Annotated in this window: 43 protein-coding genes and 2 pseudogenes; 24 read left to right on the top strand and 21 right to left on the bottom strand. The window is 47.5% G+C overall.

The annotated features are described in order from the left end of the window. Together rpsR and rpsF are read right to left on the bottom strand one after the other, a co-directional pair. A partial coding sequence (rpsR, locus tag QVO99_RS01915; RefSeq protein WP_288176869.1) for a 30S ribosomal protein S18 occupies positions 1-187 on the bottom strand: 187 nt, incomplete at its 3' end. A 2-nt stretch (positions 188-189) separates the two neighbouring features. Next, complete coding sequence (rpsF, locus tag QVO99_RS01910) at positions 190-534, bottom strand: 30S ribosomal protein S6 (protein ID WP_278841078.1); 345 nt, start codon at positions 532-534, stop codon at positions 190-192. Between the two features lie 425 nt (positions 535-959). On the opposite strand from rpsF, the gene QVO99_RS01905 reads away from it, so the two are divergent. The 6 genes and pseudogenes from QVO99_RS01905 to QVO99_RS01880 all read left to right on the top strand — a co-directional run bounded on the left by QVO99_RS01905 (position 960) and on the right by QVO99_RS01880 (position 11,886). Beyond that, positions 960-1,556, top strand: coding sequence for an RNA polymerase sigma-70 factor (locus QVO99_RS01905; RefSeq protein ID WP_022315902.1), 597 nt, complete (start codon positions 960-962; stop codon positions 1,554-1,556). 271 nt (positions 1,557-1,827) lie between these two features. Beyond that, positions 1,828-2,841 carry a FecR family protein gene (locus QVO99_RS01900; RefSeq protein WP_022315901.1) on the top strand — a complete coding sequence of 338 codons (1,014 nt, stop codon included), beginning with the start codon at positions 1,828-1,830 and terminating at the stop codon, positions 2,839-2,841. A 268-nt stretch (positions 2,842-3,109) separates the two neighbouring features. Further along, a complete protein-coding gene (locus QVO99_RS01895) occupies positions 3,110-6,337 on the top strand; it encodes a TonB-dependent receptor (RefSeq protein ID WP_022315900.1) in 3,228 nt (1,075 codons plus the stop codon). Between the two features lie 103 nt (positions 6,338-6,440). Then, a pseudogene (locus QVO99_RS01890) lies at positions 6,441-8,108 on the top strand (RagB/SusD family nutrient uptake outer membrane protein). 119 nt (positions 8,109-8,227) lie between these two features. Further along, on the top strand, positions 8,228-9,532 hold the full coding sequence (locus QVO99_RS01885; protein WP_022315897.1) for a histidine phosphatase family protein: 1,305 nt from the start codon (positions 8,228-8,230) through the stop codon (positions 9,530-9,532). A 218-nt stretch (positions 9,533-9,750) separates the two neighbouring features. Further along, positions 9,751-11,886, top strand: a complete 2,136-nt coding sequence (locus QVO99_RS01880; protein WP_022315896.1) for a Tex family protein — start codon at positions 9,751-9,753, stop codon at positions 11,884-11,886. 212 nt (positions 11,887-12,098) lie between these two features. Here the strand turns inward: QVO99_RS01880 and rplT are convergent, their stop codons facing one another. The 4 genes from rplT to QVO99_RS01860 all read right to left on the bottom strand — a co-directional run bounded on the left by rplT (position 12,099) and on the right by QVO99_RS01860 (position 14,939). After that, a complete protein-coding gene (gene rplT, locus QVO99_RS01875; RefSeq protein WP_022315895.1) occupies positions 12,099-12,443 on the bottom strand; it encodes a 50S ribosomal protein L20 in 345 nt (114 codons plus the stop codon). A 36-nt stretch (positions 12,444-12,479) separates the two neighbouring features. Further along, positions 12,480-12,677 carry a 50S ribosomal protein L35 gene (rpmI, locus tag QVO99_RS01870; protein ID WP_022315894.1) on the bottom strand — a complete coding sequence of 66 codons (198 nt, stop codon included), beginning with the start codon at positions 12,675-12,677 and terminating at the stop codon, positions 12,480-12,482. An 85-nt stretch (positions 12,678-12,762) separates the two neighbouring features. After that, entirely contained in the window at positions 12,763-13,452 is a 690-nt protein-coding gene (gene infC / locus QVO99_RS01865) for a translation initiation factor IF-3 (protein ID WP_022315893.1), read from the bottom strand. A gap of 275 nt (positions 13,453-13,727) precedes the next feature. After that, a complete protein-coding gene (locus QVO99_RS01860; protein WP_022315892.1) occupies positions 13,728-14,939 on the bottom strand; it encodes an OmpA family protein in 1,212 nt (403 codons plus the stop codon). A gap of 403 nt (positions 14,940-15,342) precedes the next feature. Here QVO99_RS01860 and cobU point away from each other — a divergent pair, with 403 nt between their 5' ends. The 9 genes from cobU to trmD all read left to right on the top strand — a co-directional run bounded on the left by cobU (position 15,343) and on the right by trmD (position 21,771). Continuing rightward, positions 15,343-15,870, top strand: coding sequence for a bifunctional adenosylcobinamide kinase/adenosylcobinamide-phosphate guanylyltransferase (gene cobU, locus QVO99_RS01855; protein WP_022315891.1), 528 nt, complete (start codon positions 15,343-15,345; stop codon positions 15,868-15,870). A gap of 18 nt (positions 15,871-15,888) precedes the next feature. Then, on the top strand, positions 15,889-16,935 hold the full coding sequence (cobT, locus tag QVO99_RS01850) for a nicotinate-nucleotide--dimethylbenzimidazole phosphoribosyltransferase (protein WP_022315890.1): 1,047 nt from the start codon (positions 15,889-15,891) through the stop codon (positions 16,933-16,935). Next, on the top strand, positions 16,910-17,755 hold the full coding sequence (locus tag QVO99_RS01845) for an adenosylcobinamide-GDP ribazoletransferase (RefSeq protein ID WP_022315889.1): 846 nt from the start codon (positions 16,910-16,912) through the stop codon (positions 17,753-17,755). The genes cobT and QVO99_RS01845 overlap by 26 nt, the downstream gene beginning before the upstream one ends. A 105-nt stretch (positions 17,756-17,860) precedes the next feature. After that, a complete protein-coding gene (gene cobC, locus QVO99_RS01840) occupies positions 17,861-18,388 on the top strand; it encodes an alpha-ribazole phosphatase (RefSeq protein WP_022315888.1) in 528 nt (175 codons plus the stop codon). 82 nt (positions 18,389-18,470) lie between these two features. Beyond that, positions 18,471-18,833, top strand: a complete 363-nt coding sequence (locus tag QVO99_RS01835; RefSeq protein WP_022315887.1) for a CidA/LrgA family protein — start codon at positions 18,471-18,473, stop codon at positions 18,831-18,833. A 4-nt stretch (positions 18,834-18,837) separates the two neighbouring features. Beyond that, positions 18,838-19,542 carry an LrgB family protein gene (locus QVO99_RS01830; protein WP_022315886.1) on the top strand — a complete coding sequence of 235 codons (705 nt, stop codon included), beginning with the start codon at positions 18,838-18,840 and terminating at the stop codon, positions 19,540-19,542. Between the two features lie 26 nt (positions 19,543-19,568). Continuing rightward, a complete protein-coding gene (locus QVO99_RS01825) occupies positions 19,569-20,477 on the top strand; it encodes an AEC family transporter (RefSeq protein WP_022315885.1) in 909 nt (302 codons plus the stop codon). Positions 20,478-20,629: 152 nt separating this feature from the next. Then, the gene (locus tag QVO99_RS01820; protein WP_330072000.1) at positions 20,630-21,088 is read left to right on the top strand and encodes an HIT family protein; all 459 of its coding nucleotides are present in this window, start codon (positions 20,630-20,632) and stop codon (positions 21,086-21,088) included. An 8-nt stretch (positions 21,089-21,096) separates the two neighbouring features. Continuing rightward, positions 21,097-21,771, top strand: a complete 675-nt coding sequence (gene trmD / locus QVO99_RS01815) for a tRNA (guanosine(37)-N1)-methyltransferase TrmD (protein ID WP_022315883.1) — start codon at positions 21,097-21,099, stop codon at positions 21,769-21,771. A gap of 245 nt (positions 21,772-22,016) precedes the next feature. On the opposite strand, the gene QVO99_RS01810 is transcribed toward trmD, so the two are convergent. Beyond that, the gene (locus tag QVO99_RS01810; RefSeq protein WP_288176868.1) at positions 22,017-22,754 is read right to left on the bottom strand and encodes an HNH endonuclease signature motif containing protein; all 738 of its coding nucleotides are present in this window, start codon (positions 22,752-22,754) and stop codon (positions 22,017-22,019) included. Between the two features lie 292 nt (positions 22,755-23,046). On the opposite strand from QVO99_RS01810, the pseudogene QVO99_RS01805 reads away from it, so the two are divergent. Further along, positions 23,047-23,244 (top strand): annotated as a pseudogene (locus tag QVO99_RS01805) (IS982 family transposase); the annotation flags it as partial. A 144-nt stretch (positions 23,245-23,388) separates the two neighbouring features. On the opposite strand, the gene QVO99_RS01800 reads toward QVO99_RS01805, so the two are convergent. The 3 genes from QVO99_RS01800 to pheS form a co-directional block, all read right to left on the bottom strand. Continuing rightward, complete coding sequence (locus QVO99_RS01800) at positions 23,389-24,027, bottom strand: HAD family hydrolase (protein WP_288176867.1); 639 nt, start codon at positions 24,025-24,027, stop codon at positions 23,389-23,391. 16 nt (positions 24,028-24,043) lie between these two features. Continuing rightward, complete coding sequence (locus QVO99_RS01795; protein WP_022315879.1) at positions 24,044-24,775, bottom strand: SDR family NAD(P)-dependent oxidoreductase; 732 nt, start codon at positions 24,773-24,775, stop codon at positions 24,044-24,046. A gap of 185 nt (positions 24,776-24,960) precedes the next feature. Next, positions 24,961-25,998: a phenylalanine--tRNA ligase subunit alpha gene (gene pheS, locus QVO99_RS01790; protein ID WP_022315878.1), complete on the bottom strand. Its 1,038-nt coding sequence runs from the start codon at positions 25,996-25,998 to the stop codon at positions 24,961-24,963. Positions 25,999-26,392: 394 nt separating this feature from the next. Between pheS and QVO99_RS01785 the strand changes: the two genes are divergently transcribed. From QVO99_RS01785 to QVO99_RS01775, 3 genes are all read left to right on the top strand, one after another. Continuing rightward, positions 26,393-27,232: a DUF4348 domain-containing protein gene (locus QVO99_RS01785; RefSeq protein WP_022315877.1), complete on the top strand. Its 840-nt coding sequence runs from the start codon at positions 26,393-26,395 to the stop codon at positions 27,230-27,232. A gap of 231 nt (positions 27,233-27,463) precedes the next feature. After that, positions 27,464-28,477, top strand: coding sequence for a UDP-N-acetylmuramate dehydrogenase (gene murB / locus QVO99_RS01780; RefSeq protein WP_022315875.1), 1,014 nt, complete (start codon positions 27,464-27,466; stop codon positions 28,475-28,477). Positions 28,478-28,482: 5 nt separating this feature from the next. Then, on the top strand, positions 28,483-29,244 hold the full coding sequence (locus QVO99_RS01775; protein ID WP_022315874.1) for an MBL fold metallo-hydrolase: 762 nt from the start codon (positions 28,483-28,485) through the stop codon (positions 29,242-29,244). Positions 29,245-29,530: 286 nt separating this feature from the next. Here the strand turns inward: QVO99_RS01775 and QVO99_RS01770 are convergent, their stop codons facing one another. The 3 genes from QVO99_RS01770 to QVO99_RS01760 all read right to left on the bottom strand — a co-directional run bounded on the left by QVO99_RS01770 (position 29,531) and on the right by QVO99_RS01760 (position 33,398). Beyond that, the gene (locus QVO99_RS01770) at positions 29,531-30,331 is read right to left on the bottom strand and encodes a TrmH family RNA methyltransferase (protein ID WP_022315873.1); all 801 of its coding nucleotides are present in this window, start codon (positions 30,329-30,331) and stop codon (positions 29,531-29,533) included. A 44-nt stretch (positions 30,332-30,375) separates the two neighbouring features. Next, a complete protein-coding gene (ligA, locus tag QVO99_RS01765; RefSeq protein WP_022315872.1) occupies positions 30,376-32,376 on the bottom strand; it encodes an NAD-dependent DNA ligase LigA in 2,001 nt (666 codons plus the stop codon). Between the two features lie 176 nt (positions 32,377-32,552). Further along, on the bottom strand, positions 32,553-33,398 hold the full coding sequence (locus tag QVO99_RS01760) for a patatin-like phospholipase family protein (RefSeq protein WP_022315871.1): 846 nt from the start codon (positions 33,396-33,398) through the stop codon (positions 32,553-32,555). 408 nt (positions 33,399-33,806) lie between these two features. On the opposite strand from QVO99_RS01760, the gene QVO99_RS01755 reads away from it, so the two are divergent. Together QVO99_RS01755 and QVO99_RS01750 are read left to right on the top strand one after the other, a co-directional pair. Continuing rightward, a complete protein-coding gene (locus QVO99_RS01755; protein ID WP_022315870.1) occupies positions 33,807-35,207 on the top strand; it encodes an aminopeptidase P family protein in 1,401 nt (466 codons plus the stop codon). A gap of 67 nt (positions 35,208-35,274) precedes the next feature. Continuing rightward, positions 35,275-36,477, top strand: a complete 1,203-nt coding sequence (locus QVO99_RS01750; RefSeq protein WP_022315869.1) for an aminopeptidase C — start codon at positions 35,275-35,277, stop codon at positions 36,475-36,477. A gap of 144 nt (positions 36,478-36,621) precedes the next feature. On the opposite strand, the gene QVO99_RS01745 is transcribed toward QVO99_RS01750, so the two are convergent. The 7 genes from QVO99_RS01745 to QVO99_RS01715 all read right to left on the bottom strand — a co-directional run bounded on the left by QVO99_RS01745 (position 36,622) and on the right by QVO99_RS01715 (position 44,763). After that, the gene (locus QVO99_RS01745; RefSeq protein WP_022315867.1) at positions 36,622-38,196 is read right to left on the bottom strand and encodes an Rne/Rng family ribonuclease; all 1,575 of its coding nucleotides are present in this window, start codon (positions 38,194-38,196) and stop codon (positions 36,622-36,624) included. Between the two features lie 272 nt (positions 38,197-38,468). Further along, positions 38,469-38,753 carry an HU family DNA-binding protein gene (locus QVO99_RS01740; RefSeq protein WP_022315866.1) on the bottom strand — a complete coding sequence of 95 codons (285 nt, stop codon included), beginning with the start codon at positions 38,751-38,753 and terminating at the stop codon, positions 38,469-38,471. A gap of 392 nt (positions 38,754-39,145) precedes the next feature. Beyond that, complete coding sequence (gene thrS, locus QVO99_RS01735) at positions 39,146-41,098, bottom strand: threonine--tRNA ligase (RefSeq protein ID WP_022315865.1); 1,953 nt, start codon at positions 41,096-41,098, stop codon at positions 39,146-39,148. A 119-nt stretch (positions 41,099-41,217) separates the two neighbouring features. After that, a complete protein-coding gene (locus QVO99_RS01730; RefSeq protein WP_022315864.1) occupies positions 41,218-43,221 on the bottom strand; it encodes a tetratricopeptide repeat protein in 2,004 nt (667 codons plus the stop codon). Between the two features lie 74 nt (positions 43,222-43,295). Continuing rightward, a complete protein-coding gene (gene def / locus QVO99_RS01725; protein ID WP_022315863.1) occupies positions 43,296-43,856 on the bottom strand; it encodes a peptide deformylase in 561 nt (186 codons plus the stop codon). After that, a complete protein-coding gene (gene ruvX, locus QVO99_RS01720; protein ID WP_022315862.1) occupies positions 43,853-44,263 on the bottom strand; it encodes a Holliday junction resolvase RuvX in 411 nt (136 codons plus the stop codon). Before ruvX ends, def begins: the two co-directional genes overlap by 4 nt. 8 nt (positions 44,264-44,271) lie before the next feature. Continuing rightward, positions 44,272-44,763, bottom strand: coding sequence for an SPOR domain-containing protein (locus tag QVO99_RS01715; RefSeq protein ID WP_022315861.1), 492 nt, complete (start codon positions 44,761-44,763; stop codon positions 44,272-44,274). A gap of 222 nt (positions 44,764-44,985) precedes the next feature. On the opposite strand from QVO99_RS01715, the gene QVO99_RS01710 reads away from it, so the two are divergent. The 3 genes from QVO99_RS01710 to QVO99_RS01700 all read left to right on the top strand — a co-directional run bounded on the left by QVO99_RS01710 (position 44,986) and on the right by QVO99_RS01700 (position 45,892). Further along, complete coding sequence (locus QVO99_RS01710; RefSeq protein ID WP_022315860.1) at positions 44,986-45,207, top strand: YtxH domain-containing protein; 222 nt, start codon at positions 44,986-44,988, stop codon at positions 45,205-45,207. Positions 45,208-45,289: 82 nt separating this feature from the next. Continuing rightward, on the top strand, positions 45,290-45,640 hold the full coding sequence (locus QVO99_RS01705) for a hypothetical protein (protein WP_022315859.1): 351 nt from the start codon (positions 45,290-45,292) through the stop codon (positions 45,638-45,640). 3 nt (positions 45,641-45,643) lie between these two features. Beyond that, positions 45,644-45,892: a hypothetical protein gene (locus QVO99_RS01700; protein WP_022315858.1), complete on the top strand. Its 249-nt coding sequence runs from the start codon at positions 45,644-45,646 to the stop codon at positions 45,890-45,892. Positions 45,893-46,253: 361 nt separating this feature from the next. On the opposite strand, the gene QVO99_RS01695 is transcribed toward QVO99_RS01700, so the two are convergent. After that, positions 46,254-46,450: hypothetical protein (locus QVO99_RS01695; RefSeq protein WP_288176866.1), on the bottom strand; the 197-nt coding region annotated here is incomplete at its 5' end.

Here is a 46,450-nt window from a genome sequence, read left to right as displayed (position 1 = left end):
ACTTCAGAGATGTTCCAGTGATACGACGTGGAAGGATTTTTCCCTGCTCGTTCAAGAATTTCTTGAGGAACTCAGGATCCTTATAGTCGATGTACTTGATACCGCTTTTCTTGAAACGGCAATACTTCTTTTTCTTAGTGTCCACTGAAGGTGGAGTCAAGTATCTGATTTCTGATTCTTGTGCCATTTTTAAGCCTCCTCTTTTTTACCAAGTTTGTTTCTTCTCTTGACAGCATACTCAGAAGCATACTTATCAAGCTTAACTGTCATGAAACGGATTACCTTCTCATCGCGGCGGTATCCAATCTCAAGCTTCTCAACAACTGATGGCTCAGCCTTGAACTCAAGCAGGCAATAGAAACCTGTTGACTTCTTCTGAATTGCATAAGCCATCTTCTTCAGTCCCCAGGTCTCCTCGTTCAGGATCTCAGCTCCCTTGTCGGTAAGCAGAGTCTTGAATTTAGCGACCGTTTCCTTCATCTGTTCATCAGACAAAACGGGAGTCAAAATGAAAACGGTTTCGTAATGATTCAACATTGTTTTAATTGTTTATTTATTAAATTTGCAAAATGCGGTGCAAAGGTACGACTTTTATTTTTATACTATACACAATCCAGCTATCGTTTAAACACTTGTTAACCATTGCCTAATACTATTTAAGGGAATTTATCATGTAATAACCATTAAGAATAGGGTTAATTCTAACTTTCCTTCATACATAAAGTAATTATTCAGGCATTATTTCTCCCACCGATCAGCCATCAAGGCAGTTTCCAATGCCAAAAAGATGCTTGCAAAGACATAATTTTCAAGAAAAACGTGTACCTTTGCCTATGAGATGGCAAGAGACAATATAAAAACATACTGCCACGCGACATCTTTATCAAAATCCAATTAAAACGAGTTAATATCACACGTTCACTTCGAATCAACTATAATACGAATCAATTATAAAAGATATGGCTGACGACACTTTTATAATATCACGGTTATACAAAGGCGACGAGGATGCTTTTCGCTACATTTTTGATAATGAGTATGGACTGATGTGCAGTTTTGCCAACAGGATGCTCCACGACAGGGCCATGGCTGAAAGCATTGCTGACGACGTGATCTTCAATCTTTGGAAGAGCCACGAGAGACTCAACATAACCAGCAGTCTGCGTTCCTACCTATTGGGAGCTGTAAGGAACAGGTGTATAAACGAACTGAAATCGCGCATAAAGCGCCTTTCTGCCACCAATGCTTCTCTCAACATAAGAGAAGAAATGGAAATGCTCGACGTTATTTTCACAGATGGCAGCCAACCCCTAGGAACACTGCTCGAACAGGAACTCGAAGAACAAATAAGTCAGTGCATATCGCTGCTTTCTAAAGAATGCCGCGAGGTGTTCGAGAAAAGCCGTTTCGAAGGACTTTCATATAAGGAAATCGCTAGTGAACTGAATATTTCAACCAACACAGTGAAATATCACATCAAGCAAGCATTGTCATTTCTCCATTCCAATCTTGACGGTTATCTGAAGTGGATTGTCATCGCCATGCTCATAAGATAGCATTTCAAAGTATGCAAATCCACATTATAGTCATTCACTCAATCACAGCCAGTATCCTTACAGGCAGTTTTCTGAACAAATAGCATGTGAATGAGCCTACACTTGAAGAACAATGGGAAAAGACTATATAAATAATGTACGCTAGGAGAGACACACACTTTCAATCACCATTGAATAAATATTTTTATGATGGAGTTATTTTTTTCAGTTTTTCACTACCCTCTCATCTGTCATGTTTGTCATAACAGTATAGAGACTCAAAAATCCTGATATGCAAAGAGAAGAAAAATACGAACAGATCGACAAGATGGCGGAGCGTTATCTTGCTGACAGAAGCGACAGGGAGGCGATAGTTTTCCTGCGCGATGCCGCATTGGAGTCTGACGACTATCGCCGTCGCATACGGCATATCATCGAGATTGACTTCTCATCTGCCGTTGCATCATCTGCCGACGGTTACGACAAGGAACAGGCCTACCACCGTTTCTGCGATCGCGCTTCTTCAAAAGGGAATACCGGCGGCACATCATTTTTCCGCCTTCATTGGCGTAGTGCCGTGGCAGCGGCTGCCATTGCCTTGGCCGTGGCTCTACCGTGGGCAGGATACGAATATGCCACAATCAGCATGACGCGTCAGCTTGCCCAGATCAGAGTATCGTCTTCAGACGGTTCCATCTCCGAAGTGCGTCTACCCGACGGAAGCCGTGTATGGCTGAACGCCCGTTCACACATCGAGTATTCTCAAGGATTCGGCATCAGCGACCGAAATGTGAAGCTTACAGGTGAAGCATGTTTCGACGTTAGCAAAAACAAGGAGCTGCCCTTTGTGGTAAGTACGAAATCGGCAAATCTGAAGGTCCTTGGCACAAGATTCACTTTTCGCGACTATCCAGAAGACCAATGCGTCACTGTGAAGCTAATGCGTGGACATGTAGACATTGCGAGCACCAAGACCGGCAAACACATGGAAATGGTAGGCAACGAGCGACTGACACTGAACAAGGGCACTGGCCAGATGACCAAGATGAAGATGGAAGATGGCAACCGTTCTGACTCATGGATACATGGTGAACTGTTCTTCGACGAGATACCACTCATACAAATAGCCCAAACACTGGAGCGCACCTACAAAGTGAAGATAAAAGTGGCACAACAGTTACGTCAGAGGGCCTTCTACGGAACATTCCGCCAGACAACAACCATTGAGGATATTCTGTCTACAATGGCCAAAACTCAACAGATGAGATACAAACGACTGAAAAGTGGGGAGTATTACATATATTGAATGGGTAAATTTACAAGAAACAGATTTACCAATCTTACATAAACCGAATCTATTATGAAACCTGAAATATAAAAACAAAAGACAAAGCCTATGGATAAACAAAAGAAAAGGAAATGACACGAAATACTGAAAAAAGGAACTTATAAGAACTGTAAATAAGCAGTCAGAATATAAAAACTGAATAACCGAATCCGCCTCGCCCCAATATGGAGCAGGCAGGACATAATCTCTATCATAAACAATAATAAAAAATAAATCTATTAATCCTATGTACAACTATCAAAAGGCTGTATGCATAGCCTCAGCACTATTATGCCTCAGCGCCACTGCCAGTGCTCAGCAGGTGACGCTCAGAGCAAACAATGTAACTGTGAAGCAGGCCATGAACCAATTGCGGGAAAAGACCGGCTACACTTTTGTTTTCTCATCTACCGATGTCAACACCCAGCGACAGGTAACGGTGTCGGCAACCAATGCCGACCTCTCTGCCGTAATCGAGCAGATTTTGAAGGGTCAGAAGGGCATCGACTACAAGATTGAAGGCAAGAACATCATTATAACCAAAGCTCGCCACAACGGTGTGAAACATGCCACACAACAAGCCGGCAACAATGCCACCAAACGTCTTACAGGAAGTATCCTGGACGAAAACGGTGACCCCATGATCGGTGTCACTGTAACTGTGGACGGCATGCCAGGCGGTACAATTACCGATATCGACGGTAATTTCGTTCTTGCCAACGTTCCCTCTTCAGCGAAAAGCCTCCACGTGAGCTACATCGGCTATGAGGACAAAACCGTTGCCGTTGCCGACGGCATGATGCGAATCAAGATGAATCCAGATACGAAACAGCTTGACGACGTGGTCGTAGTGGGTTACGGCACCGTGAAGAAGAATGACCTTACGGGGTCTGTTTCTGCCATCAAGCCAGATGAATTCAACAAAGGTTCAAGAGCGAGTGCACAAGACGCTCTCGTGGGCAAAGTTGCCGGTGTAAACGTTGTTTCAAGCTCTGGTGCTCCAGGCTCTGGCTCTACGATACGTATCCGCTCCGGTGCATCTCTGTCGGCTTCTAACGACCCGCTGATAGTTATCGACGGTGTGCCAGTGGACAACTCTTCCATCGAGGGCGGCAGCAACCTTATCGGCGGCATCAACCCTAACGACATCGAGACTTTCACTGTATTGAAGGATGCCTCTGCCACTGCCATCTATGGTTCACGTGCCAGCAACGGCGTTATCGTGATAACAACAAAGAAAGGAAGTTCGGGCGCACCGAAGTTCAACTATTCAGCAAACTTTGCTATAAGCACTACAGCGAAACGTCTGAAAGTGCTCAGCGCCGATGAGTTCCGTGCCTTCGCCCCAACAGTGACAGGTGTACCAGCTGACGCAGCTTTCGGAACAAACAACACCGACTGGCAGGACGAGATATACCGAACAGCATTCGGCACCGACCACAACATCTCCATGTCGGGAAGCATCAACAGGAAAGCTCCAGTTAGGGTGTCTTTAGGCTACACAAACCAGAACGGTATCATCCGCACGAACAATTACAAGCGCTATACCTTCGACGGCGGTCTCGCACCGAAGTTCTTCAAGGACCACCTTTCTGTAAACGTTAATCTGAAAGCTTCAATGGAGGACAACACCCGCGTGGACGAATCAGTTGTAGGCAATGCCTTGGCTTATGACCCAACACGCCCTGTGCATACCGGCAGCGAGACATCTGCCACTGACCCAGGCCGTGGCTACTTCATCTGGATGAACGGCAACTCTCCGATGGCCATACAGACCGACAACCCTGTGGCACAATTGGAACTACAGAATCTGCACAACAAGCTCTATCGTTCTATCGGCAACGTTGCCCTCAACTATAAGGTGCACGGTTTCGAAGACCTGCAGTTGAACCTCAACCTGGGCTACGATGTGCTTGAAAGCAAATACAGCAAATTTGTGCCTGATCTGGCGGGAATGATGTATACGGCTAACAAAAAGGACGGTACGGGTCTCGACTACAACTCCAAGCACAACAAGACGAACACCCTGCTCGACCTCTATGCCAATTATCAGCACTCATTCGGCAAACACGACATCGGAGCCATGGCCGGTTACGGATGGCAGCATTTCTGGAAGAAGTTCAGCGATACCACACTGTCGCCAGAGGGAGTGGAACTGTTCTCCGCAAAACACTCTAAGTCTGAATATTATCTCCTTTCATTATATGGAAGACTGAACTATAGCTACGACAACAAATACATGGTTACGGCAACTCTGCGTTCCGACGGATCGTCGAGATTTGCCAAGGGCAACCGCTATGGTTATTTCCCTTCTGTAGCTCTGGGATGGAAGATTTCCGAGGAGTCGTTCCTGAAAGAGAACAAGGTTCTGACAAACCTGAAACTGCGCCTTAGCTATGGCCAGACTGGTCAGCAGGACATTCTCAACGACTATCCATACATGACAACCTTCTCTGCCTCTTATCCAGAATCCAGCTATCTGTTCGGTGACAAGTGGTATAACACTTATCGTCCTAACGGCTACGACCGCGACATCAAATGGGAGACAACGGAGACATGGAATGCCGGACTTGACTATGGTTTCCTCAACAACCGCATATATGGTTCTATCGACGTATACAAACGCCACACCAAGGACCTTCTCAACACCATTCCTGTAATTTCCGGTGTGAACTATTCCGCCGTGCTCACCACGAACATCGGTGAGATGGACAACAAGGGTGTAGAGTTCTCAATCAATGCAGTGCCTGTTCAGACCAAGGACTTCTCGTGGAGCGTAGGACTGAATTACACTTGGAACGACTCAAAGATAACGAAACTCAACACCGTAGATACAGAAGGCTCTTACGTTGAAACCGGCGCCATCTCTAGCACTGGCAAGTTCGTTGAATGCTTCATGGTGGGCAAACGCCCTTACACCTTCTATCTGGCAAAGCAGGCATACGACGAGAATGGCAAGCCTATGGAAGGTCAGTTCGTACAGCCGGACGGTAGCGTTTCTTCTAAGGAGACACGCCATGCCAGCCGCTGCGCCCTGCCAAAGTCATATCTCGGTTTCAACACTCAATTCACATACAAGAACTGGGAGTTGGGCATCACTGGCCATGGTTCATTCGGAAACTACATATATAATTATGTGGCAGCCAACCAATACCAGCAGCAGGTATATAGCGATCAGGGCAACTTCTCAAATATCCTGAAGACCACGGCACAGAGCGGATTCCAGCAGCAGCAGCTCTATTCTGATTACTTCCTCGAGAAGGGTGACTTCTTCCGTATCGACAACATCACGCTGGGCTACACATTCCACAAACTATGGAACTCATCGAGCAGCCTGCGTCTCTCGGCAGCAGTTCAGAATGTATGTGTAATAACCGGTTATTCGGGTCTGGATCCAGAGATATACAACGGTATCGACCGTGACGTATATCCTCGTCCACGCACCTTCTCAATATCTGCTAATCTGAATTTTTAAATAAAGTAAATGAATTGACGGGAGAACTGGTCAATGAATGAAACAATTTCCCAGTCAATCAACAAAATGAACACAACTTATGAAAAAGAATATATTGAAAACAATGTTGCTGGGCATCCTGGGATGCCTCTTCACATCATGTTTCAGCGACCTCGACACCATGCCTCTCGACGACAATGAGCTGGTGAGCGAAAAGGTCTATCAGACAGCCGACGGCTATACAGGAGTACTTGCAAAATGCTACAGCTCACTTATCCTCACAGGTCAGAAAGGTGGCGACGGTGGCGACGGTGACCTTGAGGGTGCCAACGAAGGATACTCTGGATATGTGCGCCTCATGTTCTACCTGCAGGAGTTGCCAACAGACAACTTTATCATGCCATCATCGTCTAACGGACTGCGCAAATGTCTAAACTTGCAGTGGGACGCATCCAACGCTTCTGTCATCCGCTGGACATATCAGCGTCTCTACATGTCTATAGCATACTGCAACGAGTTGCTGCGCGAATGTACCGAGAGCAAGCTCAAGAGCCGCGGACTATGGAATGAACTTGGCGGCGAATGTGCCAGCTACCGTGCAGAGGCACGATTCATCCGCGCCTACTGCTATGCTACCTTGTGCGACCTCTTCGGCGGCGTGCCATACATCGACGAGAACACTGGCGTGAAGGACATACCGCAACAGTGGACCCGCAAGCAGATATTCGACTTTGCCGAGAGCGAACTTCTCGCCATAGACACAGACCTCAAGGCTCCAGGCGAGAACGTGTATGGACGTATCGACCGTGTGGCAGCATGGTTCCTGCTCTCCAGAATGTATATAAACGCAGAATCATGGACTGGCGAGAACCGCTACAACGATGCTCTCAAATATGCCAAGATGGTGATCAACGACGGTACTTATCCTTTGGCCCCTGACTATCGTACGATCTTCCTCGCCGACAACGACAAATGTAGCGAAATAATCTGGCCTCTCGTTCAGGACGGACTCAGAGCACAAAGCTCAGCCGGAACGAACTTCTAAACAAAGGCTTTCGTCAACGGACCGATGAACGAGCTGTATAAAACAGGCGTTGGATCTCGCGGATGGGGCAACGTAAGGGCGAAGACCACTCTCGTTGACGCTTTCGACGCCCAGGATGTGATATTCGACCCAAACGACACATGGGGCGACAAGAAGATGGACAAGCGAGCACAGTTCATGACGGCTCTGCCCAACCAGACAAAGAACACATGGGACGAGAAAGGCAACATGACGAGCACCTTCACCTGTGGCTACGGCTACATCAAATGGCGCAACGTAAACCGTGACAATTCTCTGCCAGAGCAGGGTGACGCATATTCATCCATCGACTTCCCTCTGTTCCGCTCTGCCGAAGCTTATCTCATAGCCGCCGAGGCTATTCTGAGAGGTGCTAACGGCACTATGGATGAAGCATTAGGCTATGTAAATGAAATACGCGAACGCGCCTATATGTCTGGCAAATACGCAAAGGACGGTGTTCGTTCCGACGTATCGGGAGATATACAGATGAGCGATCTCAATCTCGATTTCATCCTCGCTGAGCGCCAGCGCGAACTTGCCACAGAACTTGTGCGCCGTACCGACCTCGTACGCTTCGGCAAATTCACAAGCGGACGCAACTGGGATTGGAAGAACGGCGTGCGCGAAGGTGCCGACGTAGAGGATTACCTGAAGGTATTCCCTATCCCTCAGACAGAGTTCTCCAACATGCCTTTGCTGAAGCAGAACGACGGTTATGCCAATTAACGAGTTAACAAGCAGACGAGTTAACAAGTAGACAAGTAGACGAGTAGACAAGGAAATTGTTTTTCTTCTGACAATCAAAGGAAACCTCCTTGTCAACTCGTCAACTAAAAACAAACATCATGATTTCAATCAGACACACACTACTCACACTGACCATCGCCTTGGCAGCCAACGGTGCGATGGCACAGACATCATTCGAAGAGATCAGTGCCGATCTCAACAAGTCGGGAGGCGTATATCTCGCATACCCAGAAGTGACAACACGCCAGACTCCTGCTCCAAAAGGCTACACACCATTCTACGTAAGCCATTACGGACGCCACGGTTCTCGCTATCTCTTGGGCGACGGCGACTTCACCATGACCATCTCACTGCTTGAGAAGGCTGAAAATGAAGGATGCATAACACCGCTCGGAAAGGACGTGCTGCAGCGCCTTCGCAAGGTGTTCACAGAAACACGCGGACGGGGCGGAGACCTCACTCCACTGGGAGCCAGACAGCACAAAGGTATTGCAGAGAGAATGGCCCACAACTATCCTGAGGCGTTCAGAGGCAAACGCCGTGTATTCGCCCGTTCCACTGTTGTATACCGTTGTGCCATGAGTATGGCGGCATTCTGCGATGGACTAAAAGGTATATATCCGCAGCTCTCTGTCGACTACGAAATGACGGAGCGCAACATGTCATATCTGAATTACCATACCGATGAGTCAAACAAATTCACTCATGGTGAGACTGGTCCTTGGGTGGAGGAATATCGCAAGTTTGAGGCAGAACACGTGAAACCTGCTCGCCTCGTAAACTCACTGTTTTCAGATGCCGACTTTATCCGCTGCCAGGTAAATCCGGAGAAACTCGCATGGGCATTCTACTGGATTGCTTCTGACATGCAGGACATAGAGACCAAAGACGTGACGTTCTACGACATTTTCACGCCACAAGAACTCTTCGACATGTGGCAGTGCGTGAACTACCGCTTCTATATCGGCAATGCCAATCCTCAGATGAGCGACGGACTGGTAATGGCAAACGCATCAACGCTCGTTGAGAATATCCTTGAATGTGCAGACAAGGCTATCAGCAATGGCGATATGGCTGCTGACCTAAGATTCGGCCACGACGGAAACGTCATTCCGCTACTTGCACTCCTGCAGATCGATGGATTTGATGTGGAAGTAAGGAAACCAGAAGAGGTCTACAAACACTGGGCTGACTTCAAGGCCACCCCGATGGCAAGCAACATTCAGATTGTATTCTTCCGCAACAAGGCAGGCAATATCATCGTAAAATTCCTCCACAACGAGAAGGAATGCCATATCCCGGTAGCCACCGATTCATGGCCATATTACAAATGGTCTGACGTGAAGAACTACTATCAAAACAGGCTTAAGCAAATCAAACAACGTGTAGCCAACAGAAAATAAGACAACACACCACACACCTTACCAATAGTTTTTTATGTTCGCAAAGGCTCGGAGAATATATCATCTCCGGGCCTTCTTTGGTTAAGGAGAAACTACCTTCTTAATTCACAACTAACTACCTTCTTAATTCACAACTAATTTCCATACGTTGCACAATCTTTATTATATTTTTCCGTTAACATGTAAGCAAAAAGAATAGTTGATTAAGAAATACAACAATGAACATTGAAAAATTCTCAGAAATCATAGCCGCCCGGCTATCTATCAGTCGCCGAAGTACAGAAAACACTCTCCAGTTGCTCGAAGAGGGATGCACCATCCCCTTCATCAGCCGCTACCGCAAGGAACGCACAGGAGGTCTCGACGAAGTGAAGATTGCAGCCATCAGCGACGCCTTCGACAAGCTAAAAGAAATAAGCAAACGCAAAGAAACTGTGGTGAAGACCATCACAGACCAAGGAAAGATGACAGACGCGTTGCTACAGCGCATTGACCTCTGCTGGGATGCTGACGAACTGGAAGACATTTACATGCCATTCAAACCAAAACGTCGTACCAGAGCACAGATGGCTCGCGAACAAGGATTGGAACCGCTTTCTGTAATCCTCATGATGCAAAAAGAAAACAATCCGGAAGCTGCCGCACAACGTTTCGTTAAAGATGGCGTGAAAGATATAGCGGCTGCCATTCGCGGAGCACAAGACATCATTGCCGAGACAGTGAGCGAAGACGAACGCAGCAGACAGACCGTGAGACAGGCTTTCCGCTGTGGTGCCATAATATCGTCGAAAGTTGTCAAGGCAAAGGCAGAGAGTGAAGAGGCTGCGAAATTCTCAGACTATTTCGACTTCTCCGAACCGCTACGCAGATGCTCATCCCATCGTCTGCTTGCCATGCGCCGTGGCGAAAGCGAAGGTATACTCCGAATTTCAATATCTGCCGACGATGATGAATGTACCGAGAGGCTTAAAAGATTCTTCGTCCGTGGCTACGGGCGCTGCTCCTCACTTGTGGGCGAAGCTGTTGACGACTCATACAAAAGACTTCTCAAACCTGCCATAGAAACGGAATTTGCAAATCTGAGCAAGGAAAAAGCCGATGAGGAGGCTATCGGCGTGTTTGCAGAAAACCTGCGACAGCTGTTGCTCTCTGCCCCACTTGGTCAGAAACGAGTTATGGGAGTGGACCCAGGATTCCGAACGGGATGCAAGATAGTATGTCTCGACGCACAAGGCAATCTGCTACACCACGAGGCCATATTCCCCCACCCTCCTGTAAACAAGGTTCAGCAAGCCACACAACAGATGCTTAAGATGATAAAAGATTACCGTATCGAAGCTATAGCCATTGGCAACGGTACGGCAAGTCGCGAAACCTCCGCATTCGTCCGCTCACTGCATTTCGCTGATGAAATAAAGCAGTTTGTGGTAAGTGAGGACGGTGCTTCTGTGTATTCTGCTTCTGAAACAGCACGAGAGGAATTCCCTATGGAGGACGTCACAGTACGAGGCGCTGTGTCGATAGGCAGACGACTTATGGACCCTCTTGCTGAATTAGTGAAAATAGATCCGAAAAGTATCGGTGTGGGACAATATCAGCACGACGTTGACCAGACGAAGCTCCGAAAGAGCCTTGACTTGACGGTGGAGAGTTGCGTAAACTCGGTGGGCGTAGACCTTAATACGGCAAGTCGCCATCTGCTGACATACGTCAGCGGACTGGGACCGGCATTGGCTAAGAACATAGTGGAATATCGTCGCAAAAACGGGCCGTTCCAGAGCAGAGCACAATTGAAACGCGTACCACGCCTCGGTCCGGCAGCATTTGAACAATGTGCCGGATTCCTTCGCATACCAGGAGCCCGTAATCCTCTTGACAACAGTGCTGTACATCCTGAAAGCTATAAAATAGTAGAACAGATGGCTAAAGACTGCCACTGCTCTGTTGGCGACCTGATTCTCGACAAGAAGAAGCGTGATGGCATAGACATAAAACGCTATGTGACAGACACAGTAGGTATACCTACACTCACTGACATCATCAGCGAACTGGAAAAACCGGGACGCGACCCAAGAGAACAAATTGAAGAATTTGAATTTGACAGCAGCATACAATCTATTGCCGACCTCAAGGTGGGTATGGTAGTGCCCGGTATTATCACCAACATCACCAACTTCGGTGCCTTCGTAGATATCGGCGTGCATCAGGACGGTTTGGTACACATCTCCCAACTTGCCGACCGCTACGTCAGCGACCCTACACAAGTAGTGAAGCTACACCAGCATGTCATGGTAAGAGTAGCTGAGGTTGACGAGAAGCGACATCGCATATCACTATCAATGAAAGGAATATAATAGCCTTATGCAAATAATGGAAGTTTAACGTGAATCAGCATCAATGCTTTGTCAAGACAAGGCATTGGTGCTCTTCAGCAAGAACATAGACCAGCAAACAAATAAGATATACCACAACTTTGACCGGTAGAGACAGGAATAACGAGCAATAAAAAAGCCGCATCGCGAAAATTGCAATGCAGCTTTTTTTTGGATTTATGATTGCTTATGATTTACTTCACCTTAGCAACGATAGCCTTGAAAGCCTCTGGGTTGTTTACAGCGAGGTCAGCGAGAACCTTACGGTTGATCTCGATACCAGCCTTATGCAGAGCACCCATCAGAGTAGAATAAGTCATATTCTCGAGGCGGGCAGCAGCGTTGATACGCTGAATCCACAACGCACGGAAAGTACGCTTCTTGTTGCGGCGATCGCGGTAAGCATAGGTAAGACCCTTCTCCCAAGTGTTCTTGGCTACGGTCCATACGTTCTTACGCGCTCCATAGTAACCACGTGTAAGCTTTAAAATTCTTTTTCTTTTTGCTCTTGAAGCAACATGATTTACTGATCTTGGCATAGTTTCTTCTTACTTTAAAAATGTTAGACAATAGGATTAACGGAGACGCAGCAAATCACGTACCTGCTTAACGTTGCTAGGATCAACGATTGCAGTGTGAACCAAATTACGCTTCTGCTTCTTTGTTTTCTTAGTCAGGATGTGACTGTGGTAAGCGTGACGTCTCTTAATCTTACCTGTACCAGTGAAACGAAATCTCTTCTTTGCACCGGAGTTTGTCTTTACTTTTGGCATTTTTTTAAATGTTTAAATGGTTATTTATTATGCGGTGGCAACGTATATACCAAGACGTTACGCACCTGTTATTTTCTCTTATATATTACTTCTGGAGCTTCTTCAGAGCATCGGCACCATTTTTGGCGTTAGCGAAGAGTCCTCCGTTAGCAGGAGTCTCAGCAGTTTCTGTAGCCCCCTCTTCTTTTGTCTGACCCTTGGCCTCAGCTTCACGGCGCTCTCTATCAATCTTCTGCTGACTCTTCTTGGCTACGCCGGCTTTCTTTGGAGAGAGATAGAGGAACATCTTCTTGCCTTCCAATGCAGGCATCTGCTCCACCTTGCCATATTCCTCAAGATCGTTGGCGAAACGCAACAACAGAACTTCTCCCTGCTCCTTGAAAAGGATAGAACGGCCACGGAAGAACACGAAAGCACGAACCTTGTTGCCTTCCTCGAGAAATTCCTTGGCATGCTTGAGTTTGAAGTTGTAGTCATGATCATCGGTCTGTGGTCCGAAACGAATTTCCTTGACTTCTTGTCTAACTTGCTTTGCCTTCAGTTCCTTTGCACGTTTCTTCTGCTGATAAAGGAATTTGCTATAGTCGATGATACGACATACTGGCGGTTGGGCATTTGGAGAAATCTCTACCAAATCCACGCCCTTGTCTCTTGCTATATCAAGAGCCTGACGTGTAGGCATTACGGTTGAACCATCATCTCCAACAACTCGCACTTCCCTGACGCGAATCTGTTCGTTCACGCGGTACTGGTTTTTCATTTTGTCATTCTTCATTCGACTATTTTACGTTAAGCGGCTGCAAAGTTACGACTTTTTAATGTAAATTGCAAAATTATCATTTCTTTTTTTACATATAAATAGCGAAATATCACTCTGTTAAGTGTAATTCGCATGAAAATGTCGTTACACGATATAACAAAAGAGACTTTACCTAATGACAGTCAAAAAAAAACACAAAACCAAAATAAGGAATAGCATACTACAAAAGTCCCCGTCACAATGAAGTGACGGGGACATAGTATGTAATAAATCGCTATTCAGCCAACTTATTATTTTGCGTTGTCGTTGAAAGTAGCAACACGGTTGAACTCAACCTGCTCGAAGAGCTTGTCTGTTGCACCCATTCCCTTAGTTGTAAGGCGGCTTGCAGCAATCTTGTACTTCTTGACGAGGATGTTCTTAACAGCGTCTGCACGCTTCTCAGAAAGTCTCTGGTTCAGCTCCTTAGAACCCTCTGGAGATGCATAACCCTTGATCTCTACAGTAGCCTCTGGATGATTCTTCATGTACTGAGCGATGAGCTCGATGTTAGCGTACTGAGCAGGATCAACTACAGACTTGCCCTGACGGAAGATAACTGTAGGCTGGAGGTTAGTCGCTGTAGCTGGCTTCTCATACTTAGGCTTGCTGTTGCACTCGTCGAGAGCTTTCTGGAGGTCAGCAATCTGACGGTTCTTAGCAGCGAGCTCAGAATCCTTACCGTTCAAGTCGTTGCGCAGATCGTTGATCTTAGCGTTCAAACCGTCGATCTCAGCCTGGTCGCGAACCTGTGCGATAGTGAAGTTGTGTGTACCGTTAGAGTTCTTGAACTTGTAAACAACACCTGCGTTGAGCTGGAAGTCAGCGTAGTTAGCATCGTAGCGAACGCCCTTCTTAGCGCCCTCGAGGTTCCAAACTACTGCTGGCTCAACATATACCTGCCATGCCTTGTCCTTGCCGAGGTTGAAAGCGAAGTCAAGACCAGCCTTAGATGTCAGGAAGTCTACCTTGTCAGCAGAATCCCAAGAGTTTGCATAGTAACGATCGTGATCCTCGCCACCGAATACGTGACCCCAACCAAGACCATAAACGCCGCTTACCTCGAAGAGACGTGGCTCACCTTTGTAACCGCCGAACCAGTTGCTGAAGTTGATTGTAGCGATAAGAGAGGTGTTGATTGAGTTAACCAGAGTATTTGTGTAGTTACCGAAGAGGTTGTTCATTGTACGCCCTGTATGATGAAGATCGCTGAAATAAACATTGCTCTCAGCAGCGAGACCGAATACAGGAGTGAAATAGCGACCTACGCGGATACCTGCGTTAGGAGTGATATCCTTGAGCCATGTACCGCCACAGCCGAGCTGTGAAGGATGAATACCTGTTGCAAGACCACCGTTTACACCGATGTACCAATTGTCAAAAGTCTTACTCTCAGTAACTGTCTGAGCAGATGCGGAAACTGCCAAAGCAGCAGCAGCGCACAAAGTAAAGAATTTTTTCATGTTCTTAATCTTTAAAATTAATTATAAATACAGTTTTTAAAATCTTTCTACATTCTTGAAGTGCAAAGTAAAACATTTTTCTGATAACAGCCAAACTTTTCTTAACAAATTTATTGCACAAGCTAACTTTTTACGCAAAATAGTGCAAGAATATCCACCTTATACCTATATATATTAATATGCCATCCCGAGATTGCATATAGCCAACGAATTGTCAAGAGATGATTTGACAAAAACCCCTCGCAACAAGCTCAAATAGTTATTTTTATGAAATCCATATGCAGACCAACACACTTGTCAACCATTCTCCCCATTAGCCGGTTTACTTGTCAAACTCGCCCACTTATCAAATAATCCATTGCTACCGCTGAATAATTCAGATAGTTTTACTACTTTTGCACTGATGAAACGTATCATACTAATAACTGGCGGACAACGCTCGGGAAAGAGCGTCCTCGCCGAGCGCATGGCATTGGAGCTTTCCCGCAATCCTGTGTACATCGCCACGGCTCACATTTGGGATGAAGAATTCCAGCAGCGCGTGGACAAACACAAGGAGCGCCGAGGAGAACAGTGGACCAACATCGAAGAGGAAAAACATCTCAGCAAGCTGTATATATATAATAAGGTGGCTGTGATAGACTGCCTGACTCTATGGTGTACGAATTTCTTCTTTTCTGCAGCCAACGATGAAAGCCATCAGCCTGACATCAACGAGACGCTGAAAGAGATTGAGGAAGAGTTCGACAAGTTTACCGACCAGGATGCCACATTCATCTTCGTGACCAACGAGATTGGCAGCGGAGGGGTGAGCGGCAATGCCGTACAACGCAGATTCACTGATCTGCTCGGATGGTTCAACCAATACGTTGCGGCCAAGGCTGACGACGTATACCTAACTGTAAGCGGAATTCCGGTGAAGATAAAGTAAGCAAAATATTATTCTATCATGATAAAATTCAATATAGTTTCGCCAGACCATAGCATCAAGGACGAAATACAAGACAAGATTGACAATCTGAACAAGCCGAAAGGTTCGCTGGGAATGCTCGAAGAACTGGCACTGAGGATATGCCTCGTGCAGCATTCTCTCCTCCCAACTCTCTTCCACCCCTGCCACTTGCTTTTTGGAGGTGACCACGGCATAGAGCGAGAAGGAGTCAGCCTGTCGCCAAGAGATGTGACATGGCAGCAGATGATAAACTTCACGAAAGGCGGAGGAGGTGTAAACATGTTCTGTCGCCAGCACAACTTCAAGCTCAGAATAATAGATATGGGAGTGGACTACGACCTTAGTTCTTTCCCTGAAATAAGGAACGAGAAGATTGCATGGGGAACAAAAGATTTCCTCCACGAAGCGGCAATGTCGGAAGAGGAGATGGACAAGGCTCTCTCTACGGGAGCAAAGATCATCGACGAATGTGCCGACGAAGGTTGCAACATCGTATGCATAGGCGAGATGGGAATAGCCAACACATCTCCTTCGAGCATCTGGCTGCATCTCATGGGAGGCGTACCACTTGACGACTGTGTGGGAGCCGGATCTGGAGTGGCAGGCAGTCAGTTGAGCCACAAGCATAAGGTATTGAAAGAGGCTGTGGATAAATTCAACAGGGACTTCCCCTATGCCAGCGCTACCGATATGATACGTTATTTCGGAGGTTTCGAGATGGTAGGAGCAATAGGAGCTATGCTGAGAGCCGCCGAACGCAGGATGATAGTGATGGTGGACGGTTTCATAATGTCGGCATGTATGCTTGCGGCAAGCCGCCTACATCCCGAAGTGCTCAACTACGCCATCTTCGGACACTGCGGAGACGAGCACGCCCATGCCAAGATGCTGCAGATAATGGGAGCGAAACCGATTCTGAACATCGGAATGAGATTGGGCGAAGGAACGGGAGCGTTGTGCGCCTACCCTATCATTGAGAGCAGCGTGAGGATGATAAACGAGATGAACAACTTTGAAAATGCAAATATCACTAAATACTTCTAAGTGGTGGCAGAACGTATGGGCAGCGCTCATATTCTTCACCCGACTGCCTTTCTGGCGTATCTATCAGCCGCCTAAAGAATCGTATAAAGCAGTGGTAGAATACTGGCCCATAGTGGGCTGGCTAACAGGAGGGGCTATGGCGGCAACGATATATTTCGGTTCTATGTATATGCCGCAGAACATAGCCATCGTAGCAGCGATCCTCTTGAGGATATTCATCACTGGAGCGCTGCACGAGGACGGACTGACAGACTTCGTTGACGGGTTCGGCGGAGGAGGCTCCGACAGGCAGAGGATTCTCGACATAATGAAAGACTCACGCATCGGCACGTATGGTGTGCTGGGTATAATATTCTATGAACTGCTGCTCTTTTTCAGCCTTTCGTGTATGCCTCCGATTCTTGCAGCATTGTCTGTATTCGCTGCCGACCCTTATGCCAAGATGCTCGCCGGCCAGATTATACAGATGATGCCGTATGCCAGGACTGAGGAACAATCCAAGGCAAAGAACGTATACCGACGCATGAATATCGGGGCAAGCATATGTCTCGCCTTGCAGGGACTTCTGCCTCTGGGACTGTTCTTCTATCTCACACGGCTTACACTGGAATGGGATCTGATAGTATTCGTTCCATGCGTGGTGATGTATTTCCTCTATAGACTGATATGGAAGAGACTCAAGGGATATACGGGAGACTGCTGCGGAGCACTGTTCCTCCTGATTGAACTCACTACATATCTCACCATCGCCATACTATGGTCGAATGCAATGAAGAGCGCCGCCATGGAAGGAAAGATGCTGGAGTTCATGTGGCATTAAGCCCAAATTATCAAAGACGGACGGGAAAAAGTGACCTTCATATCAGCTTGTTTGCTCGTTTGCTTGTCAACTCGTTAACTTGTCAACTCGTTAACTGAAAAAAACATGAAAGTAATATTAATCAGACACACAAGCGTAGACGTGCCGAAGGGCGTGTGCTACGGACAGACGGACGTTCCCGTGGCGGCAACGTTTACAGAAGAGGCAGAAATGACAAAGAAAGCACTCGGCGACAGAACGTTCGATGCCGTGTTCTCATCACCTCTCACCAGAGCGCGCCTGCTGGCAGACTATTGCGGTTATCCCACCCCCGTCACAGACAACCGACTCATGGAGATGAACATGGGCGACTGGGAAATGAAACGCTACGACGACATCAAGGACGACAACCTGCAGAAATGGTATGATGACTATATGCACGTTGCAACTACAAACGGTGAAAGTTTTCCGATGGTATATGAAAGGGTGGCAGGATTTCTCGACGAACTGAAGCAGAAGCCATACCGCCAGGTGGCCATCTTCGCCCACTGCGGAGTGTTGCTCTGTGCGGGCATCTACGGAGGCCTGTTCAAGGAGGAAGGATGCTTCGAACACACAGTGGAATACGGAGGGATAGAAGAAATCGAGATTTAGGAGTTCGGAATCATTCAGAACGAACTCAACAATTTTCTCCCGACCATGCAAAAGAAAAAATATTCAATTCAGGATAATAAAAATGTTTAGACAATTAGCAATCATTATTGGCTGCCTTGCCGTTGGTGAGTTCATAACATGGCTCACCGGCATCAGCGTGCCATCAAGCATCATTGGAATGCTTCTGCTCACCTTTTTGCTGAAGGTGAAAGTGATAAAACTGGAATGGGTAGAGACGATATCCAATTTCCTTGTGAAAAACATGGGCTTCTTCTTCGTGCCGCCAGGTGTGGCTCTGATGCTCTATTTCGACATTATCGGAAAAGAGATAGTGCCCATAGTGCTCGCCACGACCTTGAGCACCATGCTCGTGCTTGTGGTCACAGGCTGGACACACATCATGACAAGGAAGATAATAAAACGCATAAAAGGAAAAAAACTATAAGCAAATGGATATCCACGAATACCTCAACAACGATTATTTCCTGCTTACGCTGACGTTCGGAGTATATTTCCTCGCCAAGCTCGTAAGAAAAATGCTGCAGCTGCCGGTTTTCAATCCCATCCTGGTGAGCATAGCCTTCATGATATGCTTTCTCACGATAGCCGACATTGATTATGAAACCTACAAGTTAAGCGGTTCGAAGATAGACTTCTGGCTCAAGCCCGCCGTGGTGTCGCTCGGTGTTCCGCTATACAAGCAGCTCCACTCCATAAAGCATGAAATGGTGCCGATATTCATGTCGCAGCTCGTGGGATGCCTTGTCGGCATAGTGTCGGTCGTTGCCCTGGCACAGTATTTCGGTGCATCCCGCATCGTGGTGCTCTCGCTGGCAGCAAAATCTGTCACCACACCAATTGCAATGGAAGTGACACAGAGCATCGGCGGCATACCATCTCTCACCGCCACGATAGTGGTGTTCGTCGGCATCTTCGGAGCCATAACAGGATTCAGAATCCTCAAATACGGCCACATCGGAATGCCCTCATCCCAGGGAATCTCGCTCGGCACAGCATCACATGCCGTGGGAACATCGGCAGCTATGGAACATGGAATGGAGCATGGGGCCTATGCGTCGCTTGGACTTACGCTCAACGGCATATTCACCGCCATACTGACTCCATACATCCTGCAGATGATGGGCATCATATAACAAGTAAGACGAAACAAATCAGGATAATGGAAAATCTGGAAGTGATGGTGACTCTGTTCATCATCGTCATATTGGGCTACGTGCTATGCAAACTCGGATATATGGGCGACAAGTTCGACCAGAAACTGTCTACTATAGTTATCGACATCACCTGTCCATCGCTTATCCTCTCGTCGGTAATGGGCGACACGCTGCCCGACCGCACGCTGATTCTACCGCTGCTGGGAGTAAGCATACTGACATACATCATACTCCTGGCATTCGGATTCTTCGTACCGAGATTCATAGCCAAAGACCACGACGCCCAGGGAATGATCGGATTCACACTGATGTTTGCTAACGTTGGTTTCATCGGCTATCCCATAGTGGCATCGATATTCGGACCTCACGCCATATTCTATGCCGCCCTGCTGAACATGCCCAACACCTTCTTCATATTCACAGCCGGCGTGATGCTCATCAAGGGAGAATACAGCATCAAGCAACTCAACCCCAAGATATTGTTCTCGCCGGCAATGATAGCCGCCTTTGCCGCTGCCCTACTTGTGGCATTCAATATCCGCACTCCCGAACTGATAGCCAAGCCGGTAACGATGGTGGGCAACATAACGGTTCCGGCAGCGCTGATGATAATAGGTTCGTCGATGGCACGTCTGCCGCTACACGACATCATCGGCACCCCGAAGGTCTACGTGGCATCGCTATTGAGACTCTGCATCATTCCTCTATCGCTGTTTTTCCTATTCAAGGGTCTGGGAGTGAGCGAAGTGGTGAATGCCATAAACACCGTAGTCATTGCCATGCCGGCAGCATCCTACGGCACTATGTTCTGTCTGAAATACGGGCGCAACCCTGCTCTCATGACAGAGATCACGTTCATCACCACAGTGGCGTCGATATTCACAATACCGATGATAACGCTACTGTTCAAATAAGAGTCCGCTGTGTTGTCAGACCTTCTAAGGAGAGGTTACATTTCTCACTCAAATCGTACCAAGGTATTATTTTATCGTCACTTATTCACATTTCAGATGATTATAGCTGATGCTTGCAGTTTTTTTGCTACCTTTGCGACAAAATTGACTGGATAAGAAACTATCAACTAAAAACAAAGAAAAAAATGAATAGCGACCCAAAAGACTGTCTCTATTGCCAGAACAATGAGACATTGCACGATCTGATGATCGAAGTAGCGAAACTCAGCGTTTCACGAGTGTTCATCTTCAAGGAGCAGACCTATCATGGCCGTTGCCTCGTGGCATACAAAGACCATGTGGATGACCTGAACCTTCTGAGCGACGAGGAGCGCAACGCATTCATGGCCGATGTGGCAAAGGTGACACGTGCCATGCAGAAAGTATTCAACCCTGACAAAATTAACTATGGCGCCTATTCTGACACGCTGTCTCACCTCCACTTCCACCTGATACCGAAATACAAGGGCGGACCAGACTTCGGCGGCGTGTTCCAGATGAACCCAAAGAAAGTATATCTCACCGACGCTGAGTATACCGAAATGGCAGAGGCGCTGAAGAAGGAACTCTAACGAAAAATATGAGAATTGACATTATCACCGTGCTCCCAGCCATGATCGAAGGCTTCTGCAATGAGTCTATCCTGGCAAGGGCACAGAAGAAAGGACTGGCAGAAATCCATCTGCACAATCTGCGTGACTACTCTGCCGACAAGTGGAAAAGAGTGGACGATTATCCATACGGCGGATTTGCCGGCATGGTGATGCAGTGTGAACCTATAGACCGCTGCATCTCGGCCCTGAAAGCTGAGCGCGACTACGACGAAGTGATTTTCACCTCGCCCGACGGAGAACAGTTCAACCAGCACGTGGCAAACGACCTGTCGATGAAGCAGAACCTCATCATCCTGTGTGGCCACTACAAAGGCATCGACCATCGCATCCGCGAACATCTCATCACTCGCGAGATAAGCATCGGCGACTATGTGCTCACCGGCGGCGAGCTTGCTGCTGCCGTTATGGCAGACGCCATCGTACGTATAGTGCCGGGAGTGATAAGCGACGAGCAGAGCGCCCTGTCCGACTGTTTTCAAGACGACATGCTCTCAGCGCCTATCTACACCAGACCGGCAGAATACAAAGGCTGGAAAGTGCCCGACATACTGCTCAGCGGCAACGAGGCAAAGATAAAGGATTGGGAGATGGAGCAGAGCTACGAGAGAACGAAGCGCCTGCGACCAGACCTGCTGAAATAACAATAACCGGATGACCTTCAACCGGTAATTGTGATACCCCCCGAAAATCAATAAATATTTTCGGGGGTTATTCTGTCTTATTCATCAACAGCTTGCAGCCATTTGCTTTTAATTAGAAATATCCCATTATCATTCATAAATATTAGCAAGCCCTATTAAAACCATAAACAAACATCTTTTTACCACCTAAATTGACGAAGAGCCATAATTTATTGACTACTTTGTTATGTACCAGTTGTTTCATGCTACAAATGCAAGTTAAGTTTTACCTTTTCAATTAATCCGTTAGGATATTCAAATGACAAGGTTTTTCGATTAAAATGAGGTTTTGCCTTGTGAATGATGCGATGATAATTAGGTGACAACACCATTAAATTATCTGTACTATTATCAAGACTTTCTACGAAAGGGAGAATATGATGAGCTTCAACACAACTTACGCCATGCTGTTCACCAACATATTCACCTGTCATCTGACATCTATATCCATAAGTCATCTTCAACGACTCTCCAATCGACCGATCTAATTCGCGAACATTTTGCATTATTGATTTACGGACAACTTTAGCAGTAGGGTCTTGGCACTCTACAAATGTCTCGTATTCTTCTTCTGTCATTTGAGCAATTTCTTCCTTTGACTGTTTAATGACATCTTCAAATACAGGCTCCCAAACGAACAAGCCTGGTTCCGATGTGCCATAAACAATGACTTGAGTATCATACTTGTCGGCGATGTTAATCCTTTTATTGCTACCCTTAGGTCTTTCAGAACGTTCATCCAAACAATACCGATATTCCTTCTCGAATATTTCTTGTAATTTTCCAAGAAGCATTTTATTGCTGTCGTATTTGAACTGTAGAATTTCTGTATGATTGTACTTATTTTGATCAAAGCCGATATTATTTATCTTGGTATAGAACATTTCCCCACCTAACATTATTCTAACATCAGTGCTTTCCTTGGCATTGAGACGTTTGCCCAAAATGTCATACGTAAGTTACTGGAATACCCTTGGAATTGGTAATCCACTTGTAAGGTATGACCATTACAAAGGTCTTTTCATAAGGAATATTCTTTCTTCGTGCATCTTTCACATTTTGTTATCTTAATTCCACATAGTTTCATCATCTCAGTAACGCCAATATAATCATCGGTCATTACAGCCACTATCTTTTCTACTTAAGCGCTACTTTGGTGGTCAGACTTCTTTTCCGCAGTCCACTCCGCCATCAATGCAGCCTTCAGAATAATCTCCCGATACATCAAAGACAGCCCATCGCAAGTACAGCCTTCATACAAAATTCGTCAAAATACTTGAGTTACACAAACTTTTCTCTGAAAATCTCGTCAACGAATCGGGGAATGTTCCACATCGTGGTCCTGTTCCCAAGTTTTCTGACTTGGAGGTAGTGGCACTATTCCTGACGGCAGAGACAGAGAACATTGATAGTGAGAAGCGGTTGTTCGGCTTTTGAATTGCAAGAGTAACCATATAGTCGGAAATTCCCCCCTTAGCGTGGGGAATGAAACCCCACATTAGGGGGTTCTGTTCCCCACGCTGTGGGGGAAATTAAAGACGATAAAAGCGTTGTCACAAATAGGTCTTCAGGAATGTCTCAAAGAAGCGACATCAATTCAGAGAAGTCATCTATCAGAAAATCGGCATCAGAGAGATCTTCGCGAGTACCGTTGCCGTAAGTCACGCCACAGGTCAGTGTTCCGGCAGCACGACCCATATCAATGTCGTATGTCATATCACCTACGGTAAGTGTGGTATCAGGGGTACCTCCGGTTAATTCAAGAACTCTCAGAACCATGTCGGGTGCCGGCTTCGCCTTCTCTATATCATCCGAAGCCACAATACAAGAGATGCAATCCATAATGTCGTACTGCTCCACGTATTCCACAAGCGACTGCCGACTCCTGCTGCTGGCTATCGCCAAGGTCTTGCCTGAGGCTTTCAGTTTGCGTATGGTATCAATGACATTAGGGAAAGGCTTAACAGTCATCTCCTGTTTGTTCTCCATAAAGATGCGACGGTAAGTATCAGCACAACGTTGCCCATCAGCATCACTAATGCCAAACAGCGAGACAAAAGCCTGATACAGAGGCAGTCCGATAGTGGCGGCACACTCCTCATCGGTGCACCGTGGCAGGCGGCATTCGCATATTGTCTGTTGAAGAGTCCTGACGATAAGACTGCGCGAATCGCCCATCGTTCCGTCGAAATCAAGTATTATGGTTCTTATATTCATATACATTTTCTTTTCACTATTTCACGAACCTCAGCCTTACCCATAGACTTCTCGGCAGCAAACGCCAGAAAGCCACGAGCAGACGGTAACGCCAGTCTATCGTCACCACCTCTCTACCCTTCTCCACTGCCTTCACTATGTCGGCAGCCACACTGTCTGCCGACAGTTGCAATGGGAAATTGCTGCCGGCTATCAAGTCGGTGGCCACGAAACCAGGCCGTATATCGGTGATGCGGACAGGCAACTGACGCATCCGTGCCTGTTGCGACAAGCATTCAAGATAATGCGTCTGAAAGCGTTTCGTAGCTGAATAGGCTGGAGCTGCTCCCAGGCCTTTCGTGCCGGCAATCGACGTTATGCAGGCTATGCGTCCAGCCTTCCCGCTATCGGCAAACCAATTGTATGCAGCCGTCACCATACGCGTAAATCCCACTCCGTTTGTCTCCACAGTAGCAATCTCCTTGTCTGCTTCAAGCGAACCGTTCTGCCAACCGATGCCGGAACTATGGAAATAGAGGTCTATTCCGCCAAGTTCCCGTATCATGTCGAGCAGCTGCTGCGGTGCCTCAGCGCTTCTCACGTCGATTCTTCTGTATGCAACTATGCCTTCGGTTTCACGCATGATATCTCTGAGCCTCTCCTCACGACGCCCTGCTATGCCGACTTCATATCCGCCGGATGCCAGAAGACGTGCCACCTCAAGTCCTATGCCCGACGTGGCTCCCACAACGATGGCCTTTTTCTTCATATTCATTTCCTTTAAAGATGTTGTCTATCAGACATACGCAAGTCTTGATACGAAACGATCCCTGTCAATCAAATAATTGTCAACAGGGATCGTTAATGATATTTATCTCTTCCACCTTCACAAATACGCATCAAAGACTGGCTGCAAGCCGTCTGTTGTCTGCAGGAAGAGAGAAGATTGATTTTTTATTTAGCGCCCTCAAACTCCTCAAGGAAGCGCACATCGTTCTCAGAGAACAGACGCAGGTCTGAAACCTGATACTTCAGGTTGGTGATACGCTCCACACCGAGGCCGAAGGCATAACCGGTATATACCTTGCTGTCTATGCCGCAAAGCTCCAACACGTTGGGGTCAACCATTCCGCAGCCCAGGATTTCCACCCATCCTGTATGCTTGCAGAATCCGCAGCCCTTACCGCCGCAGATGTGGCATGAGATATCCATCTCGGCACTTGGCTCCGTGAATGGGAAATAGCTTGGACGCAGACGAATCTTTGTGTCTGCTCCGAACATCTCGCGGGCAAAGGTCAGGAGCACCTGCTTGAGGTCGGTGAACGATACGTTCTTGTCGATGTAGAGTCCCTCTATCTGATGGAAGAAGCAGTGTGCACGTGCTGTGATTGCCTCATTGCGATATACTCGTCCCGGACAGATGATACGGATAGGAGGCTGCGATGTCTCCATCACGCGTGCCTGCACCGAACTTGTGTGGCTACGAAGAAGGATGTTCTTCGTAACATCGTTTGGATTCTGCTCTATGAAGAATGTGTCCTGCATGTCGCGGGCAGGATGGTCGGCGGCGAAATTCATCTTCGTGAACACATGCAGGTCGTCTTCTGCCTCTGGTCCATCAGCAAGCACAAATCCCATACGGGAGAAAATGTCGATGATCTCGTTCTTGACGATGGTCAGCGGATGGCGTGTTCCGAGCTTTATCGGATAGGCAGTCCTTGTCAGGTCGAGTCCCTGGTCGCCGTCTTCGCTTGTTTCGATGGCATCACGCAGGGCATTGAGCCTTTCGAGAGCAGTCTGCTTGAGCTCGTTGATTTTCATTCCCACCTCTTTTTTCTGGTCGGCAGGTACATTCCTAAAATCTGCCATTACGGCATTGATCTCACCTTTCTTGCTGAGATATTTCAGGCGCAACGCCTCTATCTCCTCAGCATTCGAGGCTTTCATTTCTTTTACCTCTGCAAGGAGGCTTTCAATCTTGTCAAGTATCATATCCAAATACTATTTTTCTTGTAATTTCAAATATGGAGAAGCTCACACCATTATCATCAAAAAGATGGCAGAACCCATTTCGGGAGCAAATTTACTGCATTTTTTCGAGAAACGTGCAAATGACACGATATATTTGACTTCAGGCTGCTGGCACCACGCATAAAAAGAGACGAAAGAGCCTTATTGCATCCATTTATCCGTCAAGCCATAATGGAGGATTGGGGTTAAGACGATTTTCTGACGACGCGGAAATATCGCTCTTATGTCAAGAGTTTTAGGCTATAACGAAAATTTTAAAGAAAATGTTTGCACAGTATATGATAAAATATGTACTTTTGCGAAAATTTGAGAGTAAACATTATTCTAAAAGATTATTTCTCGGTATAATAAGACAATGAGAAAAGGATTTCTATTTGTTGTCATCACAATCGTCACGATGATGCTGACGACAACGGGATGCGCTGACAAGAAAGCATCCGGAGCCGACTCCACGATGACCGACTCCACCGACACAACAGCTGCCGACACACTGGAACAGCTCATCACGGAACAGCCGATGCCAAAGGCAGCCGATGAGTTGTTTGACGATTTCATCTTCAATTTCGCCGCAAACAAAAAGCTGCAGATGAAGAGAATCAAGTTTCCGCTGAAGGTGGTAAACGGCAAAACGGAGAAATTGCTCGAAAAGGGGCAATGGAAAATGGAACATTTCTTCATGAACCAGGGTTACTACACGCTTATCTTCGACAACCGCAAGCAGATGAAGCTCGTGAAAGACACGTCGATAAACAATGTAGTGGTGGAGAAAATCTATCTGAAGAAAAAGAAGGTGAAACAATACATCTTCAACCGCATAAACGGACAGTGGATGCTCGTGGAGGTGAACACGGGGGCGATGTATCAGAACAACAATGCCTCATTCCTCAACTTCTATCAGAAATTCGCTACCGACTCGACTTATCAGGCACACCATCTGAATTCCCCGATACATTTCAATGGTCCTGACCCTGATGATGACTTCAGCACGATGAGCGGAGACATCCTGCCAGAAACATGGCCTGCTTTCGCTCCTGAATTGCCTTCTGGATTCATATACAACATAATGTATGGACAGAAATATACGCAGAGCAACCAGAAGATTCTCGTGATGCGAGGCATTGCCAACGGTATGGAGATGGAACTGACATTCGTAAGAAGGGGCAAGAAATGGCTCCTGACACGACTCTCAGAATAAAAAAGAAAAAAATCAATAATACATGAAAGACTCCTATCGGCAGTGTTCAAATAGAACTGCCGACGGGAGTTTTTCAATTCCGACCGCACTTTTCAAAACCCAATCAGCCGACAAGACCGGTCTGAAGGATGAAAAAGGTATAGGTCAGGCAACATCAAGGAAATTACACTGCGATTTTGAAAGATTCAAGAATTCAGGATAATTAAATTTAAACTTAAAAAAAGAAAGAAAGTGAAAGATTTACGAAACTACAGTCTGGCACAGCACAACACATTTGGCATCGATGCCAAATGCAGCCGCTTCATAGAGTTCTCCAGCGTGGCGGAAGCCAAGGAGACAGTGAAGAACATAAGCGACGAGGACATGCCGTTGTTGCTTCTCGGTGGCGGAAGTAATCTGTTGCTGACAAAAGACTTCAACGGCACCGTGCTCCATTCTGCCATCAAGGGCATCAGCTCCACATTCATCGATGGCGGAGTGCTCGTGAGATGCGGCAGCGGAGAAACATGGGACGATGTCGTGGCACACTGCGTGGCACACGGATGGTATGGCACGGAAAACCTGTCGCTCATCCCTGGTGAGGTGGGTGCCTCGGCTGTACAGAACATCGGCGCGTATGGTGCTGAAGTGAAGGACATAATATACAAAGTGGAGGCTGTGGAGATTGCCACAGGCAAATCTTGCTACTTCACCAACGAACAGTGTGAGTATGCCTACCGCAAGAGCCGTTTCAAGGAGGACTGGAAGAACAAATATCTGATTACCCACGTGACCTACAAGCTGTCGCTGGTATTCAACCCGCATCTCGACTACGGCAACATCCGTGCGGAACTCGACAAGGAGGGTATCAGCGACCCGACGGCTGCCGAGCTACGCAACGCCATAATCAAGATCCGCGACGCCAAGCTGCCTGACCCTAAGGTGGAAGGCAACGCCGGCAGCTTCTTCATGAACCCCTTGGTAAGCAAGGACAAGTTCAACGAACTGCTCAAGAAATATCCACAGATGCCTCACTACGATGTGGACGACACACACGAGAAGATTCCGGCTGGATGGATGATAGACCAATGCGGATGGAAAGGCAAGACGCTGGGCAGAGCCGGAGTACACTCCAAACAGGCCCTCGTGCTCGTGAACAAGGGCGGTGCCACCGGCAATGACATCGTGGCGCTATGCGACCGCATCCGCAGCGACGTGGAAAAGAAGTTCGGCATCGACATCCATCCCGAAGTAAATATCATCTGATATATATGAAACTCACATTTCTCGGAACAGGAACATCGGTTGGTGTGCCCACGATAGGCTGCTCTTGCAAAGTTTGCAAGAGCCATGACCCTCGCGACAGGCGCACCAGATGCTCGTCAATGGTGGAAACGGAACAGACAAGGATTGTGATAGACTGCGGACCGGACTTCAGGGAACAGATGCTCAGACAGGAATTCCGCAAGATAGACGCCGTGCTCGTGACACACTCCCACTACGACCACGTAGGAGGAATGGATGATTTGCGGCCTTTCTGTCAATTCGGCGACATCAATGTCTACAGCGATTCCATTTCTGAAAAAAGTCTCCGGTCCATGATGCCATACTGCTTCGTGGAACATCCCTACCCCGGTGTGCCCAAAATCAGTCTGCATGATATTCATCCTCACCAGGAACTGAAGATCAACGAGCTGACGGTCATACCCCTACAGGTGATGCACGACAAGCTGCCTATACTGGGCTACAAGATAGGCAGGCTCGCCTACATAACAGATATGAAGACCATACCGGAGGGAGAAATCGACTATCTGCAAGACATTGACTATCTGGTGGTAAATGCCCTTCGCTTCACCAAGCCTCACCATTCCCACATGCTCGTGGACGAGGCCCTCGAGTTTGCACGCAAGACAAGCGCCAAGCAAGTGTTCCTCACCCACATGTGCCACGACATCGGACTGTTTGACGAGGCTGAGCAGAAACTTCCAGAAGGTATGCATTTGTCTTACGACGGAGAGGTGGTAGAGATATAATCCCAAAACGATCATTAGACCGTTCCATGTATTTTTTAAATACTGCTTGCAGTTTTTTGCTTTTTATAAGGCGTCTTTTGTCCGTTTTTTAATTCGCAATAGCCCGCTATTACTCATTAAAAAGCCAACTAAATCCACTCTTCTAAAAAACAAAATCCAAGCAAGCCCTAATGACCGATTTGGGATAATCCCAAAAATCGGTCATTAGAGCAATATAAAAGTATCACGAATTTGTTTTGATACTAAGCTCTAACGACCGATTTTCATTGTATGAAGAGAAACAGCGTCATCTGTTTCTCAGTTCCCAGAACGCCACAGCCGAAGCTGCCGCAACATTCAGCGAATCCACATTATACGACATCGGTATACGTGCCACATAGTCGGCTGCGTCGATGGCATACTGGGGCAGTCCGTCGCCCTCTGTGCCCATAATTATTGCAAGTTTGTTTTCAGCCTTCAACCGTTCGTCGTCAATGGCAACAGACTTGTCGGTAAGTGCCATAGCTACTGTCTTGAAACCCAGAGCGTTGAGCTCCTGCTGATAATCGTCAGACCACGTCCATGGCACAAGGAACACCGTTCCCATCGACACTCTGACAGAACGGCGGTTGAGCGGGTCGCAGGAATTGCTCGTCACCACAACGGCATCAATGCCCAAAGCCGCCGCAGAACGGAATATCGCACCGATGTTGGTATTGTCAACCACCCCGTTTATCACAGCCACACGATGTGCATCCCGGCACACATCAGCTATGCTGACAGTTGGTTTTCGACGCATAGCACACAGCACACCTCTCGTTAGCGTATATCCCGTGAGCGAAGCGAGAAGGTCACGTTCGCCTATATACACGGGGATGTCTCCGGAGCGGCGGATAATATCCTTGGCATCACCCTCGATATGCTTTTCCTCACACAAGACTGACACTGGCTCGTAGCCTGCATCCAATGCTACCTTTATCACCTTAGGGCTCTCGGCGATGAACAATCCTCCCAAATCGTCATAGAAGGATTTCAACTGACGCTCTGTCAGCGAACCGTATACTTCAAGTCCCGGCTCTGAGAGCGATGTTACTCTTATTATTGGCATAGTGTTTTATTTGTTGACAAGTTGACGAGTTGACAAGTTGCCCATCATTCTTCTATCATATTCAGGAAATCATCTTCGCTGACGATCTGTATACCGAGCTTTTCAGCCTTCTGCAATTTCGACGGTCCCATGTTGTCGCCTGCAAGGATAAAGGACGTCTTGCCGCTGATGCTCCCCACATTCTTTCCGCCATGCTGCTCAATCATCAGTTTGTATTCGTCACGGCTATGATGCTGGAACACTCCGCTTATGACGATGCTCTTTCCCTTGAGTCTGTCGGAGGCTTGTGCTGTCTGCTCCTCGCTCAGAGCCATCTGCAGACCGTAGCTTCGCAACCTTTCGACAATCTCGAGATTCTGCTCGTTGTGGAAATACGTCATTATGCTTTTTGCCATCACTTCGCCAATGCCGTCGATCTCGAGAAGCTGCTCCAGAGTGGCATCTTTCAGTGCATCGATATTCTTGAAATGGCGTGCAATGAGTTTTCCTGATGTCTCTCCCACGAAACGGATTCCGAGGGCGAATACCACCCGTTCAAAAGGCACTTGCTTGGATGCCTCAATGCCATTGATAATCTTCATGGCTGACTTCTGACGGCTGCCGTCGCCATTGATCTGCTGCACGTTGATGGTGTAGAGGTCGGCAACATTATGCACAAGTCCCTGACGGTAGAAGTCGTCAACGGTCTCCGGCCCGATACTGTCGATATTCATCGCCTTGCGGGAGATGAAATGCTCTATGCGCCCCTTTATCTGAGGAGGACAACCGGCATCGTTCGGACAATACCATGCGGCCTCACCCTCGTAGCGCACGAGGCGTGTGCCACACTCCGGACAATGGGTGATGAAACGGACGGGCTGGGCTATGATCGGACGCTGGTCGATGTCAACGCCTACAATCTTTGGAATTATCTCTCCGCCTTTCTCCACATAAACATAATCACCGATATGCAGGTCAAGACTACGTATGAAGTCCTCGTTGTTGAGTGTAGCCCGCTTGACAGTGGTTCCAGCCAACTGCACAGGGTCCATATTAGCCACAGGAGTGACAGCACCCGTCCTGCCCACCTGGAATGTCACTTCGTTGAGCTTCGTGCAGGCTCTCTCCGCCTTGTATTTATAGGCTATAGCCCAACGTGGACTCTTGGCCGTATAACCGAGGATGCGCTGCTGCCGCAGGGAGTTCACCTTGAGCACAATACCGTCGGTGGCAACGGGAAGGTTCTTACGCTCCGCGTCCCAATAACGTATATATTCATAAATTTCTTCGAGTGTCTTCACTTTCTTCATGCCCTGACTGATCTTGAATCCCCAACGGCTCGCTTCCATAAGGTTCTCATAATGACCGTCAGCAGGCAGTTCTTCGCCAAGTAGATAATACAGATAGGCATCGAGCTGACGACTTGCCACGAGAGCCGAACTCTGGCTCTTCAGCGTTCCGCTCGCCGCATTGCGCGGATTGGCGAAAAGTGGTTCTTCTGCCTTCTCCCGTTCCTCATTGAGACGCTCAAACACTTTCCACGGCATCAGAATCTCGCCTCTTATCTCAAACTCATGAGGATAGCCAGTGCCAGGCAGCACGAGAGGGATGCAACGGATGGTCTTCACATTGTCGGTCACATCGTCGCCATGCACTCCATCGCCTCGGGTAACGCCTCTCATGAGTTTACCGTCTACGTATGTCAGACTGATTGAAAGACCGTCGTATTTCATCTCGCAGCAAACCTCGAAATCCTCTCCTCCGAGTCCACGCTTCACACTGTCGTACCACTCTGCCACATCCTGTTCATTGTATGTATTGGCAAGTGAGAGCATCGGATACTTGTGTGCCACCTGCTGGAAATCATGTCCGAGGTCGCTACCCACTCGCTGCGTTGGTGAGTTCGGGTCGGCAAGTTCGGGATGTCTCGTCTCAAGGTCTTGCAGTTCGTGCATCATGAAATCAAACTGCTGGTCAGTGATTTCCGGTTGGTTGAGCACGTAGTATTTATAGTTATGATCATGCAACTCTTTCCTGAGCTGCAGTATTCTCTGTCTTTCGTCCATTATAATGATTGCTATTAAAATTCAAAGTTACAAAATCTGCATGATATACGAGTTATCATCAAACAAAATGATATTCTGTGAAGTTTCCCCTCAATCCATAAACCGAATTGAACCTTCCGGTCATTGTCATTATTCACGGATAGTTTTATATGCAATGTCCGGAGAAGAGGGAATGCCTACTGCATATACTCCCTGCAAAACTTCTCTCCGAGCATGAAGCCTTCCTCGTATAGACGTTCGAGTTTGTCGAGGTCTCTCTCCAAGCGCCCCACCTCCATCGGTCTCTCAGGACGTATACATATTATCTCACCCTTCTCTTCCATCTCGTCAATCATATCGAGCTGACGGTTGTACGCCTCGCAGCGATGGCTCAGCGCCACACGCAGACGTGGATAGCCCTTGTATATGAAATGGGGAATCTTATGGTCGTGTTCTGTCAAACGGTAGCCTTTGTTGCGGGTGAGCACAAGCACGTTGGTCTTGTGTCCCCTCTCTATAGAGCGCATCAGCGGGATGCTGTCTACTATACCCCCGTCGAGCATAGGCACACCGTCTACGTTCACAATCTTGCTCACGTATGGCAGACTGCTCGATGCCATCACGATATCGATAAGACGCTGCTTGTCCTTTCGCTCCGAAAGATAACACGGTCTGCCGGTAAGACAATTCGTTGTGACCATCTCAAACTCATCGGGATTGTTGAAGTAAGCATCGTAATCATAAGGCAACAGCTTTTCGGGAAAATCTTCGTAAAGAAGCTTGCGGTCGATGATGCATCCCTGCGAGAAGAGGTAGCGCAGACCGATGTATTTATACTTGAGGAGAAAATCGATGTTTGAGATGCGCGCTCTCCTTATCTGATGACTCATGTATGACAAGCCGTTGCAGGCACCTGCCGAAACAGCCACGACATAGTGGAAATACACGTCGTGTTTCATGAATCCGTCAAGCACTCCGCTGGTGAAGACGCCACGCATACCGCCTCCCTCAAGTACTAATCCCGTGTTCCAATTTACTTTCATAAGTATCTGTTTTTTCCCTAAAAAGAGTCTATATAGCTTGTAAAAGCTACACGTATTAAAGGAATTATAACGAAAAATCTATAAAATTCTATGCAAAGATAATGCTTTTCAAGCAATTATATCTATCTTTGCAAAGAGAAAACTTGCACAACCGTGCAGCTTTTTCTTGCCATGGCAAAGATTGGGCATGTCTCGTTTTGCTCATTTGGCTCCGATGTGAACCTTCAATGTAACAAAAGAAAAACAGAAGAATCAACTTGATCAATGTTTCATAGCATGTAAATTCAAATTTGCAAAGACTTCTCAAATCTGTCACAACGCTGATTTAGATACAAGGAGTCACGACAATGAAATTGTACAAAGCGACTCGATTTCACATATTTATAATATAAAGATAAAACACACGATATGTTCAGCAAAGAAACCTACGTCAACCGACGCGCCGAGCTCAAGAAGCTCGTAAAGAGCGGTATCATAATCCTTTTCGGCAACAATGAGTCTCCGGCGAATTTCCCGGCTAACGGATATTATCCATTCCGTCAGGACTCTACTTTCCTTTATTATTTCGGACCGAAGAGAGACGGACTCGTTGGAGTAATCGACGTTGACAACGACAAGGAGTTGCTTATCGGCAACGACATCGATATCGACGACATCGTATGGTATGGAAGCGTTGACAGCGTTCATGATATGGCAGAACACGCAGGAGTGAAAGAAAGCGCACCGATGAAGCAGCTTCAGGTTATCTGCGACAACGCCATGAAAGAGAAACGCACGATACATTTCCTGCCGCCTTACCGTCATGACACCATGATACAGATTTTCGACCTGCTCGGCATTCATCCAAGCAAACAGCGCGAGGCTGCATCTGTTGAACTGATAAAGGCAGTGGTGAAGATGCGTTCTACCAAGGAACAGCAGGAAATCGAGGAAATCGAGCGTGCTTGCGCTATCGGTTACAAGATGCACACCACAGCGATGCGTGTGACAAAGCCTGGAGTGACAGAGAAATACGTAGGCGGACAGGTAAACGGTATTGCCAACTCGTATGGTGCGATGGTAAGCTTCCCTACAATCTTCTCACAGCATGGTGAGATTATGCACGGAAATCCTTCTATGGCAGTGCTCGAAAGCGGACGACTGGCTCTCTGCGACTGTGGCGGCGAGACAATGGAACACTATTGCTCTGACAATACCAGAACATTCCCTGTAAACGGAAAATTCACTCAAAGACAGCTTGAGATTTATTCTATCGTGGAGGATTGCCACGACCTCGCCTTGAAAATTTCAAAGCCTGGCGTCAAGTATTTCGACGTGCACATGGACGTTTGCCGCCTTATGACAGACAGACTGAAGGAGCTCGGACTCATGATGGGCGATACGGAGGAGGCTGTAAGGGCTGGCGCTCACGCCATGTTCCTGCCTCACGGACTGGGCCACATGATGGGTATGGACGTACACGACATGGAGGGACTCGGACAAACCTACGTGGGCTTTGACGATGAAACAAGACCTAATCTGGAGCAGTTCGGAACAAACTGTCTGCGCATGGGCCGCCGACTTGAAGAAGGCTTCGTTGTTACAGACGAACCGGGAATCTACTTCATCCCAGCCCTCATCGACGAATGGCGCGCTAAGGGCCTCCACAAGGACTTCATCAACTATGAAAAGCTGGAGACATACAAGGATTTCGGTGGAATCCGTATCGAGGACGACATTCTCATCACAAGCGACGGCTGCCGCTTCCTCGGCGAGGAGCGTATCCCATATCATCCAAAAGACGTTGAGGATTTCATGAGCAAGAACTAAGTTCATGATTACATGATATAAAACGCAGAAAATCATAAAACATTAATTTATTTATAAACAATACAAAATGAAAAAAATTCTAACGTTAGCCCTCTTGGCTTGCCTCGCTATGGGAGCCAATGCTCAGGAGAAGAAGGAATCGGCAAACAAGAACAAGCCGGTATTCACCACAATCAAAGAATGTAAGATCACAAGCATCAAGGACCAGAGCAGAAGCGGTACCTGCTGGGACTACTCTACTCTCTCTTTCTTCGAGAGCGAAATCTTGAGAAAGACTGGCAAGAGCGTAGACCTCTGCGAGGCTTTTGTTGCAAACAAGACTTACATGGACCGCGCTATCACTGCAGTTCGCATGCATGGTGACGTTTCATTCTCTCAGGGTGGTTCTGCTGAGGATCCATTGTACTGCCTGAAAAACTATGGTATCTGCCCAGAGGACGCTATGCCGGCACCTGGCTCACTCTATGGTGACTCTCTGAACAACTTCAACGAGTTCTTCGCTGTAATGACTCCATACGTAGAGGCTGTAGCAAAGAGCAACATGAAGAAATTGTCTCCAGCATGGAAGAAGGGTCTGCAGGCTATCCTCGACACTTATCTCGGCAAGTGCCCAGAGTCTTTCAAGTATGAGGGAAAGACCTACACTCCAAGAACATTCGCTGACAGCTTCGGTCTGGATTGGAACGACTATGTAAGCATCACAAGCTACACTCACCACCCATTCTACAAGCCATTCGCTGTAGAGGTACAGGACAACTGGCGCTGGGGTATGAGCTACAACGTTCCTGTTGAGGACATCAACCGCATCATCGACAACGCTATCAACAATGGTTACAGCGTAATGTGGGGTGGCGACGTTTCAGAGCAGGGCTTCACACGTCAGGGTCTCGCTGTTGCCATCGACACAAAGGCTGTTCAGAGCCTTGCTGGAAGCGATGCTGCAAAATGGCTCAAGCTCACTCAGTCTCAGAAGACAAATCTCCTCGACTCTCTCGGTGTAAACACTCCTGAGGTTAAGCTCACACAGGAGATGCGCCAGGAGGCTTTCGACAATTGGGAGACAACAGACGACCACGGTATGCACCTCTTCGGTCTGGCAAAAGACCAGAACGGCAAGGAATACTATATGATCAAGAACTCTTGGGGTGAGCATGGCGACTACAAGGGAATCTGGTATATGACAAAGACTTTCAGCGCTTACAAGGTTATGGACTTCATGGTTAACAAGAACGCCATTCCTAAGGATATTAGAAAGAAACTCGGTATCTGATTCAACAGGATAACTACAATAACAAAAAATTCGGGAAGCAGGACAATTGGTCCGCTTCCCGATTTTTTTGTTGTAAGTTTTTTGCCTTTCCTATCAGCTACGGCTGTATGATGCCGCACCATGATTGTACTACTTTTACGCTTGTTACATCGTCTCGCTCTCTTCCTTCATGTCGATGAACTCTTTCTTGCTGTCATAGAATTCATACTGCAAGAAAGCCATCTTCTGAGAAGAAACGACATGTACGCCAAATCCGTATTTCATCTGCCACTTACGCTTAAGGCTGAAAATACCCTGATTGATATAAGCAGCCACATACGGATGTACGTGAAGATAGAAATTCTTTATTCCTATCTTGTTGACCAACTTGTCAATTTTGTTCTCCAACTGGTCTGTGAAAAGTATGCTCGACTTTATCTTTCCCTTTCCAAAGCATGTAGGGCAGGTCTCTTCCACATTGACATCCATGGCTGGACGCACACGCTGACGCGTTATCTGCATCAGTCCGAACTTGCTCAGCGGCAGGATATTGTGGCGTGCACGGTCTTTCTGCATGTTCTTGCACATGCGTTCATAAAGAATCTGACGGTCCTCGGCAAGGCTCATGTCGATGAAGTCCACCACGATGATGCCGCCCATATCGCGAAGACGCAACTGGCGGGCCAGCTCATCAGCAGCTCCGAGGTTCACGTCAAGTGCATTAGCCTCCTGTCCGTTGTTTGAACGTGTGCGGTTTCCGCTGTTCACATCAACGACATGAAGGGCTTCGGTGTGTTCTATGATAAGATAAGCACCATGCTTATAGTTTACAATCTTTCCGAAGCTCGACTTGATCTGCTTTGTTACGTTGAAGTTGTCAAAGATAGGCACCGTTCCCTTGTAAAGCTTCACGATGTTTGCTTTCTCAGGAGCGATGAGCGTTACATAATGCTTCACCTCCTTATACACCTCCTCGTCATTCACGTAGATGTTTTCGTACGAGGGGTTGAAGAGGTCGCGGAGCATTGCTACGACGCGGCTTGTCTCTTCGTAAACCAACTGCGGGCGTTTTTGGGTTTCCTGTACTTTCTTGATAGCGTCCTCCCACCGCTTCATCAGTACCTTCAGCTCTGTGTCCAGTTCAGCCACACGCTTTCCCTCAGCCACGGTGCGCACAATAACGCCCACGTTCTTTGGCTTGATGCTGTGGATGAGCTGTTTGAGTCTTGCCCTTTCCTCGCCGCTTTTAATTTTGGATGAAACAGAAACTTTATCATCAAATGGAATAAGGACCAGGTAACGTCCGGCGAAACTCAATTCGCATGTCAGTCGCGGTCCCTTCGTTGAAATGGGTTCTTTTACGATTTGCACCAGTACCTCCTGTCCCTGCTGCAATTCGCTCTGCACTGAGCCGTCCTTCTTCAAGTCGGGCAGTCTCATCGCCTTGGCAAAGGGATAAAGTTTCTTTCTGTCGCTCTGTACCTGTTTGATATACTTTTCATAGGAGTTGAACTGACTCCCGAGGTCAAGATAGTGTAGAAAGGCATCACGCTCATAGCCCACATCTACAAAGCTTGCATTCAAGCCCGGCATCAGCTTCTTGACTTTTGCCACGTAGATGTTTCCAACAGAAAACGACGCCGACCTCGGCTCGTTCTGATACTCCACGAGATTCTTGTCTTCAAGAAGGGCGATGGAGATTTCTTTCTGTTGAACGTCGATTACTAATTCGCTTGTCATGTCCTAAATACAAAAACTTGATTGATAAAATAAGGGCATGTCAATAAATACGCGTTCTTGATGATTGCTGCATTGATTGACATGCCCAGTCCGAATAGACCTTCCATTGAGCACTAACTCTGCAGTTAGTCTTACTTGCTCTTATGTCTGTTCTTTCTTAATCTTTTCTTACGCTTGTGAGTAGCCATCTTGTGGCCCTTTTTCTTCTTACCGTTTGGCATAATCTTATTGTTTTTTAATTGTTTAATATAATGTTGTTAATAATATCTTTCTTACTCTTCGCCCTTCATTTTGCTGACGAAGCTTTTGGCAGGCTTGAAACTTGGGAAGTCGTGGGCTGCAATCACAATTGTTGTGTTCTTAGAGATGTTTCTTGCTGTCTTCTCTGCACGGTGCTTCACGATAAAGCTACCGAAACCTCTCAAGTAAACATTTTCCTTTCTCTCCAACAAACTGTTTTTGATAGCTTCCATAAATGCCTCGACAGTAGTGGCTGCATCTTTTCTTGCCACACCTGTAGAAGCAACAATTTCTTCTATAATGTCTGCTTTTGTCATTTTATTTTATACGTTATTGTTTTATATATCTTTGTCCTTACTTTTGGGCTTGCAAATATACGAGTTTTTGGCGGCATACGGAAATATATTTCGGTTTTTTTGCATTTTACGGTAAATACCTCTTTCAGAAGTGTTTAATTTTCATCACTTTATACCAAATCGCAGGATTGCAGACATAAGTCCGACTCGAATGGCGGCATTCTGAACATAATTACCACACAGCTTACTTAGAAGCCCGATTCAAGAAGCCAAAACTACAGATTTGGCAAGACTGGTATAAGTAACAGAAATCTGAAGACAATCTACACATCATTCAATTCAAATGGGCGCTCACGAATAATCGCAAACGCCCATTCTCCATATCCTTGTGCGGCAGCGCCGCAACGAACTCATTACAATGTCAAGCCTTTAAGCATCTCAGCCACTTCGTCGTTTATCTTCTTGGCGAAGTCTTCCTTGCTCATCACGCCCTGGTCGCCACCGCCCTGCTTACGCACGGCAACAGTACCCTCGGCCTGCTCCTTCTCTCCCACTACGAGCATGTATGGGATGCGCTTCATCTCGTTGTCGCGAATCTTGCGGCCAATCTTCTCGTTGCGGTCGTCAACCTTTGCACGCACGCCCTTGCCGTCAAGATACTTGGCAAGATTATTTGCGTATTCGTTATACTTCTCTGAGATTGGCAGGATAGCCACCTGGTCTGGTGTGAGCCAGAGTGGGAAATGACCTGCGGTATGCTCGATGAGCACGGCGGTGAAACGCTCCAGCGAGCCGAATGGTGCACGGTGTATCATTACCGGAGTCTTCTTAGAGTTGTCCTCTGCTGTATATTCCAGTTTGAAACGCTCCGGCAGGTTGTAGTCCACCTGGATTGTTCCGAGCTGCCATCTGCGTCCGATGGCATCCTTCACCATGAAGTCGAGCTTTGGTCCATAGAACGCTGCCTCGCCTTCTTCCTCACGGCACTGAAGACCCTTCTCGCGACAAGCCTCGCGGATGGCATTCTGGCTGTCTTCCCAATTCTGATCGTCGCCGATATATTTCTCTGTGTCCTTTGGGTCACGAAGTGAAATCTGAGCCTCGTAGTCCTTGAATCCAAAGATGTTAAACACCTTGAGGATTACGTCGATCACGTTTTCGAACTCTTTCTTCACCTGGTCCGGACGCACGAATATGTGGGCATCGTCCTGTGTAAACGTACGCACACGTGTCAATCCATGCAGCTCACCGCTCTTCTCATAGCGGAACACCGTACCGAACTCTGCGATACGCAATGGCAGATCCTTGTATGAACGTGGTTTGCGGGCATATACCTCACAATGGTGCGGACAGTTCATCGGCTTCAGCATATACTCCTCATCCTCCTCTGGAGTGTGGATTGGCTGGAAGGCGTCCTTGCCATAGTGTGCATAGTGGCCAGAAGTCACATAAAGGCTCTTTCCGCCGATTCCCGGAGTAATTACCTCCTGATAGTTATATGGTTTCAAGAGTGTGCGAAGCAGCTCCTGCAGACGCAGACGCAGCTGTGTTCCCTTCGGCAGCCAAATAGGAAGTCCCTTGCCCACACGCTCTGAGAACATGAAGAGTTCCATCTCCTTGCCTATCTTTCTGTGGTCGCGCTTCTTTGCCTCTTCGAGCATCACGAGATATTCGTCGAGCATCTTCTTCTTTGGGAAGGAGATACCGTAGATTCGTGTCATCTGCTCACGCTTGGCATCGCCACGCCAGAAGGCTCCGGCAACGCTTGTTATCTTGATTGCCTTGATGGCACCAGTGCTCACAAGGTGTGGACCCTTACAGAGGTCTGTGAAATGGCCCTGTGTGTATGTGGTGATGGTACCGTCCTCAAGGTCTTGGTCGATGTGCTCGTATTTGTATTCCTGACCGTCTGCCTTGAATTCCTTCAGGGCGTCTGCCTTTGAAACCTCCTTACGCACGAGCAGCTCGTCTTTAGCCGCGAGCTCCTTCATCTTCTTCTCAATCTTGTCGAAGTCTCCCTCCTTGATCACTACACCGTCTTTCGGCATAACATCATAGAAGAATCCATTATCTACAGCAGGTCCGAAACCGAACTGGATTCCAGGGTACAACTCCTGGAGCGCTTCAGCCAACAGGTGGGCTGATGTGTGCCAGAAGGCGTGTTTGCCTTCTTCGTCTTCCCACTTGTACAATGTTACCTTTGCATCCTCGTTGATAGGACGGTTCAACTCTACCGTTTCGCCATTCACGCCGCAAGCCAATACGTTGCGGGCCAAAGCCGGCGAAATGCTCTCTGCAATCTGCAGACCAGTCACGCCCTGTTCATACTCACGAACAGTTCCGTCTGGAAATGTGATTTTAATCATAATTGTATTTATTTGTTTTTAGCGAGTGATACGAATACCCGCGATTGTTTTAACAAGTGCAAAATTACTATTTTCCTGTGAAACGAAGAAAGAACATACGTTAAATATGTCTTCATCTATCATTTTCCCTTCTTGTTTCCATATTTCTTTATTGCCACATAGGCATCAACGAGTCCCAGTTCGCCAGCTTTGCTGAGGTCTGCCACTCCCTGTTCCACATTTCCGGCAAACACCCTCACCATTCCTCTGTTATAGTAAGCCTCTGCCAGTCTGCCGTCAATGGAGATGGCCTTGTCGTAGTCTGCCAGCGCCTTGCCATAGTCTTTGGATGCGGCATACAGGTTTGCCCTGTCGTAATAAAGATATGCGTTGTTGCCGTCGAGACTTATCGCTTTGGCAAGGTCGTCGATAGCCTTCTGCTCACTGAACAGCGGTTTGCCTCCCATCGACGCATCGAATGTCCTCAACATCGTCAGACATACCGCCCTCTGCCAATACGCGAGTACCGAGGTGCTGTCTATCTGCAGATATGCCGAAAGGTCGTTTTCTGCATCGTAATAATTCTGGGTCACGCAATACGCCACAGCCCTCTTGAGCAGATACCCCTTGTCGCCACGCAGGTCCTTCGATTTCTGTATCATATCGCTCAGCGAGTCTATCATCACGAGATAGCGCTTCGATGTTTCCTCGTCGAGGCTCTTCGGATTACAGGTTATCTGTAGTGGCAAGCTGGCATTGTGTATCGTGGCGTCTGACTTCTCTGCCATTTCCTTGTTGAAACGGTCAACGATTTCATCTGAAGCGACATACGACTTCACGCCGTTGTTGTACTGGATGAACGAGAGCTGGTACATCGGCATATACTCCACATCGAGGTGGCGGTTCTGCACCTTTCCCCTGTAGGAGTTTTCATACTCATGGTCCACCTCTGCCTTGTCGTCAACCACGAGCTGGTTGTATTTGTCGAAGTTTATCTCGCTTCTCTTTCTCACATCACGTATCTTCTTCTTGCTCCAACGTGGCTGATAGCCATTCGACTTGTCGTTCTGCGCCTTGAAGATACGGAACTCATCGAGCTCTGCCTTCGCCGTCATGCCGAGACGGCGGTAACAGCGGGCACGGTTGCTGAGTCCTACCCAGAAGTTGGGGAATTGTGATATCAATGTGGAATAGTCGGCAATCGCACCTCTCAGGTTTCCAATGCGCTCACGCAGCAGCGCACGGTTGTAGATAGCCATCACGTTGCCTGGTTCAAGACGGATTATGAAGTCGAAGTCCTCCACCGCCCTGTTGTCGTCGCCCACCTGCACACGCAGCTGTCCTCGGTTGTAGTGTGCCAGGAAATTGTTCGGCTCCAGTTCAATTGCCTTGTCGTAATCCGCCAGCGCTCCACGCAGGTTGTTGATATTGTATCTTGCCAACGCACGGTTCACATAATATCCCGCCATGCTTGGTTTCAGATGTATTGCCTTGGAGAGCTGCTGCTCAGCGTCTTTCCATTCCGACTTAGCCAGACTTATCATCGAGCGTGTCGCCCATGCCTCACCGTCGTATGGGTTGAGTTCCAGACTCTTGTCCAGATACTGGCTTCCTTGCAGAGTGTCTTTCTGTTGCAGACACAGTTCTGCCTTGAGTCTGAACGCCTGTGAATATTTAGGCCAGCGCCTCATCATCACGTCGAGATCTGCCGATGCCTTGTCATAATCCTTGTCCTCCAGCTTACACAACACCCTGTTATACCACAGGTTCTTGTTGTCCGGCTCGTATTCTATCGTCTTGTCGTAGTCGGCTATGGCTCCAGAGAAATTGTTCTGCTTGATGCGGCAGAGTCCTCTCAGCTCGTAAATCACCGGCACATAGGGGTTCAGTCTTATCGCCTCGGTGCAGTCGGCCTCGGCTCCCACATAGTCGTCGAGCCTGAACTTCGCCTCGCCTCTTCCCAGCCACGGCTCGTAGAGATATGGCTTTGAGGCTATGGCACGGCTGAAATACTGTATAGACAAGACATAATCCTCATAATACAATGCGCTCTGCCCTACCCTTATCAATCTGTCGATGTTGTATTGCGCCCTGGCAAAGGCCAACGAGGCGAAACATAATACCAATAAGAGTATCTTGCGCATAGTAGCATGAGGATTACGTGTCTGTTGTTCTAAAAGAATATCTTCGTCAAAACGACGGCTCATCGAGCCCCGCATCAGCGTCTTGCCGCCTTTGTGCGGTAGCTGCAGCGGTAGCGTCCCTGCAAGAGAGCCTTCAGTTTACTCTTGATGAGCTGCTTTCTCAGCGGAGAGATACGGTCGATGAACATCTTGGCGTCGAGATGGTCGAACTCGTGCTGCATGACACGGGCCAGATATCCCTCCACCCACTCATCGTGCTCGTTGAGGTCTTCGTCGAGATACTGCACATGGATGCGTGTAGGACGTGTCACCTTCTCCTGGATGCCAGGCAGCGAGAGACATCCTTCCTCCAGGCTCTCCGTATTCGTTTCGTCGTATTCTATGATATGTGGATTGATGAATCCCTTCTTGAATCCCTTGTATTCGGGAAAATCTTCCGACAGCACATCGAGGTCGATTACCACAACCCTGATGTTCAGTCCTATCTGCGGTGCGGCAAGTCCCACGCCGTTAGCCTCCTCCATCGTCTCGAACATGTTTGCCAACAGTTCCTTCAGATTAGGATAGTCTTTCTCAATATCAGCCGATTCTTTTCTCAATACCGGCTGTCCGTATATATATATAGGTAAAATCATCTCTTTGATTCCAAAAAGCTTTGTAATATTATTGTTGCGCTTATTTCATCTACGAGCGCCTTGTTCTGACGCGCCTTCTTTTTCAGTCCGCCGTCTATCATCGCCTTGTGTGCAAGCACCGATGTGAAACGCTCGTCATAGTATATGATAGGCACCTGCTGATGGTTTTTCCAGCGCGCCACAAACTGTCTCACCCTCGCCAGATTCTCGCTCGGCTCGCCATTCGGCTGCCGCGGCTCACCGATTACAATCAGCTCCACGCTCTCCTCGCTGATGTATTTCACGAGATAGTCGTAGAGCTGCGCCGTAGGCACTGTGGCAAGCCCTCCTGCAATAATCTGCAGGGGGTCGGTCACGGCAAGTCCGGTGCGTTTCTTTCCGTAGTCTATCGACAGTATGCGTGCCACGGTTCTGATTACTGCTGGTTATAGAGCAGCCATGCGTCCGGATACTGGCTTCTCAACTGGTTACGGCTCTGCACTGCCTCGTTCTTGGTATCGAATGTAGTTGCCACCACACGATACATCCTTGTAGCCGAGTCGTAAGCCACCTGTGCGGCATAGCCCTTGTTGTTGAGCTGTCCCTGCATTCCCTCTGCATTTGCCTGCACAGAGAAAGAGCCTACCACAACGCTGAACGACTTCAGTCCGGCACCGCTTATCACAGAGTATTTGCCCTGACGCACCGGCACATTGTCGGTATTGTCAACGACAACTGTCTCGTTGGCTGGCTTCTCCACAACTGGAGTCACTACTGCAACTTCTTCTGTTGGCTGTTCTGTAGCGGTCTTGTTTTCGGCAGCCTGTGCCTTTTCATACATCTTTCTGTATGCTTTCTCAGACGAACCACAGCTTGTGAATGCAACAGCCAGGAAAAGGCTTGCGCAGATTATAGTATATTTCTTCATTTCAGTTATATTATTTGGTTATACATTCTTATTTTTCAAAATCTCTGCAAAGTTAAATAAATTAGGTGTAAATAAAGAGATTGCGGCACACAAAGTTTGTTAAATACCTTCTTTATCTCTTCAGCAGGCAAAAAAATAGTAAAAAGGCATTGCCGATACAAAAAAAAGCACTATATTTGCTTTCACAATAACATTTAGTCTAATTTTTAACATCTGAAGATTATGAAAGCATTAGGTTACATCGGAGCATTCCTCGGCGGAGCTCTGGCAGGAACAGCACTCGGTCTATTACTCGCCCCAGAAAAGGGTACCGATACAAGAGAGAAAATCACTGACGCCATCGACGACTTCTGCAAGCGCCACAGCATCAAGCTGACACGCAAGGAAATGGGTGACTTGGCTGACGACATCCAGGATGCGGCAGCTGAATCTGAGGAGGTATAACACCTGCCTCCAGCCATCTGCCACGCTTGGCGGATGGACAAAGAACAAGGTAAACGAACTATAACTAAATCCAAGGACATTGATGTTTTCAAGTGATAGGAACATCGGCATAATAGGCAGACTCGTGGAGTTAGCCCGTCATTACTTCGGCCTTCAGTGCGAATACATAAAGCTCGGAGCGATAGAGAAGTCTGTCAGACTGATAACGGCACTCGTGATAGTGGCGGTATTGGCTCTCATAATCATCATGACACTGATATTCTTTTCGCTCGCCGCCACGGTATGGCTGTCCGACTGCATCGGGTATGCTGGAGCCTTCTGCGTGGTGGGGGCATTCTATCTGGTTGCCTTCCTACTGTTCCTCCTATTCAGAAAACCGCTCGTTGAGCGTCCGTTGGTGAAATTTCTCACCGATGTTTTAATGGACCGATAGCTTATGGACAAGACTCAGAACCATCAACAGCATTTCCATTCATTGGACGACATCGCGGCTCGCCGTGAAGTGTTGCTCAAAGGAATGAACAAAGACCAGAAAGAAATTGGTCTGCTATGGAACGCGATGTTCAAGCCGGAGAAGAAGACCAGACAGAAAGGTTTCACTCTGTCGAGTGTCCTCAGCTCGAGCGTCGGCATCATCGACGGTGCCTTGTTCGCATGGAAGATTTACCGGAAGTTCAAACGATGACAAACGGGAAAACGGAATACACAATCCCCGGCACAAGATGCAACAAACGCTCTTGTACCGGGGATTTTCATTGTTTTCCACAGAAACGCCCACCACTCTTCAATATCCACACGCCTCTCTCCGACTTACCTCATGTCAATGCAAGTCAGTCGTTATCGGTCGCATGGTCAAATCGTCCGCAATCTCCAACTCACTATATGTCCACTCAAGCCATAATGACTGATGGTGATAAACGAGTTTTCGTGAAAAGAAGTGTCATTGTATCATTTTCGCCATTATTCTATAGTCAAACCTCTGACTTATAAAGACTTAGCTAAATGATACTTTTCTGAAGTATTTACAGAAAAGTATCATAAAAGTATCATTCTGAATACCGAAGTATCATCACAACCAAACTATCTCCACACACAAGGGCAACAGTTTCTTTCACGCCAAGAGCTGCCAAACCGGGTATTTCCATGTCCTGTTTCATCCAAAGAACACTATGGTCTCTGTTTGGTGCATCAACGGGCACATTCGGGGCATTGATGTTGCCCAAGTGGGGCACGGTGCTTGCCC

It is taken from the genome of Prevotella sp. CAG:592 (genome assembly GCF_000436015.1).
Classification (GTDB): Bacteria; Bacteroidota; Bacteroidia; order Bacteroidales; family Bacteroidaceae; genus Prevotella; species Prevotella pectinovora.
This window is presented reverse-complemented; position numbering and strand designations above follow the sequence as displayed.

What these genes read in the sequence shown, in the direction of transcription:
- QVO99_RS01710 (WP_022315860.1), top strand. Translation starts at nt 44,986, where the DNA reads ATGAAAGCATTAGGTTACATCGGAGCATTCCTCGGCGGAGCTCTGGCA.
- QVO99_RS01750 (WP_022315869.1), top strand. Translation starts at nt 35,275, where the DNA reads ATGAAAAAAATTCTAACGTTAGCCCTCTTGGCTTGCCTCGCTATGGGA.
- cobU (WP_022315891.1), top strand. Translation starts at nt 15,343, where the DNA reads ATGAAACGTATCATACTAATAACTGGCGGACAACGCTCGGGAAAGAGC.
- ligA (WP_022315872.1), bottom strand. Translation starts at nt 32,376, where the DNA reads ATGGACGAAAGACAGAGAATACTGCAGCTCAGGAAAGAGTTGCATGAT.
- QVO99_RS01895 (WP_022315900.1), top strand. Translation starts at nt 3,110, where the DNA reads ATGTACAACTATCAAAAGGCTGTATGCATAGCCTCAGCACTATTATGC.
- QVO99_RS01715 (WP_022315861.1), bottom strand. Translation starts at nt 44,763, where the DNA reads ATGAAGAAATATACTATAATCTGCGCAAGCCTTTTCCTGGCTGTTGCA.
- rpmI (WP_022315894.1), bottom strand. Translation starts at nt 12,677, where the DNA reads ATGCCAAAAGTAAAGACAAACTCCGGTGCAAAGAAGAGATTTCGTTTC.
- QVO99_RS01905 (WP_022315902.1), top strand. Translation starts at nt 960, where the DNA reads ATGGCTGACGACACTTTTATAATATCACGGTTATACAAAGGCGACGAG.
- QVO99_RS01900 (WP_022315901.1), top strand. Translation starts at nt 1,828, where the DNA reads ATGCAAAGAGAAGAAAAATACGAACAGATCGACAAGATGGCGGAGCGT.
- QVO99_RS01705 (WP_022315859.1), top strand. Translation starts at nt 45,290, where the DNA reads ATGTTTTCAAGTGATAGGAACATCGGCATAATAGGCAGACTCGTGGAG.
- cobT (WP_022315890.1), top strand. Translation starts at nt 15,889, where the DNA reads ATGATAAAATTCAATATAGTTTCGCCAGACCATAGCATCAAGGACGAA.
- QVO99_RS01835 (WP_022315887.1), top strand. Translation starts at nt 18,471, where the DNA reads ATGTTTAGACAATTAGCAATCATTATTGGCTGCCTTGCCGTTGGTGAG.
- def (WP_022315863.1), bottom strand. Translation starts at nt 43,856, where the DNA reads ATGATTTTACCTATATATATATACGGACAGCCGGTATTGAGAAAAGAA.
- QVO99_RS01730 (WP_022315864.1), bottom strand. Translation starts at nt 43,221, where the DNA reads ATGCGCAAGATACTCTTATTGGTATTATGTTTCGCCTCGTTGGCCTTT.
- infC (WP_022315893.1), bottom strand. Translation starts at nt 13,452, where the DNA reads ATGAAGAATGACAAAATGAAAAACCAGTACCGCGTGAACGAACAGATT.
- QVO99_RS01700 (WP_022315858.1), top strand. Translation starts at nt 45,644, where the DNA reads ATGGACAAGACTCAGAACCATCAACAGCATTTCCATTCATTGGACGAC.
- trmD (WP_022315883.1), top strand. Translation starts at nt 21,097, where the DNA reads ATGAGAATTGACATTATCACCGTGCTCCCAGCCATGATCGAAGGCTTC.
- QVO99_RS01845 (WP_022315889.1), top strand. Translation starts at nt 16,910, where the DNA reads ATGCAAATATCACTAAATACTTCTAAGTGGTGGCAGAACGTATGGGCA.
- QVO99_RS01740 (WP_022315866.1), bottom strand. Translation starts at nt 38,753, where the DNA reads ATGACAAAAGCAGACATTATAGAAGAAATTGTTGCTTCTACAGGTGTG.
- QVO99_RS01830 (WP_022315886.1), top strand. Translation starts at nt 18,838, where the DNA reads ATGGATATCCACGAATACCTCAACAACGATTATTTCCTGCTTACGCTG.
- thrS (WP_022315865.1), bottom strand. Translation starts at nt 41,098, where the DNA reads ATGATTAAAATCACATTTCCAGACGGAACTGTTCGTGAGTATGAACAG.
- QVO99_RS01745 (WP_022315867.1), bottom strand. Translation starts at nt 38,196, where the DNA reads ATGACAAGCGAATTAGTAATCGACGTTCAACAGAAAGAAATCTCCATC.
- QVO99_RS01785 (WP_022315877.1), top strand. Translation starts at nt 26,393, where the DNA reads ATGAGAAAAGGATTTCTATTTGTTGTCATCACAATCGTCACGATGATG.
- QVO99_RS01775 (WP_022315874.1), top strand. Translation starts at nt 28,483, where the DNA reads ATGAAACTCACATTTCTCGGAACAGGAACATCGGTTGGTGTGCCCACG.
- QVO99_RS01755 (WP_022315870.1), top strand. Translation starts at nt 33,807, where the DNA reads ATGTTCAGCAAAGAAACCTACGTCAACCGACGCGCCGAGCTCAAGAAG.
- QVO99_RS01770 (WP_022315873.1), bottom strand. Translation starts at nt 30,331, where the DNA reads ATGCCAATAATAAGAGTAACATCGCTCTCAGAGCCGGGACTTGAAGTA.
- QVO99_RS01795 (WP_022315879.1), bottom strand. Translation starts at nt 24,775, where the DNA reads ATGAAGAAAAAGGCCATCGTTGTGGGAGCCACGTCGGGCATAGGACTT.
- pheS (WP_022315878.1), bottom strand. Translation starts at nt 25,998, where the DNA reads ATGATACTTGACAAGATTGAAAGCCTCCTTGCAGAGGTAAAAGAAATG.
- cobC (WP_022315888.1), top strand. Translation starts at nt 17,861, where the DNA reads ATGAAAGTAATATTAATCAGACACACAAGCGTAGACGTGCCGAAGGGC.
- QVO99_RS01825 (WP_022315885.1), top strand. Translation starts at nt 19,569, where the DNA reads ATGGAAAATCTGGAAGTGATGGTGACTCTGTTCATCATCGTCATATTG.
- rplT (WP_022315895.1), bottom strand. Translation starts at nt 12,443, where the DNA reads ATGCCAAGATCAGTAAATCATGTTGCTTCAAGAGCAAAAAGAAAAAGA.
- QVO99_RS01880 (WP_022315896.1), top strand. Translation starts at nt 9,751, where the DNA reads ATGAACATTGAAAAATTCTCAGAAATCATAGCCGCCCGGCTATCTATC.
- QVO99_RS01885 (WP_022315897.1), top strand. Translation starts at nt 8,228, where the DNA reads ATGATTTCAATCAGACACACACTACTCACACTGACCATCGCCTTGGCA.
- QVO99_RS01860 (WP_022315892.1), bottom strand. Translation starts at nt 14,939, where the DNA reads ATGAAAAAATTCTTTACTTTGTGCGCTGCTGCTGCTTTGGCAGTTTCC.
- QVO99_RS01760 (WP_022315871.1), bottom strand. Translation starts at nt 33,398, where the DNA reads ATGAAAGTAAATTGGAACACGGGATTAGTACTTGAGGGAGGCGGTATG.
- QVO99_RS01800 (WP_288176867.1), bottom strand. Translation starts at nt 24,027, where the DNA reads ATGAATATAAGAACCATAATACTTGATTTCGACGGAACGATGGGCGAT.